The sequence below is a fragment of the Streptomyces gottesmaniae genome (genome assembly GCF_031845845.1).
In the GTDB taxonomy this organism is placed as follows: Bacteria; Actinomycetota; Actinomycetes; order Streptomycetales; family Streptomycetaceae; genus Streptomyces; species Streptomyces akebiae.
Genome location: NZ_JAVRFJ010000014.1, coordinates 1 through 57,671, shown reverse-complemented (window position 1 = coordinate 57,671; position 57,671 = coordinate 1). Strand labels below are relative to the sequence as shown.

The 57,671-nt window shown below is 70.6% G+C and carries 46 protein-coding genes and 1 pseudogene (1 of these 47 running past the window's edge); 18 read left to right on the top strand and 29 right to left on the bottom strand.

The window, feature by feature from the left end; translation table 11 throughout:
* The 16 genes from pgi to RM704_RS17515 form a co-directional block, all read right to left on the bottom strand.
* On the bottom strand, nucleotides 1-1,639 hold the 5' portion of the coding sequence (gene pgi / locus RM704_RS17590; protein ID WP_033526617.1) for a glucose-6-phosphate isomerase. 14 nt of this gene lie to the left of the window's left edge; only the first 1,639 of its 1,653 coding nucleotides appear in the window; it begins with the start codon at nucleotides 1,637-1,639; the stop codon falls past the left edge of the window.
* A gap of 573 nt (nucleotides 1,640-2,212) precedes the next feature.
* Entirely contained in the window at nucleotides 2,213-2,410 is a 198-nt protein-coding gene (locus tag RM704_RS17585; protein WP_033526618.1) for a hypothetical protein, read from the bottom strand.
* Between the two features lie 44 nt (nucleotides 2,411-2,454).
* Entirely contained in the window at nucleotides 2,455-2,790 is a 336-nt protein-coding gene (locus RM704_RS17580) for an RNA polymerase-binding protein RbpA (RefSeq protein WP_003957010.1), read from the bottom strand.
* Between the two features lie 228 nt (nucleotides 2,791-3,018).
* Entirely contained in the window at nucleotides 3,019-3,249 is a 231-nt protein-coding gene (secG, locus tag RM704_RS17575; RefSeq protein WP_029181151.1) for a preprotein translocase subunit SecG, read from the bottom strand.
* A 218-nt stretch (nucleotides 3,250-3,467) separates the two neighbouring features.
* Complete coding sequence (gene tpiA, locus RM704_RS17570) at nucleotides 3,468-4,244, bottom strand: triose-phosphate isomerase (RefSeq protein WP_033526619.1); 777 nt, start codon at nucleotides 4,242-4,244, stop codon at nucleotides 3,468-3,470.
* 6 nt (nucleotides 4,245-4,250) lie between these two features.
* Nucleotides 4,251-5,462 carry a phosphoglycerate kinase gene (locus tag RM704_RS17565; protein WP_033526620.1) on the bottom strand — a complete coding sequence of 404 codons (1,212 nt, stop codon included), beginning with the start codon at nucleotides 5,460-5,462 and terminating at the stop codon, nucleotides 4,251-4,253.
* Between the two features lie 136 nt (nucleotides 5,463-5,598).
* Nucleotides 5,599-6,609, bottom strand: coding sequence for a type I glyceraldehyde-3-phosphate dehydrogenase (gap, locus tag RM704_RS17560; RefSeq protein ID WP_033526621.1), 1,011 nt, complete (start codon nucleotides 6,607-6,609; stop codon nucleotides 5,599-5,601).
* Between the two features lie 269 nt (nucleotides 6,610-6,878).
* A complete protein-coding gene (locus RM704_RS17555; protein WP_033526622.1) occupies nucleotides 6,879-9,833 on the bottom strand; it encodes a M14 family metallopeptidase in 2,955 nt (984 codons plus the stop codon).
* Between the two features lie 179 nt (nucleotides 9,834-10,012).
* Nucleotides 10,013-11,002 carry a DNA-binding protein WhiA gene (gene whiA, locus RM704_RS17550; RefSeq protein ID WP_033526623.1) on the bottom strand — a complete coding sequence of 330 codons (990 nt, stop codon included), beginning with the start codon at nucleotides 11,000-11,002 and terminating at the stop codon, nucleotides 10,013-10,015.
* Entirely contained in the window at nucleotides 10,993-12,063 is a 1,071-nt protein-coding gene (locus tag RM704_RS17545) for a gluconeogenesis factor YvcK family protein (protein ID WP_033526624.1), read from the bottom strand. Before RM704_RS17545 ends, whiA begins: the two co-directional genes overlap by 10 nt.
* The gene (rapZ, locus tag RM704_RS17540; protein ID WP_078937059.1) at nucleotides 12,060-13,130 is read right to left on the bottom strand and encodes an RNase adapter RapZ; all 1,071 of its coding nucleotides are present in this window, start codon (nucleotides 13,128-13,130) and stop codon (nucleotides 12,060-12,062) included. The genes RM704_RS17545 and rapZ overlap by 4 nt, the downstream gene beginning before the upstream one ends.
* Entirely contained in the window at nucleotides 13,127-15,214 is a 2,088-nt protein-coding gene (gene uvrC / locus RM704_RS17535) for an excinuclease ABC subunit UvrC (RefSeq protein WP_033526626.1), read from the bottom strand. The genes rapZ and uvrC overlap by 4 nt, the downstream gene beginning before the upstream one ends.
* Nucleotides 15,215-15,305: 91 nt before the next feature.
* On the bottom strand, nucleotides 15,306-15,977 hold the full coding sequence (locus RM704_RS17530) for a response regulator transcription factor (protein WP_033526627.1): 672 nt from the start codon (nucleotides 15,975-15,977) through the stop codon (nucleotides 15,306-15,308).
* 307 nt (nucleotides 15,978-16,284) lie between these two features.
* Complete coding sequence (locus tag RM704_RS17525; protein WP_033526628.1) at nucleotides 16,285-19,092, bottom strand: PAS domain S-box protein; 2,808 nt, start codon at nucleotides 19,090-19,092, stop codon at nucleotides 16,285-16,287.
* 9 nt (nucleotides 19,093-19,101) lie between these two features.
* Entirely contained in the window at nucleotides 19,102-20,406 is a 1,305-nt protein-coding gene (locus RM704_RS17520) for an ABC transporter substrate-binding protein (protein WP_052145963.1), read from the bottom strand.
* A 98-nt stretch (nucleotides 20,407-20,504) separates the two neighbouring features.
* A complete protein-coding gene (locus tag RM704_RS17515) occupies nucleotides 20,505-21,899 on the bottom strand; it encodes an ABC transporter substrate-binding protein (protein WP_033526630.1) in 1,395 nt (464 codons plus the stop codon).
* Nucleotides 21,900-22,101: 202 nt separating this feature from the next.
* Between RM704_RS17515 and RM704_RS17510 the strand changes: the two genes are divergently transcribed.
* The 3 genes from RM704_RS17510 (at nucleotide 22,102) to RM704_RS17500 (ending at nucleotide 24,772) form a co-directional block, all read left to right on the top strand.
* Nucleotides 22,102-22,476: a response regulator gene (locus tag RM704_RS17510; protein WP_033526631.1), complete on the top strand. Its 375-nt coding sequence runs from the start codon at nucleotides 22,102-22,104 to the stop codon at nucleotides 22,474-22,476.
* 265 nt (nucleotides 22,477-22,741) lie between these two features.
* Nucleotides 22,742-23,725, top strand: a complete 984-nt coding sequence (locus RM704_RS17505; protein WP_033526632.1) for a hypothetical protein — start codon at nucleotides 22,742-22,744, stop codon at nucleotides 23,723-23,725.
* Between the two features lie 102 nt (nucleotides 23,726-23,827).
* Nucleotides 23,828-24,772 (top strand): carbohydrate kinase family protein, encoded by a 945-nt coding sequence (locus RM704_RS17500; RefSeq protein ID WP_052145964.1) that lies wholly within the window; start codon nucleotides 23,828-23,830, stop codon nucleotides 24,770-24,772.
* A gap of 107 nt (nucleotides 24,773-24,879) precedes the next feature.
* On the opposite strand, the gene uvrA is transcribed toward RM704_RS17500, so the two are convergent.
* Entirely contained in the window at nucleotides 24,880-27,948 is a 3,069-nt protein-coding gene (gene uvrA, locus RM704_RS17495) for an excinuclease ABC subunit UvrA (RefSeq protein WP_033526633.1), read from the bottom strand.
* Between the two features lie 225 nt (nucleotides 27,949-28,173).
* On the opposite strand from uvrA, the gene RM704_RS17490 reads away from it, so the two are divergent.
* Nucleotides 28,174-28,902, top strand: coding sequence for a maleylpyruvate isomerase family mycothiol-dependent enzyme (locus tag RM704_RS17490; protein ID WP_033526634.1), 729 nt, complete (start codon nucleotides 28,174-28,176; stop codon nucleotides 28,900-28,902).
* A 9-nt stretch (nucleotides 28,903-28,911) separates the two neighbouring features.
* Nucleotides 28,912-29,565: an MBL fold metallo-hydrolase gene (locus RM704_RS17485; protein WP_033526635.1), complete on the top strand. Its 654-nt coding sequence runs from the start codon at nucleotides 28,912-28,914 to the stop codon at nucleotides 29,563-29,565.
* 245 nt (nucleotides 29,566-29,810) lie between these two features.
* On the opposite strand, the gene RM704_RS17480 is transcribed toward RM704_RS17485, so the two are convergent.
* Nucleotides 29,811-30,056: a hypothetical protein gene (locus tag RM704_RS17480; RefSeq protein WP_033526636.1), complete on the bottom strand. Its 246-nt coding sequence runs from the start codon at nucleotides 30,054-30,056 to the stop codon at nucleotides 29,811-29,813.
* Nucleotides 30,057-30,335: 279 nt separating this feature from the next.
* Between RM704_RS17480 and RM704_RS17475 the strand changes: the two genes are divergently transcribed.
* The 5 genes and pseudogenes from RM704_RS17475 to RM704_RS17455 all read left to right on the top strand — a co-directional run bounded on the left by RM704_RS17475 (nucleotide 30,336) and on the right by RM704_RS17455 (nucleotide 37,274).
* Nucleotides 30,336-33,956, top strand: coding sequence for a WD40 repeat domain-containing serine/threonine protein kinase (locus RM704_RS17475; protein ID WP_052145965.1), 3,621 nt, complete (start codon nucleotides 30,336-30,338; stop codon nucleotides 33,954-33,956).
* A 202-nt stretch (nucleotides 33,957-34,158) separates the two neighbouring features.
* Nucleotides 34,159-34,350: pseudogene (locus RM704_RS17470) on the top strand (MBL fold metallo-hydrolase); the annotation flags it as partial.
* A 325-nt stretch (nucleotides 34,351-34,675) separates the two neighbouring features.
* The gene (locus RM704_RS17465) at nucleotides 34,676-35,572 is read left to right on the top strand and encodes an ABC transporter substrate-binding protein (RefSeq protein ID WP_033526638.1); all 897 of its coding nucleotides are present in this window, start codon (nucleotides 34,676-34,678) and stop codon (nucleotides 35,570-35,572) included.
* On the top strand, nucleotides 35,569-36,486 hold the full coding sequence (locus RM704_RS17460) for an amino acid ABC transporter permease (protein ID WP_033526639.1): 918 nt from the start codon (nucleotides 35,569-35,571) through the stop codon (nucleotides 36,484-36,486). The genes RM704_RS17465 and RM704_RS17460 overlap by 4 nt, the downstream gene beginning before the upstream one ends.
* A complete protein-coding gene (locus RM704_RS17455) occupies nucleotides 36,483-37,274 on the top strand; it encodes an amino acid ABC transporter ATP-binding protein (protein ID WP_192829624.1) in 792 nt (263 codons plus the stop codon). Before RM704_RS17460 ends, RM704_RS17455 begins: the two co-directional genes overlap by 4 nt.
* A gap of 51 nt (nucleotides 37,275-37,325) precedes the next feature.
* Here the strand turns inward: RM704_RS17455 and aroQ are convergent, their stop codons facing one another.
* Nucleotides 37,326-37,799 carry a type II 3-dehydroquinate dehydratase gene (gene aroQ, locus RM704_RS17450; RefSeq protein WP_033526640.1) on the bottom strand — a complete coding sequence of 158 codons (474 nt, stop codon included), beginning with the start codon at nucleotides 37,797-37,799 and terminating at the stop codon, nucleotides 37,326-37,328.
* Nucleotides 37,800-37,901: 102 nt separating this feature from the next.
* On the opposite strand from aroQ, the gene RM704_RS17445 reads away from it, so the two are divergent.
* On the top strand, nucleotides 37,902-38,948 hold the full coding sequence (locus RM704_RS17445; RefSeq protein ID WP_033526641.1) for a S66 family peptidase: 1,047 nt from the start codon (nucleotides 37,902-37,904) through the stop codon (nucleotides 38,946-38,948).
* A 123-nt stretch (nucleotides 38,949-39,071) separates the two neighbouring features.
* Complete coding sequence (locus RM704_RS17440; protein WP_033526642.1) at nucleotides 39,072-40,349, top strand: MFS transporter; 1,278 nt, start codon at nucleotides 39,072-39,074, stop codon at nucleotides 40,347-40,349.
* Between the two features lie 15 nt (nucleotides 40,350-40,364).
* Here RM704_RS17440 and RM704_RS17435 read toward each other — a convergent pair whose 3' ends face one another.
* The 6 genes from RM704_RS17435 to RM704_RS17410 form a co-directional block, all read right to left on the bottom strand.
* Nucleotides 40,365-41,465 carry a calcium:cation antiporter gene (locus RM704_RS17435; protein WP_033526643.1) on the bottom strand — a complete coding sequence of 367 codons (1,101 nt, stop codon included), beginning with the start codon at nucleotides 41,463-41,465 and terminating at the stop codon, nucleotides 40,365-40,367.
* 110 nt (nucleotides 41,466-41,575) lie between these two features.
* Nucleotides 41,576-42,580 carry a TerC/Alx family metal homeostasis membrane protein gene (locus RM704_RS17430; RefSeq protein WP_107072259.1) on the bottom strand — a complete coding sequence of 335 codons (1,005 nt, stop codon included), beginning with the start codon at nucleotides 42,578-42,580 and terminating at the stop codon, nucleotides 41,576-41,578.
* Between the two features lie 291 nt (nucleotides 42,581-42,871).
* The gene (locus RM704_RS17425; RefSeq protein WP_033526645.1) at nucleotides 42,872-44,926 is read right to left on the bottom strand and encodes a TerD family protein; all 2,055 of its coding nucleotides are present in this window, start codon (nucleotides 44,924-44,926) and stop codon (nucleotides 42,872-42,874) included.
* Nucleotides 44,927-44,972: 46 nt separating this feature from the next.
* Complete coding sequence (locus tag RM704_RS17420; protein ID WP_033526646.1) at nucleotides 44,973-45,551, bottom strand: TerD family protein; 579 nt, start codon at nucleotides 45,549-45,551, stop codon at nucleotides 44,973-44,975.
* Nucleotides 45,552-45,720: 169 nt separating this feature from the next.
* Nucleotides 45,721-47,856 carry an excinuclease ABC subunit UvrB gene (gene uvrB, locus RM704_RS17415; protein ID WP_033526647.1) on the bottom strand — a complete coding sequence of 712 codons (2,136 nt, stop codon included), beginning with the start codon at nucleotides 47,854-47,856 and terminating at the stop codon, nucleotides 45,721-45,723.
* 40 nt (nucleotides 47,857-47,896) lie between these two features.
* The gene (locus RM704_RS17410; RefSeq protein ID WP_033526648.1) at nucleotides 47,897-48,766 is read right to left on the bottom strand and encodes an MHYT domain-containing protein; all 870 of its coding nucleotides are present in this window, start codon (nucleotides 48,764-48,766) and stop codon (nucleotides 47,897-47,899) included.
* Between the two features lie 280 nt (nucleotides 48,767-49,046).
* Here RM704_RS17410 and RM704_RS17405 point away from each other — a divergent pair, with 280 nt between their 5' ends.
* Both RM704_RS17405 and RM704_RS17400 read left to right on the top strand, forming a co-directional pair.
* The gene (locus tag RM704_RS17405; RefSeq protein WP_033526649.1) at nucleotides 49,047-49,916 is read left to right on the top strand and encodes a glycerophosphodiester phosphodiesterase; all 870 of its coding nucleotides are present in this window, start codon (nucleotides 49,047-49,049) and stop codon (nucleotides 49,914-49,916) included.
* 85 nt (nucleotides 49,917-50,001) lie between these two features.
* The gene (locus tag RM704_RS17400; RefSeq protein ID WP_033526650.1) at nucleotides 50,002-50,556 is read left to right on the top strand and encodes a methylated-DNA--[protein]-cysteine S-methyltransferase; all 555 of its coding nucleotides are present in this window, start codon (nucleotides 50,002-50,004) and stop codon (nucleotides 50,554-50,556) included.
* A gap of 124 nt (nucleotides 50,557-50,680) precedes the next feature.
* Here RM704_RS17400 and RM704_RS17395 read toward each other — a convergent pair whose 3' ends face one another.
* Complete coding sequence (locus RM704_RS17395; RefSeq protein ID WP_033526651.1) at nucleotides 50,681-51,109, bottom strand: VOC family protein; 429 nt, start codon at nucleotides 51,107-51,109, stop codon at nucleotides 50,681-50,683.
* Nucleotides 51,110-51,208: 99 nt separating this feature from the next.
* Between RM704_RS17395 and RM704_RS17390 the strand changes: the two genes are divergently transcribed.
* Together RM704_RS17390 and RM704_RS17385 are read left to right on the top strand one after the other, a co-directional pair.
* On the top strand, nucleotides 51,209-52,114 hold the full coding sequence (locus RM704_RS17390; RefSeq protein ID WP_033526652.1) for a pseudouridine-5'-phosphate glycosidase: 906 nt from the start codon (nucleotides 51,209-51,211) through the stop codon (nucleotides 52,112-52,114).
* Nucleotides 52,115-52,193: 79 nt separating this feature from the next.
* A complete protein-coding gene (locus tag RM704_RS17385; RefSeq protein WP_052145966.1) occupies nucleotides 52,194-53,147 on the top strand; it encodes a carbohydrate kinase family protein in 954 nt (317 codons plus the stop codon).
* A 139-nt stretch (nucleotides 53,148-53,286) separates the two neighbouring features.
* On the opposite strand, the gene RM704_RS17380 is transcribed toward RM704_RS17385, so the two are convergent.
* Nucleotides 53,287-54,084 carry a methyltransferase domain-containing protein gene (locus RM704_RS17380; RefSeq protein WP_033526670.1) on the bottom strand — a complete coding sequence of 266 codons (798 nt, stop codon included), beginning with the start codon at nucleotides 54,082-54,084 and terminating at the stop codon, nucleotides 53,287-53,289.
* 330 nt (nucleotides 54,085-54,414) lie between these two features.
* Between RM704_RS17380 and RM704_RS17375 the strand changes: the two genes are divergently transcribed.
* Nucleotides 54,415-55,542 carry a magnesium and cobalt transport protein CorA gene (locus tag RM704_RS17375; RefSeq protein ID WP_033526653.1) on the top strand — a complete coding sequence of 376 codons (1,128 nt, stop codon included), beginning with the start codon at nucleotides 54,415-54,417 and terminating at the stop codon, nucleotides 55,540-55,542.
* Between the two features lie 54 nt (nucleotides 55,543-55,596).
* Here the strand turns inward: RM704_RS17375 and RM704_RS17370 are convergent, their stop codons facing one another.
* Both RM704_RS17370 and RM704_RS17365 read right to left on the bottom strand, forming a co-directional pair.
* Entirely contained in the window at nucleotides 55,597-56,025 is a 429-nt protein-coding gene (locus RM704_RS17370; protein ID WP_033526654.1) for a CBS domain-containing protein, read from the bottom strand.
* 166 nt (nucleotides 56,026-56,191) lie between these two features.
* A complete protein-coding gene (locus RM704_RS17365; RefSeq protein ID WP_033526671.1) occupies nucleotides 56,192-56,833 on the bottom strand; it encodes a nucleoside/nucleotide kinase family protein in 642 nt (213 codons plus the stop codon).
* 161 nt (nucleotides 56,834-56,994) lie between these two features.
* Between RM704_RS17365 and RM704_RS17360 the strand changes: the two genes are divergently transcribed.
* Nucleotides 56,995-57,671 (top strand): DUF2293 domain-containing protein (locus RM704_RS17360; RefSeq protein ID WP_311590769.1); only part of this gene is annotated, 677 nt, incomplete at its 3' end.

Sequence of the window (57,671 nt, the reverse complement as noted above, 5' to 3'; positions counted from 1 at the left end):
GCGCCCGGTACTTGGCGACCAGGGCCTTCGTGGACTCGTCCAGCCCCGGTACCTCGGCCCCTTCCGTGAGCGCCGGCTCGACGCGCTTGGCGAGGACCTTGCCCAGCTCGACGCCCCACTGGTCGAAGGAGTCGATGTTCCACACGGCACCCTGGACGAACACCTTGTGCTCGTACAGCGCGATCAGCTGGCCGAGGACCGACGGGGTCAGCTCCTTCGCCAGGATCGTGGTCGTCGGGTGGTTCCCCTTGAACGTCTTGTGCGGCACCAGCTCCTCCGGCACGCCCTCCGCCCGCACCTCGTCCGGTGTCTTGCCGAAGGCCAACGCCTGGGTCTGGGCGAAGAAGTTGGCCATCAGGAGGTCGTGCTGCGCCTTGAGCGGGTCACTGAGCTCGGCGACCGGCTCCGCGAACCCGATGAAGTCCGCGGGGATCAGCTTCGTGCCCTGGTGGATCAACTGGTAGTACGCGTGCTGCCCGTTCGTCCCCGGTGTACCCCAGACGACCGGCCCGGTCTGCCACTCCACCGGCGCCCCGTCCCGGCCCACGTACTTGCCGTTGGACTCCATGTCCAGCTGCTGGAGGTAGGCGGTGAACTTGGACAGGTAGTGGCTGTAGGGCAGCACCGCGTGCGACTGGGCGTCATGGAAGTTGCCGTACCAGATCCCCAACAGGCCCAGCAGCAGGGGCACATTGGACTCGGCGGGTGCCGTACGGAAGTGCTCGTCGACGATCCGGAATCCGTCGAGCATCTCCCGGAAGCGGTCGGGACCGATCGCGATCATCAGGGACAGCCCGATGGCCGAGTCGTAGGAGTACCGCCCGCCGACCCAGTCCCAGAACTCGAACATGTTGGCCGTGTCGATGCCGAAGTCCGACACCTTCTCGGCGTTCGTCGAGAGCGCCACGAAGTGCTTGGCGACGGCCTCGGAGCCGGCCTTCAGCTCGGTGAGCAGCCAGTCACGCGCGGAGGTCGCGTTGGTGATCGTCTCGATCGTGGTGAACGTCTTGGAGGCGATGATGAACAGCGTCTCCGCCGCGTCCAGGTCCCGCACCGCCTCGTGCAGATCGGCCCCGTCCACGTTGGACACGAAACGGACGGTAAGATCGCGGTCGGTGTAGGAGCGCAGCACCTCGTACGCCATCGCCGGGCCGAGGTCGGAGCCGCCGATCCCGATGTTGACGACGTTCTTGATACGCCTGCCCGTGTGGCCGGTCCACTCGCCGGAGCGGATGCGCTCGGCGAAGCCGCCCATCCTGTCGAGCACGGCGTGCACACCGGGCACCACGTTCTCGCCGTCGACCTCGATCACCGCGTCGCGCGGGGCGCGCAGCGCGGTGTGCAGGACGGCACGGTCCTCGGTGGTGTTGATCTTCTCGCCGCGGAACATGGCGTCCCGCAACCCGAACACGTCGGTCGCGACGGCCAGCTCGCGCAGCAGCCGCAGTGTCTCGTCGGTGACCAGATGCTTGGAGTAGTCGACGTGCAGATCGCCGACCTCCAGTGTGTACCCGGCGCCGCGTCCCGGGTCGGCCGCGAACAACTCGCGCAGCTGGACGTCACCCTGCTGCTCCCGGTGCTCGGCCAGCGCGTTCCACTCCGGCGTCTGGTTGAGCCTGGTACGGCTTTCTGCGTTCATCTCGGACTTCAGCCTTCTTTCCTACCTGGTCCTGCCTGCGTACCTTGCCCCGCTGCCGTTCCAACCTAATTGATCACGACGGAACACGAGCTGTCGTCCCCCGGTCGTCGGGCACAACAACAGATACGTCCGCCCTGAGCGCCGGTATCAGTGTGCCGACGGACGCGACGAAGAAGGCGGCGGCGGCGAGCAGGGCCGACGTGTGCGTCCTCCAGGCGGTGGCGCCGGCTCCGCCCAAAAGGGCACCGAGGGGCGGCACGGGGGTGCGCTGTGCATCACGGTCGTGGTGTTGACGTTGCGCACACCATCCCCATGGCGCCGAACACGGCGAGGCTCACCGCGAGCGCCACCGGACTGCGCACCGTGCCCATCGCGATGAACGCCCGCGATCCGCGCCCCACAAGCGAGCCACACGGCCCGCGCTCTCCCGACGCGGATCACCAGGCGTCCGTTCACCGCTCCCCCGGCGAGCCCGCCACGGCGTAGGCGGCCGTCACGTCGCGAACCCGACGTCGCACAGCCACGAGGGCGGCGGCATGGCCACCAGTCCGCCCGCGACCTGCTGACCGGTCATCAACCGGGCGCTCGCCGCGCCCAGGGCCTCCCGGCCCACCACCCCGGCAGCAGGGCGATGGAGGCCCCGTCGAGGGCCACGGCTCCCGCGAAGCCCGCCACCAGCAGCCCCCGCACGACGTCGACGACCCACATGACCCGCCGCTGTTCCACACGGTCGGCGACGGCCCCGCCGATCAGCCCGAACTCCAGCTCCATACGCCTCCGGCCGGGCACCCTCGGTGCCCGGCCGGTGTCGTTCGCTAGATCTCGCCCCGCAGTTTGGCGAGCGCCTCGGCGAGGATCGCCTCGCCGTCCGCGTCGCTGCGCCGCTCACGGACGTAGGCGAGGTGCGTCTTGTAGGGCTCGGTGCGCGGTGGGTCCGGCGGATTGTCCCGGTCCTGTCCGGCCGGGAAGCCGCAGCGCGGGCAGTCCCAGGTGTCGGGGACCTGTGCGTCGCTGGCGAAACTCGGCTGGGTCTCGTGTCCGTTGGAGCACCAGAAGGAGATGCGCAGCCGGGGTGCGGACTCGCCGCGCTCGGCTTCGCCCATCGGCCCCGCCCCGACCCGGCTTCCTCGGATCGCGTTGCCACTTGCCACGGTCGTAACTCCCTGCGTGATGGTGCGGCGAAGCGAGTCGGCGTTTCGCTTCGCTGCGAGCGCCTCAGTCTACGTAAGGCCCAACGCGCGTCCAGTGATTGGAGTTACATCCCGCCCACAGACGCAAGCCCCATGATAGGCCGCGCTCGAAGTCGCGTACCCGGCATGGGGCTTTACGTGCGGAATGGTGCGTCCGTGACGCGTTGTTCGCCGGTGTCGGCCTGAGGGTCAGTTGTTGACCTTCATCAGGATGCCGAGTACGACAATGCACGCGAACCACAGCAGACCGACCACGACGGTGATCCGGTCGAGGTTGCGCTCGGCGACCGAGGAGCCGCCGACGGAGGACTGCATACCGCCACCGAACATGTCGGAGAGGCCGCCGCCCTTGCCCTTGTGCATCAGCACCAGCAGCATCATCAGCAGGCTGAAGACGATCAGGGCGATCGAGAACCCCATAACCACGGCTGGACCAACTTCCTCGGATTCTGATGGACTGCGGGGACCGGCCGCGGCGGCCGGTCCCCGCAAGAGTACGACGTCTCGCTGCTACCGCCTACTCACTGGTCTTCGGTTCGCCGCCGGGGCGCTCCGATCCGGTGTCGACGAGCCGACCGTGCTCAGCCCTTCGGGCCTCCGCGCGCTCGACTCGTCGACACCGGCCGCGCCCCGGCGACTCACTGGTCGCGGAAGCGCACGATCTTGACGAACTCGTCGGCGTCCAGCGAGGCACCGCCGACGAGGGCGCCGTCGATGTCGGCCTGGGCCATGATCTCGGCGACGTTCCCGGCCTTGACGGAGCCGCCGTACTGGATGCGGACCTGGTCGGCCAGTTCCTGACCGTACAGCTCGGCGAGCTTGGCGCGGATGGCCGCGCAGACCTCCTGGGCGTCCTCGGCGCCGCAGACCTTGCCGGTGCCGATGGCCCAGACGGGCTCGTAGGCGATGACGACGGTCTCGGCGTGCTCGGCAGGGACGTCCTTGAGGCCGCCCTCGACCTGGGCGAGGGTGTGGGAGACGTGGTTGCCCGCCTCGCGGACCTCCAGCTCCTCGCCGACGCACAGGATCGGGGTCAGGCCGTGCTTGTAGGCGGCCTTGACCTTGGCGTTGACGATCTCGTCGGTCTCGTCGTGGTACTGGCGGCGCTCGGAGTGGCCGATCGCCACGAACGTGCACTTGAGCTTGGCCAGCATCGGGCCGGAGATCTCGCCGGTGTACGCGCCGGAGTCGTGGGCCGAGAGGTCCTGGGCGCCGTACTTGATCTTGAGCTTGTCGCCGTCGACCAGGGTCTGGACCGAGCGCAGGTCGGTGAAGGGCGGCAGGACCGCGACCTCACAGGCCTCGTAGTCCTTGTCGGCGAGGGCGAAGGCGAGCTTCTGGACGTGGGCGATGGCCTCGAGGTGGTTGAGGTTCATCTTCCAGTTGCCCGCCATCAGGGGCGTACGCGTGCTCATTGAGGGTCAGTCCTCCAGTGCGGCGAGGCCGGGGAGCGTCTTGCCCTCGAGGTATTCGAGGGAGGCGCCGCCACCGGTCGAGATGTGGCCGAATGCGTTCTCGTCGAAGCCCAGGATGCGCACGGCCGCGGCGGAGTCTCCGCCGCCGACGACCGTGAAGGCCTCGGAGTCGAGGAGTGCCTGGGCGACCGCCTTGGTGCCCTCGGCGAAATCGGGGTGCTCGAAGACGCCCATGGGGCCGTTCCAGAAGACGGTGGCGGCGTCGGCGATCTTCGAGGCGTACAGCGTGGCGGACTGAGGACCGATGTCCAGGCCCATCTGCCCGGTGGGCATGGCGTCCGCGGCGACCGAGGTGGCGTCGGCCGGGGCCTTGCTCTTCAGGTCCGGGAAGGCGGGCGCGACGACGGCGTCGACGGGCAGGACCAGTTCGACGCCGGTCTTCTCGGCGCGCTCCAGGTACTCGGTGACCGCGTCGAGCTGGTCCTCCTGGAGGAGGGAGCCGCCGACCTCGTACCCCTTGGCCTTGAGGAAGGTGTACGCCATGCCGCCGCCGATGAGGATGCGGTCGGCCTTGCCGAGCAGCTGGTCGATGACGGCGAGCTTGTCGGAGACCTTGGCGCCGCCGAGCGCGACGACGTAGGGGCGCTGGACGTCGTCGGTGAGCTTCCTCAGGACGCCGACCTCGGTGGCGATGAGGTAGCCGGCGTAGTGCGGCAGCCGGGCGGGGAGGTCGAAGACCGAGGCGTGCTTGCGGTGCACCGCGCCGAACCCGTCGCCGACGTAGACGTCCGCGAGGGCGGCCAGCTGATCGGCGAAGGCGCCGCGCTCGGCGTCGTCCTTGCTCGTCTCACCGGCGTTGAAGCGCAGGTTCTCGACCACGGCGACCTGGCCGTCGGTCAGGCCCGCGACCGTGGCGGTGGCGGACTCGCCGACCGTGTCCGTCGCGAAGGCCACGTCGGCGCCGAGGAGTTCACCGAGGCGGGCGGCGGCCGGGGCGAGGGAGAAGGCCGGGTCCGGGGCGCCCTTGGGGCGGCCGAGGTGGGAGGCGACGACGACGCGCGCGCCCGCCTCGGCCAGCGCCTTCACGGTGGGCAGGACGGCGCGGATGCGGCCGTCGTCGGTGATGGTGGTGCCGTCGAGCGGCACGTTGAGGTCGGCGCGGACGAAGACCCGCCGGCCGGCGACTGGCTCGGCGAGGAGCTCGTCGATCGTCTTCATGAAGAGGGCTCCCGAGGAGGACTTGTGGTGCTCGTGATCGTAGGAGGAACCGCTTGTGTACGTGAGTCAGGGCTCGGGCGACGCGTCCCTGCGCCGCCCGAGCCCTGCTCTCACACGGAAGTGCCCGCTCTGTCGATCAGAGCTGGCCGCCGACGAAGACCGTGAGGTCGACGAGGCGGTTGGAGTAGCCCCACTCGTTGTCGTACCAGCCGAGGATCTTCACCGAGTTCCCCTCCTGGACCATGGTCAGGGAGGAGTCGAAGGTGCAGGAGGCCGGGTCGCTGACGATGTCCGAGGAGACGATCGGGTCCTCGGTGTAGGCCAGGTAGCCCTTGAGGTCGCCGTCCTCGGAGGCCTTCTTGAACGCGGCGTTGACCTCGTCCTTGGTGACCTCGCGCTGCAGCGTGACGACCAGGTCGGTGGCCGAGCCGGTCGGGACCGGGACGCGCATCGCGATGCCGTCGAGCTTGCCCTTGAGCTGCGGGAGGACCAGCGCGGTGGCCTTCGCGGCGCCCGTGGTGGTCGGGATGATGTTCTCGGCGGCGGCGCGGGCGCGACGCAGGTCCGAGTGCGGGAAGTCCAGGATGCGCTGGTCGTTGGTGTAGGCGTGGACCGTCGTCATCAGACCCTTGACGATGCCGAAGTTCTCGTCGAGGACCTTGGCCATCGGCGCCACACAGTTGGTGGTGCAGGAGGCGTTGGAGATGACGTGGTGGTTCGCCGGGTCGTACTTGTCCTGGTTGACGCCCATCACGATGGTGATGTCCTCGTCCTTGGCCGGAGCCGAGATGAGGACCTTCTTGGCGCCGCCGGCGAGGTGCTTCTCGGCGTCGGCCTTCTTCGTGAAGATGCCGGTGGACTCGATGACGATGTCGACGCCCAGCTCGCCCCACGGGATGTCGGCGGGGTTGCGCTCGGAGAGGACCTTGATGGTGTGGCCGTCCACGGTGATCGTGTCGGCGGTGTTCGACACCTCGGCCTTGAGACGGCCCAGGATGGTGTCGTACTTCAGCAGGTGAGCGGTGGTCGCGGTGTCACCCAGGTCGTTGACAGCCACGATCTCGATGTCCGCACCCTGCTCCAGCAGCGCGCGGAAGTAGTTACGACCGATGCGGCCAAAGCCGTTGATGCCTACGCGGATCGTCACGAACCGATCTCCTCGTTGGTACGCCGGCTCAGTGCCGGCGAGCTGTATGGGATGTCCCCGACCGCCTACGACCCTACCTCCCCGGCACCCGTCGAGTGACATCGAGATGCCCTATACATGCCGGTGCGGTCCGTACTCACCGGTAGGGGTACGGACCGCCCTGGTTTTACAAGGTGATTACCTTTTGAGCGGCCCCCCGATCATCTGATTTCAGACGTCCGGAGGGCCGCCCACGAGGCCTTTCCTCAGCCGTTCGGCCCAGTCGGCGCTCAGTCCTTCAGCGCCGCCAGCGCCTTGCCGAGCAGTGCCTTGCGGTCGGCCGCCGAGACGACCTGCTCCAGACCGAAGCCCAGCAGCACCGTGTCGTCCGTGGTGACCGCGCCGAAGGTCTTGAACAGTTCACCCGACAGCCCCCAGTCCTTCACGACCGCCGGGCTGCCCGCGGGCGGGCCGGGGGTGCTCCAGGCACCGAGCGACGTCTCGAAGCCCTCCACCGCGCCGGGCGTGCCGCCGATGACGACGGAGGCGTTGTCGGCGAGGAGGCCGCGACCGCCGCTGCCGGGGTCGGTGACGTAGCTGAGCGACACCTCGACCGTCTTGCCGGCGTAGGCGGACAGGTCGAACTCGACCTGCTGCCAGCCGTCCGAGGCCCCGGTGAAGCTGTTCCAGGCGCCGCTGGTGCCGCTGGGCGTGCAACCCCCGGAGCCCACGGTCAGGTACCGCTTCAGGGCCGGATGGCCCTGGACGAAGAACCCGGCCTCGCACTCGGTGGGCACGGTGGTGGAGGTGGCACCGCCGGTGTCCGGCAGCGTCGTCCAGTCGTCCGCGCCGACCGTGTGCGCCTCCAGGAGGGCGTGGTCGTAGCCCTCCTCCGTGCTCCACAGCAGCTGGGTGCGCAGGGTGGGCTTGTCCGCCGCCGTGACCGAGGTGAGGTCGATGGTGCGGGTGAGCCGGTTCCAGGCGTAGTCGGTGTGCGTGGCGGCCGCCATGGACGCGCCCGCGTACGGGCCGTACGGGTTGACGGTCCCGGGGTACTGGCCCGCGCCGGCGCTCGCGAACTGCGGGAACGTCTCCACGGGCAGGGCGTCGGAGGTGACACCGAACGATCCGGCGGTGTTCAGCGGGTTCCCGGGCGCGTCGCCGAGGGTTCCCGAGAAGCCGTCGAGCTTGGCCAGACCCGCGAAGGCGGTGGCGTTCGGCAGGGAGGTACGGCTGTAGGCGCCCAGGTAGTACTGGCTGAAATCGTTCGACAGGGTGCCGCCGCCGAGGTCCACGGAGCCGCCGGCGCTCTCGCCCGCCTCGATCAGCTTGCCGCCCTCGTTGAGGTAGGCGCGCAGGGCGAGCTGGGTGGCGACGCCCGGCCGGACGGCGCCCGTGTAGTGCACGACCTGCTTGAAGTGCTTCAGCACGCCGAGCGCGTCGGGCGCGCCCTGGGTCGCGACGTCCCAGACGAGCGCCTTCTTGCCGTTGGCCTTCAGCGCGTCCACATAGACCTGTGTCTGGGTCGCGGTCGCGCCCTCCTCGGCGACGACGAGCGTGTCGGCCTTGGGGCGTTCGGCGATCGTGTAGGTGAAGCGCTCGCTCTTGGTCGGCTTGCCGCTCTTCGTCTCGCCGGTGAACCAGATCTCGACCTTGTCGCCCGGCTCGCCGTCCTGCACCTTGGCCCGGTACTCGTCGAAGTACAGGTTGTCCGCGCCGCCGAACGTCTCACCGCCCTTCCAGGCCTTGAGCGTCTGGTCGTACGTACGGCCGCGGCCGTTGATCCGGTACTTCAGCTCCTTGTCGCGCACGGACTTGCGGGCGACGACGGAGATCGTCTGATCGGCGCCGCGCGAGTACGACGTGGTGAAGGCGGCCGGGGTGAAGTCGGGGGCGTCGATGCCGACCGAGGACTTCGGCTGGTCGGGCTTGACGGCGGACTCGGCGACGGAGAGCGCGAAGGGGATGTTCTTCTCGAACTCCTGCTGGATCAGTTTCTCGTCGTCCGGGAACGTGAAGACCGAGGCGCAGTCCTCGGGCTTCCAGGCATCGTCCGGGTCGATGTTCGACGCGGTCTGGCAGGTCGACATCTCGGGGGTGAAGAACGCCGCGCCGTTGACGTTGGAGGCGTGGCCGTTCGCCTCGCCGTTCGTCGTGTACAGCTCGGAGGAGAGCTGGGGGTGGTACCCGGGGATCGCGGGGTTCTCCGGGGTGCCGGCCAGCGACTTGTAGAGCACGTCGTCGGGGCTGGGGCTGGCCACCTGCCAGCCGACGCCGTAGAGGATGAGTTCGGCGGCCGAGTGGTAGTTGATGCCGTACTCGAAGCCGATGCGCTTCTCGAAGGCGTCCAGGACCTTGGTCTCGGGCTCCGAGTTCGGGCCGTCGCCGCGGTAGGTCTCGCTGGTGGGGAACGGGGAGGAGCCCTCGTTGTCGTAGCCCCACTTGTAGGCGAAGTTGCGGTTGAGGTCGACGCCGTCGCCGACGGTGATGGCGTTGTCGCCGTTGACGTCCCGCAGGTTCTTGCGCCACTGGCGGTTGCCGTCGGCCTGGTGCGTGAAGTCGTAGCCGTCCGGGTTGGCGGAGATCACGAACCACAGCTCGGTGGAGTCGACGATCTTCTTGATCCGCTTGTCCGTCTTGTAGTTGTCCAGGTAGTGGTGCATCAGGCGCCGGGTCATCTCCGGCGTGATCCACTCACGGGCGTGCTGGTTGGACAGGTACAGCACGGACGGTTTGGCGCCGTCCTTGGTCTTCTTCGCGTTCTTGCTGAGTTTGACCGCGAGGATGTCCTGGCCCCGCAGGGTCTTGCCGAGGGAGACCACCTTGGTCAGGGAGGGGTGCTCCTGACCCGTCCGGAGGATCTCCTCCTTGAGGTTGCCGGCGCCGCTGTAGGGGCGGTAGACCCCGTCGCCCGCCGCGTCCACGCGCGCCTCCGCCTTGCTGGTGAGGCGGTGTTCCCTCAGCTCGACGCCCTGCTCCTCGAGGGCGTCCGCCTGCTTGTCGGTGAGGTAGACCTCGACCGACGCGGTGCCCTTCTCCGGCGCCTGCTCGCTGAGTTCGTGACCGTCCTGCCCGGCCGCGAGCAGCAGCGGTATCTGCTTCTTCGTCACCTCGGCGCGGAAGACCTTGACTTCCTCGGTGTCCGAGCCGTCGTTCTCGGCCGCCTGGGCGAGCGGTGCGAGTCCCGCACCGCCGCCCAGCAGGAGCGCGCCGGCAGCGAGGATCGATCTCGCTCTTCGTCTCATGAGCCCCCCTTGGAGTGGTTCACCCCAGTAGCGAACAGACGCCAGGCTCATGTCAGATCTGGGCCAAGTCAAGGAGGCCTCACAGGCCAATCACGGAATTCACGCAGAAAGCGGGAAGCCGGTGCCGACAGCCCCAAATGAGCGTCGGCACCGGCGAGTTGAGCTTTCCGGGGGTGGTGTCACCCCACGAGATTCTCGGCCATCTCCTCGGTGAGGCTGGCCTCGGTCCCCGGGATGCCGAGGTCCGAGGCGCGCTTGTCGGCCATGGCGAGCAGCCGCCGGATCCGTCCCGCGACGGCGTCCTTGGTCAGCGGGGGGTCGGCGAGCGCGCCCAGCTCCTCCAGGGAGGCCTGCTTGTGCTCCATGCGCAGTCGTCCGGCTGCCGCGAGGTGCTCGGGGACGTCGTCGGCCAGGATCTCCAGGGCGCGGCCCACCCGGGCGCCGGCGGCGACGGCGGCACGGGCCGAGCGGCGGAGGTTGGCGTCGTCGAAGTTGGCGAGCCGGTTCGCCGTGGCCCGGACCTCGCGGCGCATCCGGCGCTCCTCCCACGCCAGCACGGACTCGTGGGCGCCGAGACGGGTCAGGAGCGCGCCGATGGCGTCCCCGTCCCGTACGACGACCCGGTCCACGCCCCGCACCTCGCGCGCCTTCGCCCCGATCGACAGCCGGCGGGCGGCGCCGACCAGTGCGAGGGCGGCCTCCGGGCCCGGGCAGGTCACCTCCAGGGAGGACGAACGGCCGGGTTCGGTGAGCGAGCCGTGGGCCAGGAAGGCGCCGCGCCAGGCCGCCTCCGCGTCGCAGGTGGCCCCGGAGACCACCTGGGGCGGCAGACCGCGGATCGGCCGGCCCCGCCCGTCCACCAGGCCGGTCTGGCGGGCCAGCTGGTCACCGCCGGCGACCACCCGGACGACGTAACGGGAACCGCGGCGCAGACCGCCGGGTGCCATCACGATCAGTTCGGAGCCGTGGCCGAAGATCTCCGCGATGTCCCGCTTGAGGCGGCGGGCCGCCATCGCGGTGTCCAGCTCCGCCTCGATCACGATGCGGCCGCTCACCAGGTGCAGCCCGCCCGCGAACCGCAGGATCGCCGAGACCTCCGCCTTTCTACAGCAGGTCCGGGTGACGGGTAGCCGGGAGATCTCGTCCTTCACCGCTGCCGTCATCGCCATGGGCCGATCCTTCCATGCATCCGAAAAATACGGTCGTACGCGGCGGCCAACAGCTCCGGATCATGCCGCGGAGATCCGTCGGTCCGGGCCACCGGCGCCAGCTCGACCGCGGCGCCGAACCCTTTGGCGGCGTCGGTCAGGGAGTCGCGGTCGGGCACGGCGGCCTCGTCGGCCAGCACCACGTCCAGGGCGAGTTTAGGGGCGTGTCGTGCCAAAACCTCCAAATGACGCTGCGGGGAGAAGCCATCGGTTTCTCCGGGCTGCGGGGCGAGGTTCAGCGACAGCACGAGTCGGGCCTTGGTCTCGGTGAGGGCGTCGAGCAACTCGGGCACGAGCAGGTGCGGGATCACCGAGGAGAACCAGGAGCCGGGGCCGAGGACCACCCAGTCGGCGTCGCGGACCGCGGCCACGGCCTCCGGGACGGCGGGCGGGTCGTGCGGCACGACGTGCACGGACTGCACCTCGCCGGGGGTGAGCGCCACGGTCGCCTGCCCCCGCACGGTGTCGACCTCGTCCGGGCGGGCCGGATCGTGCCCCTTGACCAGCGCCTGGAGCTCCAGCGGGACCGCGGACATGGGCAGCACCCGGCCCTGGGCGCCGAGCAGCCTGCCCACCAGGTCGAGGGCCTGGACGTGGTCGCCGAGCTGTTCCCACAGGGCGACGATCAGCAGATTGCCGACCGCGTGCTCGTGCAGGTCGCCCTTGGACTGGAAGCGGTGCTGGATGACGCGGGCCCAGGTCTGGCCCCAGTCGTCGTCGCCGCAGAGCGCGGCCAGCGCCTTGCGCAGATCGCCGGGCGGCAGGACGCCCAGCTCGTCACGGAGGCGTCCGCTGGAACCGCCGTCGTCGGCCACGGTGACGACGGCGGTGAGGTCGCCGGTGATCCGGCGCAGCGCGGCGAGCGAGGCCGACAGGCCCATACCGCCGCCGAGCGCGACGACCTTGGGCTGGGCACCCCGACGGCGAGGCCTTGCCCCGCGGGCCTCGGCGGGCTGGCCCGCTCGGCCCTCGGGGGTGACGCGGCGCAGTCTGCCCAACCGCAGAGCAGCACGTCCGGTCACTCGCGCCCCATGTCCCGGTGCACGACCACGGTCTCGACGCCCTGGGAGGCGAGGCGGGCCGCCAGCTTCTCGGACGTGGCGACCGAGCGGTGCTTGCCTCCGGTGCAGCCGACCGCGATGGTCACGTACCGCTTGCCCTCGCGGCGGTAGCCGGCGGCGATCATCTGCAGCAGCTCGGTGTAGCGGTCGAGGAACTCCTTGGCGCCGGGCTGGTTGAAGACGTACGCGGAGACCTCCTCGTTGAGGCCGGTGTACGGGCGCAGCTCCGGGACCCAGTGCGGGTTGGGCAGGAAGCGCATGTCGACGACCAGGTCGGCGTCGACGGGGAGGCCGTACTTGTAGCCGAAGGACATGACGGTCGCCCGCAGCTCGGGCTCCTCCTCTCCCGCGAACTGGGCGTCCATCTTGGCGCGCAGCTCGTGCACGTTCAGGCTGGAGGTGTCGATGACCAGGTCGGCGTCGCCGCGCAGCTCGCGCAGCAGCTCCCGCTCGGCGGCGATCCCGTCGACGATGCGGCCGTCGCCCTGGAGGGGGTGCGGGCGGCGCACCGACTCGAAGCGGCGCACCAGGGCGTCGTCGGAGGACTCCAGGAAGACGATCCGCCGGGTGACGTGCTTGGTCTCCAGGTCGGCGAGCGAGTCGCGGAGGTTGTCGAAGAAGCGGCGGCCGCGGACGTCGACGACGACCGCGATCCGCGCCACGTTCCCCTGGGAGCGGGCGCCGAGCTCCACCATGGTGGGGATCAGCGCGGGCGGCAGGTTGTCGACGACGAACCAGCCGAGATCCTCCAGACACTTGGCGGCCGTCGACCGTCCGGCGCCGGACATGCCGGAGATGATGACCAGCTCGGGGATGGCCGCCTCGGGGACCCCGGCTGTTTCGATGCCCGTACTCACGTGTGCTCCGTCTTCCTGTGGCGCTGGGTGCGGGGAGGTGTCGTCGCCCGCCGCGCTGGGGGCCGACCCGCGCTCCGCTGTGTGCTCGTGGTGCTGCTGTTCTGGACGCTCTGAGCGCTCAGGGGGTTCTGCGTGGTCCGGGGGTCCCGGACGCTCGTCGTGCTCGGTCATGTCTCCTGCCCTCGCCGCCGGTCCGGGGCACCCGCGGCCACGGGCTCCCCAGAGGGGTCCGCCGTCGTACCGGGCTCCTCTTCCTCCATGATCTCTCCGGTCGCCGTGTTCACGGCGGGTGCGGCCGGAGCCACCTGCGCGAGGGCCGCGGCGATCGTCTCGGCCGTCTTGCGCCCTATACCGGGAACCTCGCAGATCTGCTCGATCGTCGCGGAGCGCAGCTTCTTCAGCGAGCCGAAGTGCTTCAGCAGGGCCTGCTTGCGAGCCTCCCCGAGGCCGGGCACGTCGTCCAAGGGGCTCGCCCGGAAGCGCTTGGCGCGTTTGGTGCGCTGATAGGTGATGGCGAAGCGGTGGGCCTCGTCGCGGACGCGCTGGAGCAGATAGAGTCCCTCGCTGGTGCGGGGCAGGACCACCGGGTCGTCCTCGCCGGGCACCCAGACCTCCTCCAGGCGCTTGGCGAGGCCGCAGACGGCGATGTCGTCGATGCCCAGTTCGTCGAGCGCCCGGCGGGCGGCGGCCACCTGCGGCTGCCCGCCGTCGACGACGACGAGCTGGGGCGGGTAGGCGAACCGCTTGGGGCGGCCGTCCTCCTCGGTGAAGGCGTTCCCCTCGTGCCCGGCGTTCCCGTCCTCCTCCTCGACCCACTCGCCGGTCTTCTCCTTCTCCGCGAGGTAGCGCCGGAAGCGGCGGGCGATGACCTCGTGCATGGAGCGGACGTCGTCCTGTCCCTCGCCGTGCCAGACCTGGGTGTCTCCGACCCGGCCCTTGATCTGGAAGCGGCGGTACTCGCTCTTGCGGGCCAGCCCGTCCTCGAAGACGACCATGGAGGCCACGACGTCGTCGCCCTGGAGGTGGGAGATGTCGTAGCACTCGATCCTGAGCGGCGCGCTGTCCAGGTCGAGGGCCTCGGCGATCTCCTCCAGGGCGCGGGAGCGGGTGGTGAGGTCGGAGGCGCGCTTGGTCTTGTGCAGCACGAGCGACTGCTGGGCGTTGCGCGCGACCGTCTCCATGAGCGCCTTCTTGTCCCCGCGCTGCGGGATGCGCAGGGAGACGCCCGCCCCTCGGCGGCCGGTGAGCCATTCCTGCACGGGTCCGACGGGGTCGGGCAGCGCCGGGACGAGGACCTCCTTGGGCACGGAGTCGCCCGTCTCCTCGCCGTACAGCTGCTGGAGCGCGTGTTCGACGAGGTCACCGGTGGTGACGGCCTCGACCTTGTCGGTGACCCAGCCGCGCTGGCCGCGCACCCGTCCGCCGCGGACGTGGAAGATCTGGACGGCCGCCTCCAGCTCGTCCTCGGCGACGGCGATGAGGTCGGCGTCGGTCGCGTCGGCGAGCACGACCGCGTTCTTCTCCATGGCCTTCTTCAGGGCCTCGATGTCGTCACGCAGCCGGGCGGCCCGCTCGTACTCCATCTCCTCGGCCGCGTCCGTCATCTGCTTCTCCAGCCGACGGATGTACGTGCCCGTGCGCCCGGCCATGAAATCGCTGAACTCGTCGGCCAGTTCGCGGTGGTCCTCGGCGGAGATCCGGTCGACGCAGGGGGCCGAGCACTTGCCGATGTAGCCGAGCAGACAGGGGCGGCCGGTGCGGGTCGCGTTCTTGAAGACCCCGGCGGAGCAGGTGCGTACGGGGAACACGCGCAGCAGCAGGTCGACGGTGTCGCGGATCGCCCACGCGTGGGCGTACGGCCCGAAGTACCGCACGCCCTTCTTCTTGTGACCGCGCATCACCTGCACGCGCGGGTACTGCTCGTTCATCGTGACGGCGAGGTACGGGTAGCTCTTGTCGTCGCGGTACTTGACGTTGAAGCGGGGGTCGAACTCCTTGATCCAGGAGTACTCCAGCTGAAGCGCCTCGACCTCCGTGGACACCACGGTCCACTCCACGGAGGCGGCCGTGGTGACCATCGAGCGGGTGCGCGGATGAAGGCCGGCCAGGTCCTGGAAGTAGTTGGCCAGGCGCTGACGCAGGCTCTTCGCCTTCCCGACGTAGATCACCCGGCGGTGCTCGTCACGGAACTTGTACACCCCGGGGGAGTCCGGGATCTGCCCCGGGCTGGGGCGGTAGCTGGAGGGATCGGCCATGCTCCACACCCTACTGGCGGGGAGTGACAACCCGGGGGGCCCTGTGGACAAGGCCCCGTCCCGTCACGCGCCACGGGTGAGGCCGGTGCGCCTAGCGCGTCTCCAGGAACGTCAGCACGGCCAGCACCCGGCGGTGGTCGTCCGGCTCCTCGGGCAGCCTCAGCTTCCCCAGGATGCTCCGCACATGCTTCTCGACCGTCCCCTCGGTGACCCACAGCCGACGGCCGATCCCCGCGTTGGACCGCCCCTCGGCCATCAGGCCGAGAACCTCCCGCTCCCGGTTGCTGAGCATCGACAGCGGATCGTCACGTCTCTGCGCGGCGACCAGTTCCTGCACCAGAGACGGGTCCACCACCGACCCGCCCCGCCGGATCCTGTCCAGCGTCTCCAGGAACTCGTCCACGACGGTGATCCGGCTCTTGAGCAGATACCCGATGCTGCGCCCGCCGGCCAGCAGCTCCAGCGCGTCCTCCACCTCGACGAACGCCGACAGCACGAGGATCCCGACCGACGGATACCGCTCCCGGATCTCCCGCGCGGCCTTCAGCCCCTCCGTCGACTGCGTCGGCGGCATCCGGATGTCGACGATCGCGATGTCCGGGAGCTCGTTCTCCACCAGCTCCAGGAGCCCGGCGGCGTCGCCGGCCTGCCCGGTCACCTCGTAGCCGACGCGCTCGCAGAGGCTCGCCAGCCCCTCCCGCAGGAGCACGTCGTCGTCCGCGAGCACCACTCGCCCGCGCACCGGATTCTGATCGGCCTCCATGGTCTCGGCCTCCCCCTTGCCCGACCTGTCCTGTTCGTCCTGACAGCCTGCCTGAACACGGTCTTACGGCTAGCCGGAAGCCTAGTTGGGGGCGGGCCGTGAAGACACCTGAACGTTTGCCCGCAATGCTCGAAGAAGCGCAGCCGCGGGTGGAACCGGCGCCTCTGACGAGAGACGGCGAGACCTCCGCATGCCCGAGAGCCGGACGGCCGTCTCCGCCGTCCGATTCGACCGCCCGGAACGTACGCCCGTACCGAGACCCGGACTCCCCCCTTTGAACGGGCCTCACCGCGTACGCTTCGGGCGGTCACACGCGCGTCGCGCCGGCCGTCGCGGCCTCCCCGGGCGGGGGCAGCGGCAGCCGCACGCTCAACGTCGTCCCTTCGCCGGGCGGGCTGGTGACCGTCAACCTGCCGCCGATCGCTTCCACCCGGTCGATGAGCCCGATCAGTCCCGATCCCTTGTCGGGTTCGGCTCCCCCGACGCCGTCGTCCCGGATGAGCAGCTCCAGCACGCCGGGGTGTTCCTCGGCCGCCACGGTCACCACGCTCGCGCGCGCGTGCTTGACGGCGTTGGTGAGGCTCTCGGAGGTGACGTAGTACGCGGCCACCTCGACCTGTTCCGGGAAGCGGGTGCGGGCGAATCCGAGGTCCAGCTCCACGGGGATGGCGCAGCGGCGGGCCAGCGAGCGCAGGGCGGGGCCCAGACCGCCCTTGGAGAGGACGGACGGGTGGATGCCCCGGGCGACCTGGAGCAGGTCCTGGAAGGTGTCGTCGAGGCCCTTGGCGAGGTGGTCCAGTTGCCGGGCGAGCTCCGAGGAGGGGTCGTCCACCAGGGTCTCCGTCATCCGCAGCTCCAGCTGGAGGGAGACCAGGCGCTGCTGGACGCCGTCGTGCAGGTCGCGTTCGATGCGGCGCCGTGAGGCGTCGCCCGCGGCCACCACGCGCGCGCGTGAGGCGGTCAGCTGGTCCCGGCTGTCGGCGTTGGCGATCGCGGTGGCGATCAGCCCCGTGAAGTCGGCGAGCCGCGATTCGGCACCGTCGGGCAGCGGGTCGAGCAGCGAGGCGGCCACGACCACTCCCCAGATGCGGCCGTCCACGACGATCGGGGCGCCCACGGAGGTCTCCGACCGGGCCACGCACCGGGTCCGGGCCACCTCGTCGATGGTCCTGGCGGGCGCCTCCCGGCGGGTCAGGCAGGCGGCCTCGACGTCGTCCACGCGCGCGTGCGCGATCCCGAGGACCTTGATGCCGCCGTCGGGCTCGTACCGTATGACGGCCGCGGCCGTGCCCAGCAGCGACGCGACCTCCTCGGCCACCGTCGCGAACACGTCGGACGGCGGCACGCCGCGCGCGACCGCGGTGGCGACCCGGCGCAGCGCGGCCTGTTCGAGCGCGGCCCGGCGGCTCTCGGTGACGTCGCGGGCGGCGGCGTAGACGAGGCCCTCCTCGGGGACCGACCGGGCGCTCCACTGGAGCCAGCGTTCGGTGCCGTCGGCACGGAGGTACCGGTTCTCGAACTCGGCGACCTCGGCGCCGCTCGCCAGCAGCGCCACGGCCGCCCGGGTGCTGGCCCGGTCGTCCTCGTGGACGAAGTCGAGGAACGGCCGGGAGGTCAGTGTCCGGACCGGATAGCCCAGGGTGCGTTCGAAGGCGGGGTTGACGCGCTTGAAGTAGCCGTCGACGCCGCTGATGCAGAGCAGGTCCAGGGAGAGGTTGAAGATGCCCTCCAGTTCCCGTTCGGCCCGTCGGCGCCGGCCGTGGGCCGCGGCGAAGGAGGCCATGGTGCCGTTCATGCCGCCCAGCAGCTGGGCCCAGGTGCCGTCGAAGGAGTCGACGTCGGCCCGGTGTCCGAGCTTGCCCGCGTCGATCGCCGTGTTCATGGCCCGGATCTCGCCCGCCAGCCGCTCGCTGGTCACCCGCAGCTCGCGGAACGTGTCGGCGACGTCGCCGAGTTCGTCGCGTCCCGTGTAGCGGATGTCGTACGAGAGGTCGCCGTCCGACAGGGCCCGGGCGCCCTCGGAGACCTGGCCGAGGGGGCGGGTGATCGAGCGGCGCAGGATCAGCGCGAGGAAGACGACGAGGGCCAGGACGACGAGGCAGACCGTGAGTTCGGTGAAGGTCCGGGTACGGGTGGTGCGCAGGTCGCGGTGGGCGGTGTCGTCGAGTTCCCGGGCGGCCCGGTCACGGATGCCGCGCAGGGCGTCGGCGTAGTCCTCGGACTCGCTGAGCCACTCGTCGTACGCGGGCCACTCGGCGGGCCGGGGATCGGGGTCGGCGACCAGGTCGCGGGCCGTGCGGACGGCGCGTCCGGGGGCGCGGAAGCTGGCGGTGTGCAGTTCGGCCTTCAGCTCGTCCGACGCGGTCTGCTGGAACGCCCTGAGCTGGGCCTTCTCCAGCTCGGTCCAGCGGCCCGCGGTGGCGGTGGCGTGTCCGTCGCTCGGCGTGTGGAAGAGGATGGCGAGCTCCGCGCGTTCGCTCTCGGCGGCGGCGACGGCCCGCAGCATCGCGATGTGGGCGTCCGCCGCCCGGCCCGAAGCCCTGGTGGGGCGCCCGGCTTCGAGATCGGCGACGATGTCGACCACCTTGTTCTCGATGGCCCCGTACCGCTGGGCGACGGTCTGCGCCTCCAGCGACCCGGTGCCCGTCTGGACCCTGAGGGCATGCAGTTGGCGGCGTACGGCGTCGAGGATCCCGGCGTCGTCGGCCTCCGTCCGGCCGACCGTCTCCTCGAAGGCCCGTCGCAGCGTGTGGTCGGTGATCCGCTGGGCCTCCGACCGCCGACGCAGGGTGTCCGCGCCGACGCTCAGCCGGGCCTCCACCGCGGCGATGCGCTCGCGGGCGACGGCGTCGGAGACCTGGCTGATCTCGAAGGACACCTCGATCGCGGTGTCGAAGTCGCGCAGGGTCCGTGCCTCCCGCCACTGGGCGACGGCGGCGAACGCGGTGACGGCCAGCAGGACGGTGACCGGCAGCAGGACGAGCAGCGTCAGCTTGCGGCCGACGCGCAGCCGGGCCAGGAACGGGACGGTGTCCGCGGTCGTGGCGCGGCGGGACGCCGGTTCCGCCGCGGGGCGCGGCGCGGGGGCTGGTCGGCTGGGCGGTGGGCGGAGCACGGCCGGGCCTCACGGTCCGGTCGGGGGGTAGTGACCGTGGTCCGCCAGGTCCTTGTCGACGGCGCGGACCGCCTCGTCCAGGGCGGGCCGTACCGCCGCTCCCCGCATGATCTTCGCGAACGCCTCGGCGAAGGCGTCGGTGATCGCCGGGTAGGCGGGGGTCTGCGGCCGGGGGCGGGCGGTGCCGCCCCGCAGCTGGTCTATGTAGAGCCGCGCGGGCCCTCCCTCGGCGAACGCGTCGGTGCGTTCGATCGCGGTGCCGGTGGCGGGGATCCCGCCGTTGGCGTCCGTCATCCGCAGGACTTCGTCGGGGCGCAGCAGGAAGGACAGAAAGCGCCAGACCGCGTCACCGTCGGCCCCGCCCGCGGGTACGCCCCACTGCCAGGAACCCATCCCGGTGGCGCTGCCCGTGCCGAAGTCGGGCAGCGGCACGATCGCCACGTCGCCGGGGTGGGCCTCGGTGTAGCGCCCGTACCACCAGTGGCCGGTCCAGGACACGGGACTGCGGCCCTTCTGGAAGGCGTCGAGGTTCTTGTTCGCGTCCACGTATCCCGCCTTCGCCCAGCCCTGCAGCGTCGTCAGCGCCTCGACCGACCGCGGCCCGTTGAGCACTCCGTCGGCCGTTCGATAGGTGGACCGCTCGATCAGGTCGCCGCCCGCCGACCAGACGGCCGGCGCGAAGCCGTACGTCCCCCATTCGGTGTCGGCCCACGGCAGCTGGAGGTCGAGGGGTCTGTCGTAGCCCAGGGTGCGCAGCTTCTTCAGGATGCCGGTGAACTCGTCGGCGGTCCAGGCGTCGGAGACTCCCTTCGGGATGCGCACGCCCGCGTCCTTCAGCACCGACGGCCGTACGTACAGGCCGAGTCCGGAGTCGAACGTGCCGAGGCCCCACAGCCGGCCCCGGTAGGTGCCCTGTTCGAGGACGGAGGGGAGCAGGTCCGCGCGCAGGGACTCCGGGACGCAGGAGTCGATCGGCCTCAGGTGGCCGGCCCAGGCGTGGCTGAACAGCTTCGGCGCGTCGAAGTCGAGCAGGTCGGGCAGTTCCCCGTCGGCGGCGGCCGTGCGGACCAGGTCCTCGTAGTCGCCCTCGGGGACGTCCACGAGGCGGACCGTCACCTCGTCCTGGGCGGTGTTGAACGCCCGGACCTGGGCGCGTAGGGCCTCCAGCTCACCGTGCGCCGACGGCTGGTGGAACCACAGCGTGATCTGCGCGGGGTCGTCGATGCGCCCGTCGCAGGTCGCGTCGGCGGTCCGCCGGGGGTGCTGCTCGCCGTCGTCCCCGCCCGCCTCGCAGCCCGCGAGCAGCAGGGTCATGCAGAGCACGAGCGACGCCCGCGCGCGGTGCGACGTCCTCGAAGCGGCGGTCCGTCCGGGCAGTCGGGGAGCGCTTCGCCGGGGCCGGGCGGAGCGGGTCACGGGCCGCTCTTCGGGTAACCGTCGTGGGCGGCGAGGTCCTGGTCGATGGCCTCGACCGCGTCGTCCAGCGTCTTCTCGACGGGCGCTCCGGAGAAGACGATGTCGGCGACCGCCTGCGAGAACGCGACGGTGACCGCCGGGTACGCCGGTGTCTGCGGCCTCGGCCGGGCGGCACCGCCGCGCAACTGCTCGATGAACAGCCGCTCCGCACCGTCCTCGTCGTACAGCGGGGACAGCTTCACCGCGCCCTCGGTCCCCGGGATCGCGCCGTTGGCCTCGCTCATCCTGGCCACCTGTGCGGGGCGCAGCAGGTACTCCAGGAAGCGCCACACCGCGTCGCCGTCGGCGTCCCCGGAGGGGATGCCCCACTGCCAGGAACCCATGCCGGTGACGGTGCCCGTGCCGAAGTCGGGCAGCGGCACGATCGCCACGTCGCCGGGGTGGGCCTCGCTGAACTCCCCGTACTTCCAGTGCCCCATCCAGGAGATGGGTGTGCGGCCCTTCACGAAGGCGCTCTTGTCCTTCTTCCGGTCCCTGTCGACGTATCCCTCCTCCACCCAGCGCTGCATGGTGGTGAGCGCCTCGACGGACTCGGGGCTGTTGAGGAAACCGTCGGCCGTGCGGAACTCCTCGGGGTCGATGAGGTCGCCGCCGGCGGACCACACGGCCGGCGCGAAGGCGTAGGTGTTCCACTCGTCGGCGGTCCTGGAGTCGACGAAGTTCAGGTCGAGCGGCGCCTCGTAGCCCGCCTCGCGCAGCGTGCGCAGGATCTCCGTCAGTTCGTCGGCGGTCCAGGCGTCGTCGATCCCCTTCGGGATGCGCACGCCCGCGTCCCTCAGCACGGACGGCCGTACGTACAGGCCGAGTCCGGAGTCGAACGTGCCGACCCCCCACAGCCGCCCGTCGTACGTGCCCTGTTCGCGGAGGGAGGGCAGCAGGTCCTTCCTGGTCCGCGCGGGTACGCAGGAGTCGATCGGCCTGAGCGTGCCGGACCAGGCGTAGCTGTAGAGGTTCGGGCCGTCGAAATCGAGCAGGTCCGGCAGATCGCCGCTGGCCGCCGCGGACAGCACCAGCTCGGTGTACGGGCGCTGCTCGGGCAGGGTGACCAGTTCGACCCGTACCTGTTCCTGGGCTCGGTTGAACTCCTTCACCTGGCTCTTCAGCGTGGTCTGCTCGCCGCTCTGGCCCGCGTGGAACCACATCGTGATGTGTGCGGTGCCGTCGATCCTGCCGTCGCAGGTCGTGTCGCCCGCCGCCTTGTCCTCCTCGTCCACCCGGCGCTCGCCGTCACCGGCGCCACATCCGGCCAGGAGCAGCACGACGGCCGCAGCGCCCGACATCAGGGCACGGCGGACAGGACGTTTTCCGAGGTCCCCGCGTTGCGTCTTCATCGCACACCCCCACTCGACCGGACGGCACGGCCCTCAGGGCCACGACATGCTACTCCTCGTGTCGTGTGCGATCCCCTGAGTGAGAGAACCCCTCGGTCCGGCACAGCACTTGAGCACGTTCCCGCCGCCGGGTGTCCGGCGGCGACGACACTTTACGGCTAGCCGGAATGTATGGCCCTGACCACCTTGGAAGGCTGTGCCCATGTCCATGCGCTGTCTCATCGTCGATGACAGTGCCCGGTTCCTGGAGGCCGCCCGTAAGCTGCTGGAACGCGACGGCGTTTCCGTCGTCGGTGTGGCGTCCACGGGCACGGAGGCGCTGGCACGGGTCGTGGAACTGGCCCCGGATCTGGTCCTGCTGGACATCGACCTGGAAGGCGAGAGCGGACTGGACCTCGCGCCGAGGCTCGCCCGCACGGCCGCCTCCGTCATCGTCCTCATCTCCACGCACCCGCTGGACGACATCGAGGAACTCGTCGCCGCCAGTCCCGCCCGGGGGTTTCTTCACAAGTCGAAGCTCTCGGGAGAGGCACTGCGGGGCCTGTCGGGGCCCGGTCACGGGCCGTCCGCGCGGTGACGATCCCGGCGACGGTGTCCGGCCATGTCGGGCGGCGGGTGTTGTCGGGACTTGGTCAACACGCTTCAATGCGGGGGAACTCGGGGTGGGGAACGCGGTCGTACGGATGTGAAGACGGACGGCCGCCCAGGGCGTACGGATGTGAAGACGGACGGACGGCCGCCCAGGGTTCCTGTGGCCCCGAGCGTCCGCCGGGTGCCCGATCGGCACGCGCGGTCCCGAGCACACGTCGCGCACTCGCACTCGTCTACGGAAAGGTCCCTGCATGCGGCACGCCACAGAGCACGCGGACGTCGCGGTGGTCACGGACGTCGCAGCCGTCGCGGACGTCGCCGCGGCGGAGTTGGAGTCGGCCCTGCGGGGCGGCCCCTTCCATGTCGCCCTGCGCGCCGCGATCGCCGCCCGCGGACTGCCGCTGCAGCGCGTGCAGCACCACCTGACGCGCCACGGGGTCAAGGTCGGGGTCACCAGCCTCAGTTACTGGCAGCAGGGTGCCCGGCGTCCGCAGCGTCCTGAGTCGCTGCGGGCGGTACGGGCCCTGGAGGAGATCCTCCAGCTCCCGGACGAGTCGCTGATCCGGCTGCTCGCCCGGGCCGACGAGCAGTCCGGTCCGCGACGCCCCGCCGGCCGCTCGTACCGCTCCGTCGTGGAGGCCTCCGGCGTCCTCGAACGACTTCTCGCCGAAATGGAGGTGCCGCTCGACGGCGGGGTGCACACCATCGGCCACCACGAGCGGGTCCGGGTCGGTGCCTGTCGGGAGCTGTTGGGCCGCGAGTCCCAGCAGATCGTGCGCGCCCACAAGGACGGTGTGGACCGCTATGTGGCCGTCCACCACGGCGATCCTGGCTGCGCCCCGGAGCGGATGGGCGTCCGTGCCCTGGAGAACTGCCGCAGCGGGCGGGTGCGCTGGGACCGGGACACCGGTGTCCTGGTCGCCGAGCTGCTCTTCGACACCCGGCTGCGCAGCGGCGACACACACCTCTTCCGCTACGGCTTCGACGACGGCACGGCCGGTGTCTGCACCGAGTACGTCCGCGGCTTCCGCTCCACGGGCGGCCAGTACGCCCTCCAGGTCCGCTTCGACGAACGTGCCCTGCCCCTGCGCTGCCACCGCTTCAGCCAGCACTCCGCCGCGGCCCCGCGCGGCGGCCGGCAGAACCTCGCCCTGAGCGGCCTCCACCGCTCGGTGCACCTCGTCGAACCCCGGGTACGGACGGGGATCGTGGGAATCGGCTGGGACTGGGAGTGAGCACTGCGGAGCGGACGGCCCGGCACCGGGGCGGACGCCCGTCGCGACGCGCACGCCTTTGCGATACTTTCCGGCCGGAAGCCCCCAGAAAGGATCCGTCTCGTGATCGTCGTCGCCGGTGAAGCCCTGATCGACCTCGTCCCGCAGGGCGCGGGCGCGCTCGTGGATCTGCGGCCGGCCCGCGGCGGCGGTCCCTACAACACGGCCGTGGCGCTCGGCCGTCTCGGCTCCCCCACCGCCTTCTGCTCCCGGGTGTCGTACGACGTCTACGGAGAGGCCCTGCTGACCGGCCTGCGCGAGGCGGGGGTGGACGTGGCCGCCGTGCAGCGGGGCCCGGAGCCCACGACCCTCGCCCTGGCCTCGATCGGTACGGACGGCTCGGCCCGGTACTCCTTCTACGTCGAGGGCAGCGCCGACCGCCTGTTCGTGACACCCGCCCGGCTTCCCGAGGGCACCCGGGCCGTCTCCTTCGGCACCTGCTCACTGGTCCTGGAGCCCGGCGCGAGCGCGTACGAGAAGCTGCTGCACACGACCGCCGCCCAGGGTGTGTTCACCGCCCTCGACCCCAACATCCGGCCGGGTCTGATCCCGGACGCGGACGCCTATCGGGCCCGGTTCCGCAGCTGGCTGCCCTCGGTGTCGTTGCTCAAGCTCTCCGAGGAGGACGCGCGGTGGCTGGGCGGCACTCCGCGTCTGTGGCTGGACTCCGGCCCGGCCGCCGTCGTCGTCACCCACGGCGGCGAGGGGCTGACCGTCCACACCCGGGCGGGTGGGGAGCACTCCGTACCGGGCGAGAAGATCGACGTCGTCGACACCATCGGCGCCGGTGACACCGTCAACGCGGCCCTCCTGCACGGCTTGGCGGCCCGGGACGCCCTCTCCGACGCGGCCGTCGCGGCCCTGGGCGCCGAGGACTGGGCCGGTCTGCTCCGCTTCGCGGCCCGCGCGGCGGCGATCACCTGCTCCCGGGCGGGCGCGCAGCCGCCGTACGCGGCGGAGGTGGGCGAGCCGACGGCCTCCCTGGCACCCCAGGTGCGGGAGGGCTGACCGTCGAGGGGCCGTGGCTGCTGACGGGTGAACAGACGGCGGCCCGCGGGGGTTCCCGCGGGCCGCCCTGCTCTTCTCGTCGTGACAGCGGCTGAGGCTCGGGCGCCTCAGGCCTTGCGCGCCCCCGTGGCCTTCTTCGCGGGAGTGGCTTTCCTCGTGCTCGCGGCAGCCTTCTTGGCGGCCGTGGTCTTGGCCGCCGTGGTCTTGGCGGTCGCGGTCTTGGCGGCCGTGGTGGTCCGGGCCGTCGCCGTCTTCCTCGCCGGTGAGCCGGCGGCGACGGTCTTCTTCGCCGCGGCCTTGCGCGGGGCCTTCACCGGGGCCGCGTCGCTGATCCGGTCGGCGCCGAGGATCTCCCGAAGGAACTTGCCCGTGTGGCTGGCCGGAACGCCGGCGACCTGCTCGGGCGTGCCCTCGGCGATGACGAGGCCACCGCCGGCGCCGCCCTCGGGGCCCATGTCGACGACCCAGTCGGCGGTCTTGATGACGTCGAGGTTGTGCTCGATGACGATGACCGTGTTGCCCTTGTCGACCAGGCCGGACAGCACCGTGAGGAGCTTGCTGATGTCCTCGAAGTGCAGACCGGTGGTCGGCTCGTCCAGGACGTAGACCGTGCGTCCGGTGGAGCGCTTCTGGAGCTCGCTGGCGAGCTTCACGCGCTGTGCCTCACCGCCGGACAGGGTGGTGGCGGCCTGGCCCAGCCGGACGTAGCCGAGGCCGACGTCCTTGAGGGTCCTGAGGTGGCGGGCGATCGCGGGGACGGCCTCGAAGAAGTCGGTCGCCTCCTCGATCGGCATGTTCAGCACGTCGGCGATGGACTTGCCCTTGTAGTGGACCTCCAGGGTCTCCCGGTTGTACCGGGCGCCGTGGCAGACCTCGCACGGGACGTAGACGTCCGGGAGGAAGTTCATCTCGATCTTGATGGTGCCGTCGCCCGCGCAGTTCTCGCAGCGGCCGCCCTTGACGTTGAAGGAGAAGCGCCCGGGCAGATAGCCGCGGACCTTCGCCTCGGTGGTCTCGGCGAACAGCTTGCGGACGTGGTCGAAGACACCGGTGTACGTGGCCGGGTTGGACCGGGGCGTACGGCCGATCGGCGACTGGTCGACGTGCACGACCTTGTCGACGAGGTCGTCGCCGTCCACGCGCGTGTGCCGTCCGGGGACGCTTCGGGCGCCGTTCAGCTCGCGGGCCAGGTGGGTGTACAGGATGTCGTTGACCAGCGTCGACTTGCCGGAACCGGAGACACCGGTGACGGCGGTGAAGACGCCCAGCGGGAACGAGACGTCGATGTCCTGGAGGTTGTTCTCCCGGGCGCCGTGCACCGTGAGCTGCCTGCTCGGGTCGAGCGGGCGGCGGATGTCGGGCAGCGGGATGGCCTTGCGGCCCGAGAGGTACTGCCCGGTCTGCGACTCGGTGTTGTCGAGCAACTCCTTCAGGGAGCCGCTGTGCACGACCTTGCCGCCGTGCTCGCCCGCGCCGGGGCCGATGTCGACGATCCAGTCGGCCATCTTGATGGTGTCCTCGTCGTGCTCGACGACGATGAGCGTGTTGCCCATGTCGCGCAGCCGGACCAGGGTCTCGATGAGCCGGTGGTTGTCGCGCTGGTGCAGACCGATGGAGGGCTCGTCGAGAACGTAGAGCACACCGACGAGGCCGGAGCCGATCTGGGTGGCCAGGCGGATGCGCTGGGCCTCGCCGCCGGAGAGCGTGCCGGCCGCGCGGTTCAGCGAGAGGTAGTCCAGGCCGACGTCGACCAGGAACCGCAGCCGTTCGTTGACCTCCTTCAGCACCCGCTCGGCGATCTTCTTGTCGCGGGCGCTCAGCCTCAGCTCGCCCAGGAAGTCCGCGCAGTCGCTGATCGACATGGCGGAGACCTCGGCGATCGACTTCTCCATGATCGTGACCGCGAGGACGATCGGCTTCAGGCGCGTGCCCTCACAGGTGGGGCAGGGCACCTCGCGCATGTAGCCCTCGAAGCGTTCACGGCTGGCGTCGCTCTCGGCCTCGCTGTGCCGCCGCTTCACGAAGGGGATGGCGCCCTCGAAGGCCGTGGTGTACACGCGCTCGCGGCCGTACCGGTTGCGGTAGCGGACCTCGATCTGGGTCTTGTGGCCCTGCAGCAGGGCCTTCTTCGCGCGCTGCGGGAGACCGGCGAAGGGGATGTCGGTCCGGAATCCCAGGGCGTCCGCGAGGGCTCCGACGAGGCGGCCGAAGTAGTCCTTGGTGTGGCCGTGCGACCAGGGGTGGATGGCGCCCTCGTCGAGCGACTTGTCCTCGTCCGGGACGATCAGCTCGGGGTCGACCTCCATGCGCGTACCGATGCCGGAGCAGTCGGGACAGGCGCCGAAGGGCGAGTTGAAGGAGAAGGAGCGGGGCTCCAGCTCCTCGAAGGACAGGTCGTCGTACGGGCAGTACAGGTGCTCCGAGAACATGCGCTCGCGCTCGGGGTCGTCCTCGGGGAGGTCGACGAAGTCGAGCACGACCATGCCGCCGGAGAGGCCGAGGGCGGTCTCCACGGAGTCGGTGAGGCGGCGCTTGGCGGAGTCCTTCACCGTGAGGCGGTCGACGACCACCTCGATGGTGTGCTTCTCCTGCTTCTTCAGGGTCGGCGGGTTGGAGAGCTGGACGGTCTCACCGTCCACCCGGGCACGGCTGTACCCCTTGGTCTGGAGGTCCGCGAAGAGGTCGACGAACTCGCCCTTGCGCTCCCGCACGAGCGGGGACAGCACCTGGAAGCGACTGCCCTCCGGCAGTTCCAGCACCCGGTCGACGATCGCCTGCGGCGACTGGCGGGAGATCGGGCGGCCGCACTCGGGACAGTGCGGCTTGCCGATGCGCGCGAAGAGCAGGCGCAGGTAGTCGTAGACCTCGGTGATGGTGCCGACCGTCGAGCGCGGGTTGCGCGAGGTCGACTTCTGGTCGATGGAGACCGCCGGGGACAGACCCTCGATGAAGTCGACGTCCGGCTTGTCCATCTGCCCGAGGAACTGCCGGGCGTAGGAGGAGAGCGACTCGACGTACCGGCGCTGCCCCTCGGCGAAGATCGTGTCGAAGGCCAGCGAGGACTTGCCCGACCCCGACAGGCCCGTGAAGACGATGAGCGAGTCGCGTGGCAGGTCGAGCGAGACGTTCTTCAGGTTGTGCTCGCGCGCGCCACGGACGATGAGACGGTCGGCCACGCCGGTCCGCACCTTTCTTGAGTGAAGTGACAGGGGCCGGAGCCCCCGTCCTCCACAGACTAGGGGGAGCCACTGACAGCGCCGGTCCTGTTTCCCCGTTCCACAACAATCCCGGGCCTTCCAGCATGCCCGACGCCGCTCCCGACCATATAGCACGTGCATTCGATTTACGGCCCTGGTCCGCCACCTTCACCCGAAGGTGTGGCCCGGACTAGGGTCGGCGGCATGATGGATCACGCGCGTGACCTGGCCTCTGTGTGTGAAGCGACGGACCGGCTACTCACCGCGGTCGCCGACCTGGACGACGCCGCTGTGACCGAGCCGTCACGACTGCCCGGCTGGACCCGGGGTCACGTCCTCGCCCACCTCGCCCGCAACGCGGACGCCCTCGTGAACGTCCTCGAGGGGCGCCCCATGTACGTCTCCGGCGACGCCCGGGACGCCGACATCGAGCGGGACGCGCCGCGTCCGCTGAAGACCCAGCTCGCCGACGTACGCGACAGCGCGCACCGCTTCCAGGACGCCGCCTCGGTCTCCCAGGACTGGTCCCGCACGGTCGAGCTGCGCAACGGGGTCCTCGACACCGCGGCCTGGCTGCCGTTCCGGCGGTGGATCGAGGTGGAGCTCCATCACGTGGACCTGGGGATCGGGTACGAGCTGGAGGATCTGCCGGAGGAGTTCACCCAGCGCGAGATCAACTTCCTCGCCCACCGGTTCCACGGCCGCCCCGAGGTCCCCGCCCTGATGATCAGACGGGACGACGGTCGCATGATCCCCACCGGGGCCGTCGAGGGCGTCACCGAGGAGCAGCTCGACAGCGGCTACCGCCCGCCCCTGCCGGATCTCGTCGTCAGCGGCAGCCGGGCCGACCTCCTCGGCTGGCTCGCCGGCCGCCGGGACGGCACCGCGCTGCGCGTCGAAGGAGGCACGCTCCCCTCGCTGCCCCCGCTATAGGCTGCCCTCATGACGTACAGCGGAGCGGTGAAGGTCGGCGGTCCTGCGGATGTGCACGAGCTGCCGGACCTGATGATCTCCAAGGTCGCGGTGGGCCCGATGGACAACAACGCGTACCTGCTGCGCTGCCGGGCCACCGACGAGCAACTGCTGATCGACGCCGCGAACGACGCCCGCACCCTGCTCACCCTGATCGGTGACGACGGGATCGCCTCCGTCGTCACCACGCATCAGCACGGCGACCACTGGCAGGCGCTCGCCGAGGTCGTGGCGGCCACGGGCGCCCGTACGTACGCGGGCCGGGCCGACGCCGAGGGCATCCCGGTGGCGACCGACGTACTCGTCGACGACGGGGACACGATCCGGGTGGGGCGCGTGGAGCTCACCGCGCGCCATCTGGTCGGTCACACGCCCGGTTCGGTCGCGCTGGTCTACGACGACCCCCACGGGCATCCCCATGTGTTCACCGGTGACTGTCTCTTCCCGGGCGGTCCTGGTCGGACAACACGTCCGGAGGAGTTCAACTCCCTGATGGACGGCCTGGAAACCAAGGTATTCGACGTCCTGCCCGACGAGACGTGGATCTACCCCGGTCACGGCAACGACACCACGCTCGGCACGGAGCGGCCCCACCTCGCGGAGTGGCGCGAACGCGGCTGGTGACCGTCCAACGACGACCGCCCCCGTTTCGAAACCGAAGTAGGGGCGGTCGCGCGCTCAGGCCCGTCGGCGCTCGGAGAGCATCGTGCCCACGGACGGTGGCGTCCAGCGCTCCGTCACCGACACAAACAGCAGTGACCGCGGGGTGAGGAAGATCTGTGCCCGATCGTGCGCTGAGGCTGGCCGCCGTGACGGATGGCCCCCGCTCGGTCACCAAGACCGGACGGGGGCCATTCGTGAAGTCCGGCTCACTGATCCTCAGTGTCCCGCACGTCAATCTCGCACTCCAGATCGGGAATCACAGCGAGCTGCGTCCTCACCGCCTCACGGGCATCACCGGTCAGCGATACCGATACCCCGGCAGGGATGTCGGGAGCGTCCGAGCGGTTGACGGATGCCACGATCGCATCCGGATCGACCTTCTCCAGCGCATGGAGAACCTCGTCGACACGGTCGTTCCGCACAGTCGTCGAGACATAGGTACGGACAGTCATGGTTGTCTCCCTGGTGGTAGCCCCACTCCTCCGGCCCGCCGTCCGCCGTCCTCGTCGGGCGGGTATACAGCCACGGGCGGAAGCCATGCCGCCAGCCTCACCCCGGTGAAGGCCGAGCACATCCGCACCTGCCACTCAGCGGCCTTCCCCTCGCCCAAGCCTCGGTTGCCCGGCTCCGTCCATTCGAGTGGAGAGAGAAGGTGAAGGGAACCGTTCCCCCCGCGAGGCTGGTCCTTGCAGCCGTAATGGCTGCAGCCGCCTGCGGTGTGGAGGAGCACGATGCCCGGTCTTCACCCCGGGGATCCCTTGCGTATCGGGGTCTATCGCACGGAGCGGCGCCTGGGCGCCGGCGGGCAGGGAGTGGTGTACGAGGCATACGGGCCTGCGGGCGAACGGGTCGCCGTGAAGGTTCCGTCGCCGGAGAGCCTCGCATTGCCCGGGGCGCGGGCACGCCTGGCCAAGGAGGTCGCCGCCGCCCGCCGTGTGGCGTCCTTCTGCACCGCGCGGGTCCTCGACGCGGACACGACCGGAGAACAGCCCTACCTCGTCAGCGAGTTCGTGCCCGGCCACACCCTGAGTGCAGCTGTGCGCGAGCACGGGCCCTTCCGTGGGGACGCGTTGGTCCGGCTGGCGATGGGGCTGGCAACCGCAGTGGCGGCCATTCATGGTGCCGGAGTGCTGCACCATGACCTCAAACCGGCCAATGTGCTGATCGGTCCGGACGGGCCGCGCGTTATCGACTTCGGACTCGCGCGCACGCAGGAGATGACCCTCACCGACGGCGCCGCGGGTGGCACGTACGGTTACATGGCGCCGGAGGTACTGCGCGGCAAGCCGCCGACGGCCGGAGCGGACGTCTTCGCGTGGGCCGCGGTGGTTCTGTTCGCCGCGACGGGTGCACATCCCTTCGGCGGGGCCCATGACGCCGAGATCATTTATCGCACGGTGGCGTACGAGCCGGACACGAGCTTCCTCCCTCAGCCGCTGTCGCGGCTCGTCGAGGCGGCGCTCCACAGGGACGATCCCGCTGCCCGGCCGAACGCACATGCACTGCTGGCCGGCCTGCTTGGTCTCGTCGAGGACACTGACGCCGGCACGTTGCTGTCGGCGGGGGCGGACGCGGCATCCGCCGTGCACGCGGACACCGGGGATCTCACCGCGCGACGCGGCCTGGCCGAACGCGCCGAGGCCGCCCACCAGTCGCTGTCCCTTTCCGCCCGGGCCCGGGCGCGGGAAGTTCTGCTGCGGTTCGTCGTCGCCGGGAAGGCAGCGGACTGCTCCCAGGACAATTCCCGTACGGCTGAGGAAGAGGAGTTCACCGCCGACCGGAGCGCCGAGGAGCGAGAGGTCCTGGAGGAGGTGCTCGCGGCGTTCACGGCCGAGGGCATTCTCCTGCGCACGGGTACCGGCATCCGTCCGGCCAGTCTCGCGCTCGGTCATGCCTGGCCGAGGATGCGGAACTGGCTGATGCACGACCGGGAGGGGCTGCGCCACCTCCGTGCCCTGGGAGAAGCGTCCGCCGCGTGGGAACGCGGCGGACGGCGCACTGATGACTTGCTGCGTGGGGACGCGTTGCGTGCTCACGCGGACGTTTACGCTGACGCTCCCGCCCATCTGCGGCCCACTCCGGCGGAGCGGCGTTTCCTGGCGGCGTCCCAGCAGGCCGAGTCGCGGCGGGCCGCCAGGAGGCGACGCCTGTTCACGCTGGTGAGTGTGCTGGTCGTCCTGGTCTTGGTCGCCGGGGGCCTCGCGTTCCACCAGACGCGGATCAGCCGGGCCCGCGCCGAGCAGGATGCCGCGCGGACGGCGGCGGCTATCGCCGAGAATGTCCGGACGAGTGATCCGGAGGCGGCGATGCTTCTGAGCGCGGCGTCCTGGTTGATCGCGGACGTCGACGACACACGAGCGGCGCTGTACAACTCCCTGAACCATGGGATACGGCAGGTGACAGACAACCCCGTCCGCGTGCCCGACACCCGTCCCGCGCTGGGGGTGAGAGACCAATTGCTGCCCGGCGGACGACTCGCCACCGTGGTGGACGGAGAGGCGGCGCATGTATGGGATCTGGACACGCAAACACGCGTTGGACACGCCCCGTTGGCTGCTTTCATCGGCCAGTACGCGAGCGCAGTCCGCTTCGCGGAGGACGGCAGCAAGGTCGTCGTGCCCCAGGGCGAGGGCGGCGGTGCCCGGGCCGTCACGCTGACCGGGGGCACGCCCCGACTGGGCCCGCTCCTTGCCAAAGGGCAGACCCTTGGGGTGAACAGCGCCTCCCGCAACGCCCGCCGAGCCGCGCTCTCCTGGCTGGAAGGCGACCGGTTTCGGCAGAGCGTGGTGGACACAGGGACCGGCCGGACGCTCTGGTCCCGGCTGGTGAAGTACGAGGCCGAGCCTGTCCTGTCCCCCGATGGCGAGTCCGTCGCCGTATGCACGAGCGGGAAACCTGCCGTACTGGTGGATTTACGCACCGGAGACGAGCGACGGTTCATCAGCCAGTCCGATGGCGTGCCCACCTCGATGGAGTGCGATGCCGAGACCCAGTTGGTTTTCTCTGGTGACGGCGCATACCTGCTGAGCTCACTCGACGGGTTGAGCGGCATGCTGTGGAACACTCGTACCGCTACCGAGGTCGGCACGATCAGCCTTCCGGTGGAGGAAGTGCCGTATCGATGGGCCATAAACGAGAGCGGCACCCTGGTGGCGGCGTCCGTCCCCGGGCGGATCCTGGTCTGGCAACGGCACGGCGACACATTGCTGCTAGCGGCGCGCCTTCCCACCTCCAATCTCGACTCCGGATCGCAAGGGGCGGCACAGGTATGGGAACTGTCCTTCGACGGTGACCGGATCCTGCGGTTCATCGAGGACGACCGCAGGGTCCGGTCGGTGGATCTGTCCTGGCTGGCGCGGGAGCGTGACGGCGAGGAGGGGCGGCTTGCCGTTTTCGCGCCGCGCGCGCAGGCCGTGCTGCACTATTCCTTCGCCCAAGATGTACTGGAACTGACGACCGACGGTCACCGCAGGCGGCTGAAGACAGCGGGCAGCCCGTTCCTCTCGTTGGTGGACACGGTTGTGGGAGCGTTCTCCCCGGACGGAGAGCTGTACGCGCACGTCGTGGACGACGAGGGCGGCCCCTCACTCCAGGTCTGGTCGGCGAGGACCGGTCGCCCTCACGGCCCGCGGATCGGCCTTCGGGGCAAGGACGAACCCGAGGCGATCGCCTTCTCTCCTGACGGCCGTCGGATCGCCGTCTCCCGTCTTGACGCCTCGATGGTCACGCGCCGAACCATAGAAGTGTGGGATCTGACCACCTCCCGCCGTGCGGCTGTCTTCCCCGACGCCGGCGCGGCCGAAATCGCCTTCTCGCCCGACGGTAACCTCCTGGTGACCGCCTCAGGTGATCGGATCGATCTCACGTCGAAACAGGTACGGCGGCAGGCGCTGGGACCGGCCGACGCCCGCGATGTGGCGTTCAGCGAGGACGGGCAAACCCTGGCCGTCTCCACCGACCGGGGCAGTGTCGACCTGTGGGACGCCACCGCGACCCGGCGCATCGGAGCCGTACCGTCCATGGGCAATACCGACTCTCCCGTCACCGGTCTGCGGTTCTCACCGGACGGACAACTTCTGGCCGGGGTGGACGATACCGGCGTGCGCCTGTGGGACGTGCCCGACCGCCGCCGCCTCGGTGGCCCACTACGACTGGCTGGTGGAGATCGCATTTCCCTCGCCTTCGACACCTCCGGCAGACTGCACGTCGCCTCCACGCTCAATCGACACGTCATGATCGACCTTGACCCGGAGTCGATCATCAACGAGATTTGCCGCAGCGTGGGCCGTGACCTGACCGCCGAGGAGTGGGAACAGTATCTGCCCAAACGCGCTCGCCACCCCGTGTGCTGAAGCGCACCCGATGGCAGGAAGGCTGGCTCACTGGCCAGATCCTCGCGGAGATCGAGGGCATCGGGTGGGCAGGGCAATTTCTGGTCGTGCGGCTCATGAGCAGCGGCTGGTCACGCTGGCCGATCCGCGCCACGGCCCGGGAGGCGTCCACTCGTTCGTGAGCGTGCTCCTGAGCGCCTGCTCCACCGTATTGGCCGGGGTCCGCGCGTTCCCGGGCGGTGTGGGCAACACCCGTAAGGACCCCGAGGCATTCGCCCGTCTGATCCATGACGTGGAGACGAAGATCTTCGACGCGCTCCCCGACGAGACCTGGGTCTACCCGGGCCACGGCAACGACACGACTCTCGGCGCGGAGCGCCCGCACCTGCCGGAGTGGCGCGCACGGTGCTGGTGAACTCCCTGGTGCCGTACGGCAGTTGGTGGGACGACCGGCCAGGGGCGCGACCGCTCCCGCACGCGCCCCGTGTGAATCGAACGCACACGCCGGTGTCACGCGCGCGCTCCCGGCGTGCGCCGTGGCGTAGTCCACTGGAGGCAGGTCCGCACGGGATGACGGCTCCCGCGCGGATGGGCCGCCGGCCTCATCAACCCCGCCCTCGGCCGGCGGCCCCGCCCCCCTCGTCGCACGCGTTCACGGGACCGCAACACCCGTTCCCAGAATGCGGACAATGGCCCATGTGACCTCGACAGACGGCACGTCGCGCTGTCAATCTCACGCCATGCGTCCTGTCCTGCGAACCGCGCGCTCCCCGCGCCGTGCCGCCTCCGCCGCCATAGCCTCCCTGCTCACCGTCGTCGCGGTGGGCTGCGCCCCGCAGCCGGAGGACGACGCCTCCGGCTCGGCCTCCTCGGCGTCCGGAGCCTCCTGCGCCAAGGGCGACTTGAGCACGAAGACGGTCGGCAAGCTGACCGTCGCCACCGACGAACCGGCGTACGAGCCCTGGTTCAAGGACGACGACCCGACGAACGGCGAGGGCTTCGAGTCGGCGGTCGCGTACGCCGTCGCGAAGCAGCTCGGCTACGACGAGGCGGATGTCGTCTGGCAGAGCGTGCCCTTCAACAAGGCCTTCGCGCCGGGGGCGAAGACCTTCGACTTCGACGTCAACCAGGTGTCGATCAGCGACGAGCGGAAGAAGGCCGTCGACTTCTCGTCGGGCTACTACGACGTGCGCCAGGCCGTCGTCGCGCTCAAGGGCTCCGCCGCCGCGAAGGCGACGAGCATCGCGGACCTACGGAAGCTGCGTCTGGGCGCCCAGGTCGGCACCACCAGCCTGAACCACATCCAGGACGTGGTGAAGCCGACCCGGGAGGCCGCCGCGTACGCGAAGAACGACCAGGCCAAGTCCGCGCTGAAGAACGGCCAGATCGACGCGATCGTGGTCGATCTGCCGACCGCGTTCTACATCACCTCGGCCGAGGTGACGGAGGCGAGGATCGTCGGCCAGTTCGAGAACCGGGGCGGCACACCCGAGCAGTTCGGGCTCGTCCTCGACAAGGGCAGCGCCCTCACGTCCTGCGTGACGACCGCCGTGGACGCCCTGCGCGAGGACGGCACGCTGGCGAAGATCGAGCAGGAGTGGCTCTCCGACGCCGTCGACGCCCCGGTCCTCAAGTGACGGTCGTCAAGCAGGAGCCCGGCCCGGAGGGCGCGGACGACCACGGTGACCCGCCCGGCGCGGACGACGGCTACGTCCCCTCGCGCCGGCGGCTGGACCGCGAGCGCTACAAGCGCGACCGGGCCCGCCGCGCCACCGCCGTAGCCGCCCTGTCGACCCTGGTCACGGCCGTCGTCCTCTGTCTGGTCGTCGTCAACGCCCCCGGCTGGCCGCGCACCAAGGAGACCTTCTTCAGCGCGGAGTACGCGCGCGAGGCGCTCCCCAAGGTCCTCGAAGGGCTCTGGCTCAACGTACGGCTGCTGCTGGTCTGCGGCGTCGCCGTGCTCGTCCTCGGCATGCTCATCGCCGTCGCGCGGACCCTGCGCGGCCCGGTGTTCTTCCCGCTGCGGGCGCTGGCGGCCGCGTACACCGACTTCTTCCGCGGGCTGCCGCTGATCATCAACCTGATGATCGTGGTCCTGGGTGTCCCCGCACTCCGGCTCCAGGGTGTGACCGTCGACCCGGTGCTCCTCGGCGGCACCGCGCTGACGCTCACGTACTCGGCGTACGTCGCCGAGGTCTTCCGCGCCGGCATCGAGTCCGTGCACCCCTCGCAGCGCGCGGCGGCCCGCTCGCTGGGCCTGACCAACCGGCAGGCGCTGCGCCACGTCGTGCTCCCGCAGGCGGTACGCCGTCAGGTTCCGCCCCTGCTCAACGACCTCGTGTCGTTGCAGAAGGACACCGGCTTGGTCTCGATCGGCGGTGCGATCGACGCGGTACGCGCCGCCGACATCATCGTGGGCCGCAGCCTCAACTACACGCCGTACATCGTCGCGGGACTGGTCTTCGTCGCCCTGACCATTCCGATGACCCGCTTCACCGACTGGGTCACGGCCCGCGTGGACCGGCAGCGGGCGCAGGGAGGGACGACATGAGCGACAGCCGAGAGACCGTGGAGCCCGTGCACGCCTCCCAGGACGCCCCCGTGCTGCGGATGGAGTCCGTGCGCAAGACCTTCGGCGGCTCGGTCGTGCTGCGGGACGTCGATCTGGAGGTCGCCCCGCACACCGTGACCGCGCTGATCGGCGCCTCCGGATCCGGCAAGTCGACGCTGCTGCGCTGCGCCAACCTGCTGGAGGACATCGACGACGGGGCGATCTGGCTGGACGGCGAGGAGATCACCGACCCGCGCGTCGACCAGGACGCGGTCCGACGGCGTATCGGCGTGGTCTTCCAGTCGTACAACCTGTTCCCGCACATGACGGTGCTGGACAACATCACCCTGGCCCCTCGCCGGGTGCACGGTGTTCCGCGCGCGGAGGCCGAGGAACGGGCCCGGGTCCTCCTGGACCGGCTGGGGCTGAGCGGGAAGGCGGGCGCGTATCCCGACCGGCTCAGCGGCGGACAGCAGCAGCGCGTGGCGATCGTACGCGCCCTGGCCGTACGCCCCCGGTTGCTGCTCCTCGACGAGATCACCGCGGCCCTCGATCCGGAGCTGGTCGGCGAGGTCCTGAACGTCGTCCGTGATCTGAAGGCCGACGGCATGACCATGGTCCTGGCCACGCACGAGATGGGCTTCGCCCGCGACGTCGCCGACCAGGTCTGTTTTCTCGACGGAGGTGTCGTGCTCGAACGCGGCACCGCGGACCAGGTCTTCGGCGATCCGCGGCGGGAGCGTACGCGGCAGTTCCTGCGCCGGATCGTCGAGGCGGGCCGCCTGTAAGGGGCGCCCGCCCGGAGATCGGGCGTTACCCGACGGCTTCGGGAGCGGGGCTCACGCGTCCGCCCGGCCCGCCCCGGCGAGCGCGGCGACCCGCTCCACGGCGAACACATAGCCCTGCACCCCGCACCCGGCGATCACCCCGTCGGCGCGCAGGGAGACGTACGAGTGGTGCCGGAACGTCTCGCGCTGGTGGATGTTGGAGATGTGCACCTCCAGCACCGGCAGGCCGTCGCAGGTGTTGAGGGCGTCCAGGATCGCCACGGAGGTGTGCGAGTAGGCGCCCGGGTTGATGACGATCCCGCTGTGGTGGAGCCGCGCCTCGTGGATCCAGTCGACCAGTTCGCCCTCGTGGTTGGACTGCCGGAGGTCCACCGTGCCGCCGTGCGCGGCCGCGGCCTTGGCGCACATCGCCTCGACGTCGGCGAGGGTGTCCGAACCGTAGATCTCGGGCTGACGCTGCCCCAGGAGGTTCAGATTGGGGCCGTTGAGAATCATGATCGGGGCGTGGGCCAGGCTGCGGGGCACGGTTCCTCCGGTCCGTTCGGGGTGGGCGGCCCCGTCGGGACCGCCGCTCGCCCCCGGTTTATCACGGTGAAACCGTGAGGCAGGAGGCCTTACCCTCCCCGCATGACCACGCCCTCGTACCCTCCCAAGCCCTCACCCGGCGACCGGGTCGCCGTCGTCTCGCCCGGTGCCGGTCTGCCCGAGCTCTTCCCGCGCCCCTTCGAACTGGGCCTGGAGCGGCTGCGCGAGGAGTACGGTCTCGTGCCGGTCGAGTACCCGACGACGCGGAAGATGGGCACGACGCCCAGGGAGCGGGCGGACGACCTGCACGCGGCCTTCGCCGACCCGGACGTCAAGGCGGTGTTGACGTCGATCGGCGGCGACGACCAGATCACCGTGCTGCCCTTCCTGGACCGGGAGTTGCTGCGGGCCAACCCCAAGCCGTTCTTCGGACTGAGCGACAACACCAACCTGCTGGCGTACCTGCACAACACCGGGATCGTCGGCTACCACGGCGGCACCGTGATGACCGCGCTGGGCAGGTCCGGTGCCATGGAGCCACTGACCGCCGAGTCGCTGCGCGCGGCCCTGTTCACCTCGGGGCCGTACGAACTGCGGCCCGCCGAGCGCTTCAACGACATCGACCGTGACTGGGCCGACCCGGCGACCTTCGACGCGGAACCCGAGACCGTGCCGGGCTCCGGATGGACCTGGGTGAACGCCGACCGTGTGGTGGAGGGCCGGAGTTGGGGCGGCTGTCTGGAGATCGTCGGCTGGCTGCTGATGGCCGACCGCGAGGTGCCGCGCGATCCGTCCGTGTTCGACGGCGGAGTGCTCTTCCTGGAGACCTCGGAGGAACTGCCCAGCGGCGAGGAGGTCTTCCGAACCCTGCGGAACATGGGCGAACGCGGCCTGCTGCGTCGCTTCTCCGCACTGCTGATGGGCCGCCCCAAGACGTGGTCCTTCGACCGGCCCAACACCCCGGAGGACGCGGCCCGTTACGCGGCCGGACAGCGCGAGGCCGTCCTGCGCGCCATGCGGACGTACGCCCCCGACGCCACGATCGTCTTCGACGTGGATCTCGGACACACCGATCCGCAGTTCGTCGTCCCCTACGGTGGCGTGATCCGGGTGGACGGGCCCGCCCGGCGCATCACGGTGACCTACTGAGACCCGTTGACGCCTCCCGAACCACCTTGGCCTCGCACGGGCCTCCGCACGCCCCCGTAACCGCCCGTCACCGTGGGTAGTTGACGCGGCATGCAACCTGCACGCACCGTGAAACCGCCCTCCATGCTGCGCCTGGCGTCCGCCTCGCTCGCCGGGACGGCCATCGAGTTCTACGACTTCTTCGTCTACGGGACGGCGGCGGCCCTCGTTCTGGGGCCGCTGTTCTTCCCGACGTTCTCACCCCTGGCCGGGACCCTCGCGGCCTTCGCGACCTTCGGGGTCGGGTTCGTGGCGCGTCCGCTCGGCTCGGTGCTGTTCGGTCACATCGGGGACCGGCACGGGCGGAGGCCGGTCCTCGTCGCCTCGCTGCTGCTGACCGGGGGCGCGACCGTGGCCGTCGGCTGCGTGCCCACCTTCGACTCGATCGGTGTCGCCGCCCCCTTCCTCCTGCTCGTGCTGCGCTTCCTGCAAGGGCTCGGGCTCGGCGGGGAGTGGGGCGGGGCGGTGCTGCTGACGGCGGAGCACGCGCCGGCCGATCGCCGCGGACTGTGGTCGAGCTTTCCCCAGGTGGGACCCGCGGTGGGGTTCCTGCTGGCCAACGGGGTGATGCTCGCGCTGTCGGCGAGCCTGACGGAGGCCCAGTTCGCCGCCTGGGGGTGGCGTGTGCCGTTCTGGGCGGCGGGCGTCCTGGCCGTCGCGGGGCTGTGGCTGCGGTCGTCGCTCACGGAGAGTCCGCAGTTCCTGCAGATCGACGAGCCCGCGCGCGTGCCGCTGGCCGAGGTCGTGCGCGGCCACTGGCGACTCGTCCTGCTGACGGCCGGGGCTCTCGCGATCGGGTACGCGGTCTTCTATTCGGTGACGACCTGGTCCCTCGCGTACGGCACCGAGCGCCTCGGCGTGAGCCGCACGGTCATGCTGACCTGCATCATGGGCGCCGTGGTGGTGAAGGGCGCCCTGACGCCGGTGGCGGCGGTGCTCGGCGACCGGTACGGGCGGCGCCCGATGTGTCTGATCGGCTGTGGCGTCACCGTGCTGTGGATGTTCCCCATGGTCGCGCTCCTGGCGACCGGCGAACCCTTGCTGATCTTCTTCGGTTTCCTCGTGGCGATGCTCGCCCTCGTCACCATGTTCGCCGTCATCGCCGCGTACCTGCCCGAGCTCTACGAGCCCCGGGTGCGCTGCACGGGGGCCGCCGTCGGCTACAACCTCGGCGGGGTGCTCGGTGGAGCCCTGACCCCGATCGTGGCCACCGCCGTGGCCCAGGGCGGACGGGTGCCCTGGGGTGTGGGCGCCTATCTCACCGGGATCGCCCTGCTGAGCCTCGGCTGCTTCACCCTGCTGCCGGAGACCCGGCCGGCGTCCCTGACGACACCGGCCGAGGCGGAGCCCGCGGCGGGCTGACCCCGGTCCCCCGGCCTACGGGTTCACCGCCAGCTCCAGGTAGGCCGCGAACAGCACCAGGTGCACCCCGCCCTGGAGTGGTGTCGCACGTCCCGGGACCACGGTCAGCGAGGCGACCACGACGGTCAGGGCGAGCAGCACCATGTGGGTGGCGCCGAGGCCGAGGACGAGGGGTCCGGAGAGCCAGATCGAGGCGAGGGCGACGGCGGGGATGGTGAGGCCGATGCTGGCCATGGCGGAGCCGAGGGCCAGGTTGAGGCTGGTCTGGACGCGGTCGCGGCGGGCGGCGCGCAGCGCCGCGATCGTCTCCGGCAGCAGCACCAGCAGCGCGATGATCACACCGACGACCGCGTGCGGCAGTCCCGCTCCCTCGACACCGGACTCGATGGTCGGCGAGACGCCCTTGGCGAGGCCGACCACGCCGACGAGCGCCAGGCCGAGCAGTCCGAGGCTGATCCCGGCGGTGCGGGCCGACGGCGCCTCGGCGTGGTCGTCCTGGGTGATCACCTCGCCCATCCTGGTGATCGGCAGGAAGTAGTCCCGGTGGCGCACGGTCTGCGTGGCGACGAACAACCCGTACAGGGCCAGGGAGGACAGGGCCGCGAAGGTGAGCTGGGCCGTGGAGAACTCGGGGCCGGGCTTGCTGGTGGTGAAGGTGGGGAGCACCAGGCTGAGCGTGGCCAGCGTCGCGACCGTGGCGAGGGCGGCGCCGGTGCCCTCGGGGTTGAAGACCGCGAGCCCGTGGCGCAGTGAGGCGACGAGCAGGCAGATGCCGACGATGCCGTTGCAGGTGATCATCACGGCGGCGAAGACGGTGTCGCGGGCGAGGGTCGAGCTCTTGTCCCCGCCGTCAGCCATCAACGTGACGATCAGGGCGACCTCGATGATGGTGACGGCGACGGCGAGGACGAGCGAGCCGAAGGGTTCACCGACCCGGTGTGCGACGACCTCGGCGTGGTGCACGGCGGCCAGGACGGCTCCCGCGAGCACCAGGGTCACCAGGGCGACAGCCGCAGGGGGCAGATCACGTCCCCAGGTCAGAGCGAGCAGGACGACCGCGGCCACCGGGACGACAGCAGTCCATCGCGTCGTGAGCGACCGGAGCCGAGCGAGCATGCGGTGATCCTTTCAGACGTGCAGGGGCCCCGCACTCCGGAGGACGCGTGGAACTGCGTGTCCGTCGTGCGGGGCCCCAAACCGTGTGTGTTGTGCGGTGCCGGCCTCGGTCAGGCCTCGACGCTGTCCTTCTCCACGTCTTCGTCCTTGTTCTGCTCGGCCTCGGCCCGCGCCTGCTGCTTCTTCGACGCGATCAGGCTGGTGATCGTGGTGACGATCAGCACCGCGCAGATCACGCCGAGAGACACCGGGATGGAGATCTCAGGAACGTGTACCCCGGACTCGTGCAGGGCGTGCAGCACCAGCTTCACACCGATGAAGCCGAGGATGACCGACAGCCCGTAGGACAGGTGGACCAGCTTCTTCAGCAGCCCGCCGATGAGGAAGTACAGCTGTCGCAGGCCCATGAGCGCGAACGCGTTGGCCGTGAACACGATGTACGGGTCCTGGGTCAGGCCGAAGATCGCGGGGATGGAGTCCAGGGCGAAGAGGACGTCGGTGGTGCCGATGGCGAGCATCACGACGAGCATCGGCGTCATGACGCGCTTGCCGTTCTCCTCGATCCACAGCTTGGTGCCGTGGTATCGGTCGGCGACACCGAAGCGCTTCTCGGCGGCCTTGAGGAGCTTGTTCTCCTCGTACTCCTCGTCCTCCTCGTCGGCCCTGGCCTCCTGGATCAGCTTCCAGGCGGTGTAGATCAGGAACGCGCCGAAGATGTAGAAGACCCAGGCGAAGCTGGCGAGGATGGCCGCGCCCGCGGCGATGAAGATCGCGCGGAGCACCAGGGCTATCAGCACACCGATCAGCAGCACCCGCTGCTGATACTGGGACGGCACCGCGAACTTCGCCATGATCAGGACGAAGACGAAGAGGTTGTCGACGCTCAGGGACTTCTCGGTGATGAAGCCCGCGAAGAACTCTCCGGCCGGCTGACCGCCGCCGAAGACGAGGAGCCCGAGTCCGAAGAGGGCGGCCAGGACGATCCAGACGATCGTCCAGATCCCGGCTTCCTTGATGGACACGTCATGGGGCTTGCGGCCGATGAAGAAGTCGACCGCGATGAGGGCGGCAAGGCCCACCACTGTGAGGACCCATAGGGTCATGGAAACATCCACTGCGCCTCCGGCAGTACGTAACGGCAAATTTCAGCGTCGTCGCTACCGGAGGTCTCTTCCACCCGGTCCTCCAGGGCGTTCCACAACGCCTGGTGCCGCCGGGCCGACGCCCCGGGATCGGGATCGATCCGTATTGACGGGTACGCCGCAGCATGTAGGGAGTACTCCCCTCCGCACGAAAAGAGTACCGAATCACCAAGAGAAGGTAAAGGGCGAGGCAAAGAAAGAATCAAAACCGCAGGTCAAGTGACTTTACGAGGGCTTGGTGCGGGCTGGGGCCCGGCCGTCTCCTCAGCGGTTCCAGGAGCGGCGGGCCTCCGCGACGCGCGCCAGCACGTCACGCATGACGCCGCTGCCGGGCGGGATGGTCGACGGCTCGTACGTCCACGCGTGGCCGACCCAGGGGTCGGCGAGGTGGTCGTCGGGCGTCGGTGTGAGTCGCATCAGCGAACGCCACAGCGGGTCGAGCAACGGCCCGTAGGCGGCGGCGTCCTGCCGGTCGGCGACCATCATCAGGTGGACCCCGACGGCGGGGCCCTCGTCCGCGAGGTAGCGGAGCTGGGTGACGGCACGGTCGTCGAAGCCGTGCGGGAAGTCGTTGACGATCAGCAGTTGTTCGGCCGTGTCGAAGCCCGGGGGCAGCGCGTCGGCCGCGCCCCCGCGCACCGCCATCTGCACGAGGTCGACGCGCTGGGTGAGCCGCCCCAGTACCTCCGAGACACCCGCGGCTCCGGCGGCGGGCGGCCCGGCGAGCACACCGGCCTGCGTCAGGGGCGCCAACGCGGACGAGCCCGCTCCGGCCGCGTCGACGACGTGCACGGCGAACTCGCCCGGCGGGTAGACCGCGAGCAGTCGGGCGGCGAGAGCCACTGCCGTGTCCAGCGCGAGGCGACGGAGCTCGTCGGTGTCGGCGAGCGAGTCGCCGGAGCGGCCGCTGTCGATCCACAGGCCGCGCTCCAGCGGCAGCCGGACCAGCATCGGGATGCGCACGTCCTCGCTCTCCGGCAGATGGAGATCGCCCAGACGCAGCGCCATCGGTATCTCCATCGGCACCCGGTAACCGTGCCAGACCGGGTTGTCCCAGCTCGCGTACGCCGGGGGCAGCGCGGGCTCCACGACGTCCGCCTCGGCCCCGAGCTGGGCCAGGTCCCGGTCGAGGGCGGCCCTGGCCTGGTCGACGAGCTGGGCGTGCTTGGCGCGGGCCGCCTCGCGCGCGGCGTCGCCCTGGCCGCTGATGCGGCTGCGCGGGTCGGACAGGACCTTGTCCAGCTCCTGTTCCATCCGCGACTCGGCGAAGTCGACGGCGCTGCGGTACGCGGCCGTGGTGCGGGCGAGGTCCTCGAACATGCCCCACACCTGGTTGTAGAGCCGCTCCTCCATGGACCAGCCGGTCGCGTCGCCGGCGACGGGCCGCGCGGGCTGTCCGGGCTGGGCCGGAGGCGCGGTCGGCGCGGGCGGGGGCGGCGCGGTGGTCTGACGGCCGGGGTGGCTGTAGTTGACGGGGCCGCCGGCGGTGGCGGAGGCCGGCTGCCCGGCGGCCGGGTCGGCCGGGGTGGTGCCGCCGTGCTGTGCGGCCGCGTGGTCGGGCCGCGTGCCGTCGTGCGGAGAGCCGTACGGGGGTGTCGTGCCGTACGCAGAGGTGGGCTGGTGGCCCTGGGACGGGGCGGGGTTGCCGGTCGCGCCCTGCGGTGTCGCGCCGCCGTGGGCCTCGTCGGGGCCTGTCGCGGGGGCGGTCGTCCGGTGCGGGCGGTCCGCGTCCGGCAGCCGGGGCGGAGGGGCGGCCACCGAGCGGGCGAGGCCCTGTGCCACCGCCTCGTTGATGCTGCCCGCCAGCTGCTGGGCCTGCGGCAGGCCCTGGTCGGCGAGCAGCGCGGCGAGGCCGCCGGCGTATCCCTGGCCGACCGCGCGGACCTTCCAGGCACCCTGCCTGCGGTACAGCTCCAGGGCGACGACGGCCGACTCCGGTTCGAGGTCGGTGATGGTGTAGCTGGCGACCTCGGTGCCGTCGAGGCCGGTGACCGCGACGAAGGGGGCGGCCACGGCGCCGAAGCGCGCCGGGCCGCCGGTCCCCGTGGGGAGGGCGAGCAGCACGGTCACCCGGTGCACGGACGGCGCCAGGGCGTCGAGGTCCACGGCGAGGCGGTGGTCGGCCGCCGCCTGCCTGGGCACCTCGAGTCCCGGGAGGGTGGGCGCGCCCGGGTGGGCGACCCACTCGACACCCTGCACCCGGCCGTGCTCGTCGCCGAGCGTGGCACCGGCCACGATCGGCGTGCCGGCCGAGACGCGGATCTCCAGTCGGACCTCCGGCAGCGGATGGTTCTGCCCCCGGACCAGCTCGGCCGTCATCGACTTCGTCCCCCTGTGTCGCGTGCTCTGTGTACTCGGTGCGTGCCTACAGGACCGGCAGGACCGCCGGCATCAGGTCCTGGAAGGTGCGGCCGTTGGCGGGCGTGCCGATGGCGGTCATCTGCCAGCCCGCGCCCGCGCGGTGCACCTTGGCCATGATCTGGGCGGTGTACTGGCCGCCGCCCGCGAGGGTGTAGCGCGCCAGCTCCTGGCCGTTGGTCTCGTCGACCAGCCGGCAGAACGCGTTCTGCACTTCCTGGAAGGTCTGGCCCGTGAAGGAGTTCACGGTGAAGACGATCTGGTCGATGTGGACCGGCACCCGGGCCAGGTCGACGAGGATCGCCTCGTCGTCGCCGCCCTGGCCCACGCCGCCGACCAGGTTGTCGCCGGTGTGCCGGACGGAGCCGTCGTCGCTCACCAGGTGACGGAAGAAGACGACGTCCACGGGCTGCTTGTCCGCGAACAGCACGGCGGAGGCGTCGAGGTCGATCTCACGGGTGCGGGATCCGAACAGGCCGCGCCTCGGGGCAGCCTGCCAGCCGAGACCCATGCGCACCGCGGTCAGGCTGCCTCCGTCGTTCTTCTGCAGACTGATGGCCTGACCCTTGGTCATGTTGACGGTCACGCGCTGATTCCCCTCTCGAGCTGTCCCCTGTTCCCGCGGAGTCCGCGGATGTTCAGCACCCTACGCAGCGGCACTGACATTGCCGCAGCCTGTGTCGCACTTTGTGTCGGTCTTGCAACACAGCGCGCCGACGCGGGACCCGCCCCTCCCCCGGTGCCCGTGGTGGAGGTCAGGCCAGGCCCGCCTCCCTCATCTGCCGCAGTTCCTTCTTCATCTCGGACACCTCGTCACGCAGCCGCGCGGCGATCTCGAACTGCAGCTCGGCGGCGGCCGCGCGCATGCGCTCGGTCATGTCCTCGATCTGCTGGGCGAGCTCGGCCGCGGGACGGTCGGTCGGGACGGCCTCGGCGGCCTTGGTCCTGCCCTTGGCGGACTTGGCCGCCTTGCCGCCGAGGGAGGGCACGGGGGCCTTGGCGCTCGTGCCGTCCTTGCCCTTGCGATAGCCGGAGCCGAGCAGCTGCTCGGTGTCGACGTCCTCGCGCGCGATCTGCGCGACGATGTCGTTGATCTTCTTGCGGAGCGGCTGGGGGTCGATGCCCTTGGCCTTGTTGTACGCGACCTGCTTCTCCCGGCGCCGGTTGGTCTCGTCGATGGCCCTCGCCATCGCCGGGGTGATCTTGTCGGCGTACATATGGACCTGCCCCGACACATTGCGCGCCGCGCGGCCGATGGTCTGGATCAGCGAGGTCCCCGAGCGCAGGAAGCCCTCCTTGTCCGCGTCGAGGATCGCCACCAGGGAGACCTCGGGGAGGTCGAGGCCCTCCCGGAGGAGGTTGATGCCGACCAGGACGTCGTACTCACCGGCGCGCAGCTCGCGCAGCAGTTCGACGCGGCGCAGGGTGTCGACGTCGCTGTGGAGGTAGCGGACCTGGATGCCGAGCTCCAGGAAGTAGTCGGTGAGGTCCTCCGCCATCTTCTTGGTGAGGGTCGTGACGAGAACGCGCTCGTCCTTCTCGGTGCGCGTGCGGATCTCGTGCACCAGGTCGTCGATCTGGCCCTCGGTGGGCTTGACGACGACCTCGGGGTCGACCAGGCCGGTGGGGCGGATGATCTGCTCGACGTGGCCGTCGGAGCGGGACAGCTCGTACTGGCCGGGGGTCGCCGAGAGGTACACCGTCTGGCCGACGCGCTCCTGGAACTCCTCCCACTTCAGGGGGCGGTTGTCCAGGGCGGAGGGCAGCCGGAAGCCGTGGTCGACGAGAGTGCGCTTGCGGGAGGCGTCGCCCTCGTACATCGCGCCGATCTGGGGCACGGTCACGTGGGACTCGTCGATGACGAGGAGGAAGTCGTCCGGGAAGTAGTCCAGCAGGGTGTTCGGTGGGGAGCCCGGCTCACGGCCGTCGAAGTGCATCGAGTAGTTCTCCACGCCGGAGCAGGAGCCGATCTGGCGGAGCATCTCCAGGTCGTACGTCGTGCGCATGCGCAGGCGCTGGGCCTCCAGGAGCTTGCCCTGCTTCTCCAGCTCCGCCAGGCGCTCCCCCAACTCCTTCTCGATGTCGTTGGCGGCGCGCTCCAGGCGCTCGGGGCCGGCGACGTAGTGGGAGGCCGGGAAGACGTACAGCTGCTGGTCGTCGCTGATGATCTCGCCGGTGAGGGGGTGGAGGGTGGAGAGGGCCTCGATCTCGTCGCCGAACATCTCGATGCGGACGGCGAGCTCCTCGTAGACCGGGAAGATCTCGATGGTGTCGCCGCGGACACGGAAGGTGCCGCGGGTGAACGCCAGGTCGTTGCGCGTGTACTGGATGTCCACGAAGCGGCGCAGCAGCTGGTCCCGGTCGAACTCCTCGCCGACCTTGAGGGGGACCATGCGGTCCACGTACTCCTGCGGCGTGCCGAGACCGTAGATGCAGGAGACGGAGGCGACCACGACGACGTCGCGGCGGGTGAGCAGCGAGTTGGTCGCGGAGTGTCGCAGGCGTTCCACTTCCTCGTTGATCGAGGAGTCCTTCTCGATGTAGGTGTCCGACTGCGGGACGTAGGCCTCGGGCTGGTAGTAGTCGTAGTACGAGACGAAGTATTCGACCGCGTTGTTCGGCAGCAGCTCGCGGAACTCGTTGGCCAGCTGGGCCGCCAGGGTCTTGTTCGGCGCCATCACCAGGGTCGGGCGCTGGAGCTTCTCGATCATCCACGCGGTGGTGGCGGACTTGCCGGTGCCGGTCGCGCCGAGCAGGACGACGTCCTTCTCACCTGCCTTGATGCGCCGGGCGAGGTCGGCGATGGCCGTGGGCTGGTCGCCGCTCGGCTGGTAGGGACTGACGACCTCGAAGGGCGCCACCGTGCGTTCGATCTTGGAAACGGGCCGCATGCAATCCACCGTACGACCCCGCACTGACAACGGGCCGCGATCAGCGATTCTGCGGTGCGCGGGAACGTCGCTCGCGGTGCTCCTGGCCGGTGCGGGACTCCATGTGCCGGCAGGTGTGGGCGGTCGCCTGGGACGGGATGCCGGGCCGGCGCTCGACCGGACTTCCGTGGAACCTGCCCATGATCATGAACGGGTCGAACATCACGACGACACCCGCGAGGAGCAGGAACACCAGCGGGCCGATCATCAGCGGGGCCAGCAGGGCGGCGGACGAGGAGCCGTCGGCCGGGTCGGGGCCCGAGGCGCTGTGCAGATGGACGCTGAGGGCGGCCATGCCCGTGTAGTGCATGCCGCTGACGGCGATCCCCATGACGAGGCTGGCGCCCACGCTCCAGAGGAAGCCGCGGACCTGTCCGGCGGCCCACAGGGCGGCGATCGCGGCCACCACGGCGATCACGACCGAAGCGGCCACGGTGACGGTGTTGTACTGGAACGTGCCGTTGAGCCGCATGCCGGCCATGCCCAGGTAGTGCATGGAGGCGATGCCCAGGCCGGTGATGGTGCCGCCGGTGAACAGCGCGGCCCCGCCGGCCCCCTTGGAGCCGACCATGAAGATCCCGATGCCGACCATGACGATCGCGACGGCGAGGCTCGAGAACGTGGTCAGCGGGTCGTAGTGGATCGGGGTCTGCAGGACCTTGAACCCCATCATCGCGACGAAGTGCATGGTCCAGATGCCGGAGCCGATGGCCGCCGAGCCCAGCGCGAGCCAGCCGATCCGCCAGCGGCCGTCCACGAGCATCGATCTGGTGGTGCAGCGCAGGCCGAGCGCGCCTCCGAGGCAGGCCATGAGGTAGGCCACCACCGGTGTGACGAGTCCGTAGCTGAAGCCGTCGACCGTGCCCTGCATCCGCGGCTGCCTTTCCCGCCCTGTCGCGTCCCTGGATTTTCTGCAATGCCCCCAGCCCCGGCACCGCAACGACGGTCAGGGTTGTCGCAGAGAGTATGACCCCCACCGGAATGGTCGAACGATTTTCCGGCAAAGAAACACGGCCTTGCCCCACTTGTGCGGTGCGCGTGAGCGGACTTGGGCAACTCCATTCAATTCATGGCCATCCTGCGCCCCTCTGCCGTTGACCCTCTGCTGTCACTCTTGAGCTGACCGTGATCGATCGACGCGAGGAGTACGCATGCACGTGCGCGCAGTTGTCGCCGCGACCACAGCGTTCTTGGGGGCCACCGTCCTCCTGCTCCCCACTTCCGCCGCTCACGCGGCCGCCGACGCCGGGAATCCACTGGTCGTCGCGCATCGCGGAGCTTCCGCCTACGCGCCCGAGAACACCCTGGCCGCTGTCGACAAGGCCCACGAGATGGGCTTCGACTGGGTCGAGAACGACGTCCAGCGCACCAGTGACGGCAGGCTCGTCGTCCTCCACGACGCGACGCTGGCGCGGACGACCAATGTGGAGGAGCTCTATCCCGAGCGCGCGCCCTGGAACGTGGCGGACTTCACCGCCGCGGAGATCGCGCGCCTGGACGCGGGCAGCTGGTTCGGCGGTGACTTCGCGGGCGCGCGCGTACCGACGCTGGAGCAGTACATGCGGCGGGTCTCACGCAACCACCAGAAGCTCGTCCTGGAGATCAAGAATCCGCAGCTCTACCCGGGTATCGAGCAACAGACCCTGAAGGTGCTCGCCAACGAGGGCTGGCTCGGCCCGGCCCACCTCGACAAGCTGGTGATCCAGAGCTTCAGCGCCGACACCGTGCGCCGGGTCCATGAGCTGAGCCCGGCGGTGAAGACCGGTCTGCTCGGTACACCGGACATCGCCGACCTGCCCGAGTACGCGACGTTCAGCGACCAGATCAACTCCTCGTACACGACCATCTCCGCGTCCTACGTCGCCACGATCCACGCGCTCGGAGGTCCGCACGGCAAGCCGTTGGAGATCCTCACCTGGACCGTGAACGACGCCGCCAACGCCCGCCGGGTCGCCGACTACGGCGTGGACGGCATCATCACCAACAAGCCGGACGTGGTCAGAGACGCCACGCAGGGCTGACGCGGCGGTCCGCGGCCGGTGGTGTGCGTTCCGGGGCGGAGCGCACTGCGAGGTCGTTGTCGGTGGCGGCCCGTACGGTGGTCCCATGAACAGCCATGCGCAGGGCGAGCAGCAGGTGGTGTGGACCGTCGTCGCCTCGGACATCGGCCCGCTGCTGCTGGCCGCGACGGACGAGGGCCTGGTCCATGTCGTCTTCCACGCCACGGAGCCGGTGCGCGACCGGACCCTCGACCGGCTCGCCTCGCGCCTCGGCACCACCCCGGTGGAGGCTCCCGACGCACCGCAGCTGGCCGAGGCGATACGTCAGTTCGAGGCGTACTTCGCGGGCCGGCGGCGCGAGTTCGCGCTGCCGCTCGACTGGTCGCTGATCTCGGGGTTCAACCGCCAGGTGCTGCGCGAACTGGCGTCGGGCGTCCCCTACGGCTCGGTCGTGGGCTACGGCGATCTCGCGCGGCGCGTGGGCCAGCCCGGCGCGGCCCAGGCGGTCGGAGTCGCGATGGGGTCGAACCCGCTGCCCGTGGTGGTGCCGTGCCACCGGGTGGTGGAGAGCGACGGCGGCATCGGCGGGTTCGGCGGCGGACTGGAGACCAAGCGGAAACTGTTGGCGCTCGAAGGGGTCCTTCCGGAGCCCTTGTTCTGAGCCCTCGTTCTGAGCCCTCGTTCTGGGCTTTTGTCTCCGCCGTCGTGCCGCGCGTCGGCCGTCTGTCGTCGTCCGGATACGCGGAGGCCGGCCGGAACCGCTCGCGACGGCGATCGGGGCGGCGCTACTCGTAGTGCCGCGCCTCGAAGACGTTGCCGTCCGGGTCCTGGAAGTAGAAGCTTCGCCGGGCGAGTCCGCGTGCGCCGAAGGAGTCGTGGGAGACCTCCGAGACGGGGACCGCCTGTTCCTCCAGCCGGGCGCGCAGTTCGTCGAAGTCCGGGCCGGGCATCGCCAGGCAGACGTGGTTGACGGGGTGCCCGGCGCCGGCGGCGGCGCCCGGCAGCATCCGCATCGTCGGCGCCATGGCCAGCGGCATGAGATCGATGATGGTCTCGTCGTTGACACGGACGGAGGGGAAGGGCGCCTGTCCCGCCGCGTACTCGGTGACCCTCACGGGTTCCAGGCCCACGGCCTTCTCGTAGAAGCCTGCCGCCGCGATCGGCTCCCGCACCCAGATGACGACATGGTCAAGACGTGTCGTGTTCTCCTTCATGCACCTCAGGCTGGTGTCCTGCACCACAACGCGCAAGGGTTTGGCCGGGCACGCCGTCCGCCAGGGATGAGGGAAGAACGTCAGACAGGAGGCAAGCGCGTGCTGGTGGTGTCCGAAGAGGTGCGGGAAGCGGTTGACGCGCGTCGACCCGTGGTGGCCCTGGAGTCGACGATCATCGCGCACGGGCTGCCCCGCCCCCGCAATCTGCAGGTGGCGCTGGAGCTGGAGGAGGTCGTACGGCGGGAGGGCGGCGTACCCGCGACGATCGCCGTGCTGGACGGGCGGCCCCATATCGGCCTCGACAAGCAGCAGTTGGAGCGGGTCGCCAACGAGGACGGCATGCGCAAGCTCGGGCATCGCGACCTGCCGCCGGCGGTGGCCGCGGGCGTGAGCGGGGCGACCACCGTGTCGGCGACCGCCCAGCTGGCGGCCCTCGCGGGCGTACGGGTGTTCGCGACGGGTGGGCTCGGGGGCGTGCACCGCGAGTGGACGGTGACCCAGGACGAGTCCGCCGACCTGGGGCTCCTCGCGCGGACCCGGATCACGGTGGTGTGCGCGGGCGTGAAGTCGATCCTGGACGTGCCGGCGACCTTGCAGCGGCTGGAGACGCTGGGCGTCGCGGTCGCCGGGTACGGCACGGACCGCTTCCCCGGCTTCTACCTGGCCGACTCGGGACATCCGGTGGAGTGGACACTCCGGTCGCCGGGCGAGGTCGCGGACGTCATGCGGGCGCAGGACGCGCTCGGCGGCCCCGAGTCGGCGCTGATCGTCGCCAATCCCGTGCCGGAGGCGGAGCAGCTCGATCCCGAGCTGCACGCGCGTGTGCTCGAGGAGGCGCTGGCGGCGTGCGACGCGGAGGGCGTCACGGGCCAGGCGGTCACCCCCTTCCTGCTGAGCTATCTCGTACGGCACACCGACGGCGCCTCCCTGAGCGCCAACCTGGCGGCGGTACGCGGCAACGTACGGCTCGCGGCACGGATCGCGGCGGCCTGGACCGGGGCGTGAGGTGACCCGGCGAACCGCGAGCGAACCCGGTGGTACGGTGAGCGGGCCCGGTGATGCCGCAGACGGCCCCGGTGCTGCGGTGGGCGGGTCCGGTGGTGGTGCGGGCCGGCCCCGAGAAGGTGGGGGCGGGGCGCTGCTCGTCGTGGGGGACGTCGTCACGGATGTCGTCGCCCGGCACCGCGGGCCGCTCGCGACGGGCACCGACACGGCTTCCACGATCCGGACGCTGCCCGGCGGGGCGGGCGCCAACGTGGCCTGCTGGGCGGCTCATCGCGGCTGCGCGGACGTGCGGCTGCTCGGGCGGGTGGGCACGGACGGGGCCGCGTGGCACGAGCGGGAGCTGCGGGCCTCGGGCGTACGACCCCATCTGGTGGTCGACCCGGAGGCGGCCACGGGGACGGTGATCTGCCTGGTGGACACGGGCGCCAAGGCCGAGCGCACGTTCCTCACCGACAGCGGTGCCGCGCTGCGGCTGAACCCGGACGACTGGTCTCCGGCCCTGCTCGACGGCGTCGCTCGGCTGCACCTGTCGGGTTATCTGTTCTTCGCCGAGCCCAGCCGCGCGCTGGTCTCCGTGGCCCTGGAGTCGTCACGCGCGCGTGGAGTGCCGGTGAGCGTGGATCCCGCCTCGGCGGGATTCCTCACGCGGCTCGGTGTGGACCGTTTCCTCACGCTCGTCGAGGGAGTGGATGTGCTGCTGCCCAGCCGCGACGAGGCCCACCTGCTGACCGGGCTGCCCGATCCGGCCGACGCGGCGGCCAAGTTGAGCCGTCTCGTACCTCTGGTGGTGGCCAAGCAGGGAGCGGACGGCGCCCTCGTCGCGCGCGAGGGCCGTGTCGTGTCGCGGATCCCGGCGGCACCCGCCACGCCCCGTGACACCACCGGCGCGGGCGACGCCTTCACGGGGGCGTTCCTGGCGGCGCTGCTCGCGGGCGCGGACGCCGAGGGGGCGGCGGCCGAGGGGTGCGGGGCAGGAGCGCGGGCGGTGGAGAAAGTGGGCGGAAGACCGCCGGGGGTCGCCCGGGTGTCGTGACCGGGCGACCGTTTCGCCCCCGCCCGCCGCCGGTCGCCCTCGCCCGGCGGGTCACCCTTGCCTGGCGGGTCGCCCTCGCCCGCTGAAGCATTCTCGCCCGCCGCCGGATCGGGTGATGGTCCACCGGACCGGCCCCTCGCTATGCCTTCCGGCCCCAAGCCGAGATCAGAGGCGGGGCAGCGATGTCCATCTCGCCGGAGGCCACGGCCGACAGATGCCGGTCGATCTCCTCCGCCGTGACGAGGTTCGCCGTGACGAGCGCTTCGCGGAGCCGGTCGACGGTCGTCGACTCCAGGGCGGCACAGCCCGGTGAGGCGACGGGGAAGTACGCGTCGGCCTCCACACCGCGCAGGCCGACGGCCCGCAGCAGGCGAGGGAGTCTGCGGCCGTGCGCAGGGCCGATTCCGCGTTCGCCGAGCAGCTCGCGCACGGCCTGGCGAAGCCGGTTGGCCAACTGGTGCTCAGGTCCGGATTCCTCGAGGCAGGCCAGGGGTTGGAGGGCGGGGTCGATGTCCTCGACCAGGAGTCGTCCGCCGGGACGCAGGGCGTTGACCATCGACGACAACGCCTGCTCGTGGTCCGGCGCGTGAGCCAGGGCGAGGCGGGCGTGCACGAGGTCGAAGCCGTCACCCGGGGGCTGGTCGACGCCCACGTGATGGACGAGGGCCTCGACCGGAGGGCGGGTGACCGAGGGCACGGCCCAGGAGATGTCGGTGTCCGTCGCGATGACCTTGCCCGTCGGTCCGACCTTCTTCGCCAGCCAGGAGACCACCGAGGCGCCGCCCGCGCCTGCCTCCCAACAGCGCCAGCCGGACCCCAGACCGAAGGCTTCCATGTGCCGGAAGGTCGTGGGGTCGAAGAGTGCGGCGAAGGCGTCGGGGCCCTGCCCCGTCTCGGCCTGCCGCTGGTCGAGGAGATACCCGTCGGTTCGCATCATGCCCTGATCATCCCATTTGACCGACTTGCCCTTCACGGCGACGCTCCCGCAGCCGCGCGGCCGTCCTGCGGAGACCGGTCGGCAAAGGCCGGGAACGACCGGAAACGACGGAGGGCGACGAACCGGACGGCGACGACCGGACGGCGACGACCGGATGGCGTCGACCGGATGGCGTCGACCGGATCGGAACGGCCGCACGGGCTCGAACGTCTACAAGTGAAGCGGAGCGTTCCGTTCCCACAGCCTTACCCGGCACTCGTTCGGCCCTGGCAAACTGGCGCCACAAGGCACGGAGTGCGGTGCGAGGAGATCCACGCAAGGAGAAGCCAGATGTCCATGGCAGGGAATCTGCGGAAGGTCACCGGCCTCGACAGGGTCGTCGGCCTGCGCACGATGGCACGCCTGGCCCGTCGACGCCCCCGTGTCGACCTCAGCCATCCGGCCCGCTCCCCGCTGGGCACCTCGGTGGTGAACTGCGTGACCTACCACAAGGGTGTCCGATCGCCCGCCGTCCGCGATGTCGTCGAGGCCGTGAAACAGGTCCGCAGGCACGACCACGGCTTCGTCTGGCTGGGGCTGCACGAGCCCACACAGCGGGAGTTCGCCGGCATCGCCGAGCTCTTCGACCTGCACCCACTGGCGGTTGAGGACGCGATCGAGGCCCATCAGCGCCCGAAGCTGGAGCGCTACGACGACACACTCTTCGCGGTGTTCAAGACAGTCTGCTACGTCGAGCACACCGAACTGACCGCGACCAGCGAGGTCGTGCACACCGGCGAGATCATGGTCTTCGTCGGCGCCGACTTCGTGATCACCGTCCGCCACGGACGGCACGGCTCACTCGGTCCGCTGCGGGAGGAACTGGAGGCGGATCCAGACCAGTTGGCCAAGGGCCCGGCCGCGGTGCTGCACGCGATCGCGGACCATGTGGTCGACGACTACCTGAGCGTCACGGACTCGGTCCAGACGGACATCGACCAGGTCGAGACAGACGTGTTCGCCGCGAACGGCGCGCGGGTCGACCCGGGCCGCATCTACCAGCTCAAGCGCGAACTGCTCGAACTGAAGCGGGCTGTGGCCCCGCTCGCCCGCCCGCTCCTGGAGCTCACCTCACGACCGATCCGGGTGGTCGACCCGGAGATACAGGCCTACTTCCGCGACGTCTCCGACCACTTGCTACGGGCCACCGAGCAGATCGCCGCGTTCGACGAACTGCTGAACTCCATTCTGCAGGCGCATCTCGCGCAGGTCAGCGTCGCGCAGAACGAGGACATGCGGAAGATCACGGCGTGGGCAGCGCTGATCGCCGTGCCGACCATGGTGTGCGGGGTCTACGGCATGAACTTCGAGCACATGCCGGAACTGCACTGGAAGTTCGGCTATCCGCTGGTCCTGGGAGTCATAGCCAGCGCCTGCGTCACCCTCTACCGGGGCTTCAAGCGCAACGGGTGGCTGTGACTCCCCGAGCGAGGAGGCGATCGAACGGCCGGGTGCCACGCCCGATACCGGCGGTCAGGGCGTCGCGCTCTTCGCGTAGACGCTCTCGGCCCAGGAGGCGATCTGGTCGTCCGACAGGTGACGGGCCAGGTCGGCCTCGCTGATCATGCCGACGAGACGCTTGTTCTCGATCACCGGGAGCCGGCGGATCTGGTGCCCCTTCATCTCCTGAAGCACCTCGCTGACGTCGGCGTCCGCGTCGATCCAACGCGGTGTGCCCTTGGCCATCTCGCCGGCTGTGACCGTCGACGGGTCGTGGCCCAGGGCGACGCAGCCGACGACGATGTCGCGGTCGGTGAGGATGCCGCAGAGCCGTTCGTTCTGGTCGCTGATGGGCAGGGCCCCGACGTTCAGCTGACGCATCAGCTGGGCGGCGCGGTCGAGGGTCTCGTGGGCGGGGATCCACTGGGCGCCGCGGTGCATGATGTCTCCGGCGGTGGTCATGTGATACCTCCCGTTGCCGGACGGCCGGCGCGGCGCAGGACGCACCGCTAGTCCCGGCGCCCTACATTCTTGCCGCGTCCGGGCTGAGGCGCACTCGGAGCGTCGTGCGGCACCCCCACCGGACGCGGGCGGGGCTCAACCGAGGCGCCGGACGATTCCTCACCGGTCAGCCGTTCCAGGCCGGGTGGCGAGGGTCGTCGGCGCGCACCAGGACATCGGCCGTGGCAGCCGGGTCGGTTTCGGTCTCGTAGCGCTCGAAGGCGGGCAGGGTCCAGTGCTCGTCCTGCGGGGTGCGGCGGCGCAGGGCCCCCGGGGAGAGGAGGACATGGACGGTCAGGTCGAAAGGGAACCAGTGCTTCAGGAGGAGGGGGCCGTGCGTCAGCAGAATCGCGCCGGGCGGGAGTGGGACGTAGGGGCTGCGGGTCGCACGGTCGGTGGTGGGGTCCCAGAGGTCGGGCAGGACCCGCCCCGTGCCGCCGGGGTCGAGCGGGCCGAAGACCTCGCGCCACAGGGCGGCGGTGTCGAACCAGCCGTCGTAGTACGCCTCCACGTCCTCATGGCCGTACTCGAACCGCAGCGACGCCGGCCGGAGGAACCCTTCGGTTCCCACGACGAGCGAGGCCCGGCCGCGTATGCGCAGCGCCTCGGACACCAGGGCGGCGAGGTCACCGGGACGGGCTGCCGGGGCGCCGTCGAAGGCGATCCGCGGCCAGGGCGAGCCGTCGCCCGGCTTGAGGTCGAGGAGGCGTTCGGCGAGAAGGTCGCCGAGCCGCTCCCAGGTGATCGCTTCGAATCGCACACGGCCCATGATGCCGCCCACCGGGCGCCGTGCCCGACCCGGTCGGCACTCAGGGCAGGCGGGTCGGCAGGCGGGTCGGCAGTCGCAACGGCAGTCACATCGGAAACCGGGCCGGCAGTCGGCTGCGAGCACGGCGTGACCATGCGGAGACCGGGGGGAATGAACCGCGTATGGCAGCACTCGCTACTCCCCCGCCCCGTACCGGACTTGTCGTCGTGCAGGCACTCAGGAAGAAGCACTGCGCCGAGTGTCGGAGCGGTCCGGTGGCGCTGCTGGTCCTGGAGCAGGGGGCGCCGCGTTGCCTGGACTGCGCGGACCTCGGGCACCTGGTGTTCCTGCCGCGGGGCGACACCGCGCTCACCCGGAGGGCGCGGGAGGAGAGCTCGCTGTCGGCGGTGGTCGTACGGTTCAACCGGCGCCGGAGCCGGTACGAGCGGCAGGGAGTCCTGGTCGAGGAGGCGGGGCTCACCCGGGCCGAGGAACGGTGCCTGGCGGACGCGGAGGTGCGACGCCGTCGGCGGATCCGGGACGCGCGGCGGCGGGCGGCGGAGGACGTGCGCTTCACGGACGCGTTCGCCGCGGAGATAGGACGGCTGTTTCCCGGCTGTCCGCCCGAGCGGGCCCGGGAGATCGCCGCCCACGCCTCGGTGCGCGGCAGCGGCCGCGTCGGGCGCAGCGCGGCGGGGCGCGCGCTGACGGAGGTCGCGGTGACCTCGGCGGTCATCGCGTCCGTACGCCACGTGGACACGCCGTACGACCACCTCCTGATGACCGGCGTGCCCAGGTACGAGGCACGCCGACGGATCACGGTCACGGTGGAGGCGACGCTGCGGGGGTGGCGGGGGGT

What these genes read in the sequence shown, in the direction of transcription:
- RM704_RS17425 (WP_033526645.1), bottom strand. Translation starts at nt 44,926, where the DNA reads ATGACGGCCGAGCTGGTCCGGGGGCAGAACCATCCGCTGCCGGAGGTC.
- RM704_RS17480 (WP_033526636.1), bottom strand. Translation starts at nt 30,056, where the DNA reads ATGACTGTCCGTACCTATGTCTCGACGACTGTGCGGAACGACCGTGTC.
- RM704_RS17515 (WP_033526630.1), bottom strand. Translation starts at nt 21,899, where the DNA reads ATGAAGACGCAACGCGGGGACCTCGGAAAACGTCCTGTCCGCCGTGCC.
- RM704_RS17455 (WP_192829624.1), top strand. Translation starts at nt 36,483, where the DNA reads ATGAGCGACAGCCGAGAGACCGTGGAGCCCGTGCACGCCTCCCAGGAC.
- RM704_RS17510 (WP_033526631.1), top strand. Translation starts at nt 22,102, where the DNA reads ATGTCCATGCGCTGTCTCATCGTCGATGACAGTGCCCGGTTCCTGGAG.
- RM704_RS17475 (WP_052145965.1), top strand. Translation starts at nt 30,336, where the DNA reads ATGCCCGGTCTTCACCCCGGGGATCCCTTGCGTATCGGGGTCTATCGC.
- tpiA (WP_033526619.1), bottom strand. Translation starts at nt 4,244, where the DNA reads ATGAGCACGCGTACGCCCCTGATGGCGGGCAACTGGAAGATGAACCTC.
- secG (WP_029181151.1), bottom strand. Translation starts at nt 3,249, where the DNA reads ATGGGGTTCTCGATCGCCCTGATCGTCTTCAGCCTGCTGATGATGCTG.
- RM704_RS17505 (WP_033526632.1), top strand. Translation starts at nt 22,742, where the DNA reads ATGCGGCACGCCACAGAGCACGCGGACGTCGCGGTGGTCACGGACGTC.
- RM704_RS17435 (WP_033526643.1), bottom strand. Translation starts at nt 41,465, where the DNA reads ATGCTCGCTCGGCTCCGGTCGCTCACGACGCGATGGACTGCTGTCGTC.
- RM704_RS17395 (WP_033526651.1), bottom strand. Translation starts at nt 51,109, where the DNA reads ATGAAGGAGAACACGACACGTCTTGACCATGTCGTCATCTGGGTGCGG.
- RM704_RS17585 (WP_033526618.1), bottom strand. Translation starts at nt 2,410, where the DNA reads ATGGAGCTGGAGTTCGGGCTGATCGGCGGGGCCGTCGCCGACCGTGTG.
- RM704_RS17485 (WP_033526635.1), top strand. Translation starts at nt 28,912, where the DNA reads ATGACGTACAGCGGAGCGGTGAAGGTCGGCGGTCCTGCGGATGTGCAC.
- rapZ (WP_078937059.1), bottom strand. Translation starts at nt 13,130, where the DNA reads ATGACCGAGCACGACGAGCGTCCGGGACCCCCGGACCACGCAGAACCC.
- RM704_RS17565 (WP_033526620.1), bottom strand. Translation starts at nt 5,462, where the DNA reads ATGAAGACGATCGACGAGCTCCTCGCCGAGCCAGTCGCCGGCCGGCGG.
- RM704_RS17400 (WP_033526650.1), top strand. Translation starts at nt 50,002, where the DNA reads ATGAACAGCCATGCGCAGGGCGAGCAGCAGGTGGTGTGGACCGTCGTC.
- RM704_RS17375 (WP_033526653.1), top strand. Translation starts at nt 54,415, where the DNA reads ATGTCCATGGCAGGGAATCTGCGGAAGGTCACCGGCCTCGACAGGGTC.
- RM704_RS17555 (WP_033526622.1), bottom strand. Translation starts at nt 9,833, where the DNA reads ATGAGACGAAGAGCGAGATCGATCCTCGCTGCCGGCGCGCTCCTGCTG.
- RM704_RS17410 (WP_033526648.1), bottom strand. Translation starts at nt 48,766, where the DNA reads ATGCAGGGCACGGTCGACGGCTTCAGCTACGGACTCGTCACACCGGTG.
- whiA (WP_033526623.1), bottom strand. Translation starts at nt 11,002, where the DNA reads ATGGCGATGACGGCAGCGGTGAAGGACGAGATCTCCCGGCTACCCGTC.
- uvrB (WP_033526647.1), bottom strand. Translation starts at nt 47,856, where the DNA reads ATGCGGCCCGTTTCCAAGATCGAACGCACGGTGGCGCCCTTCGAGGTC.
- RM704_RS17530 (WP_033526627.1), bottom strand. Translation starts at nt 15,977, where the DNA reads ATGGAGGCCGATCAGAATCCGGTGCGCGGGCGAGTGGTGCTCGCGGAC.
- RM704_RS17405 (WP_033526649.1), top strand. Translation starts at nt 49,047, where the DNA reads ATGCACGTGCGCGCAGTTGTCGCCGCGACCACAGCGTTCTTGGGGGCC.
- RM704_RS17380 (WP_033526670.1), bottom strand. Translation starts at nt 54,084, where the DNA reads ATGATGCGAACCGACGGGTATCTCCTCGACCAGCGGCAGGCCGAGACG.
- RM704_RS17365 (WP_033526671.1), bottom strand. Translation starts at nt 56,833, where the DNA reads ATGGGCCGTGTGCGATTCGAAGCGATCACCTGGGAGCGGCTCGGCGAC.
- RM704_RS17490 (WP_033526634.1), top strand. Translation starts at nt 28,174, where the DNA reads ATGATGGATCACGCGCGTGACCTGGCCTCTGTGTGTGAAGCGACGGAC.
- RM704_RS17520 (WP_052145963.1), bottom strand. Translation starts at nt 20,406, where the DNA reads ATGACCCTGCTGCTCGCGGGCTGCGAGGCGGGCGGGGACGACGGCGAG.
- RM704_RS17440 (WP_033526642.1), top strand. Translation starts at nt 39,072, where the DNA reads ATGCTGCGCCTGGCGTCCGCCTCGCTCGCCGGGACGGCCATCGAGTTC.
- RM704_RS17465 (WP_033526638.1), top strand. Translation starts at nt 34,676, where the DNA reads ATGCGTCCTGTCCTGCGAACCGCGCGCTCCCCGCGCCGTGCCGCCTCC.
- RM704_RS17370 (WP_033526654.1), bottom strand. Translation starts at nt 56,025, where the DNA reads ATGACCACCGCCGGAGACATCATGCACCGCGGCGCCCAGTGGATCCCC.
- RM704_RS17445 (WP_033526641.1), top strand. Translation starts at nt 37,902, where the DNA reads ATGACCACGCCCTCGTACCCTCCCAAGCCCTCACCCGGCGACCGGGTC.
- uvrC (WP_033526626.1), bottom strand. Translation starts at nt 15,214, where the DNA reads ATGGCCGATCCCTCCAGCTACCGCCCCAGCCCGGGGCAGATCCCGGAC.